Here is a 57,671-nt window from a genome sequence, read left to right on the forward strand (position 1 = left end):
CACAGTCGTGATCATCCGTTACCGAAATCACACTATTGTTGGCATGTAGGTCAATTCCGCAATAAAGTGTCATGGTCGTCTCCTTTTTCAGGTGCTTCGTTGCTGTGCTTACTACAACGAATACCACCTGAACTAGGAGGCGGCTAGAGGATTATCAGAGGGATTAAAAAATGATCAACCTGCTGGCTGTTTGTGAGCGTTTTCAATTTTAGCTAAGATATAGGCCTCGTCACTTAAAGCAAAAGGAATTTGCTATGCCACGACGCTCAAGGATGTATATCAGTGGACTCCCTTATCATTTAGTTCAACGGGGTAACAACCGAGAGGCTTGTTTTTTTGAGCCTGAGGATTATCAATTTTACATCTTTCTTTTAGAAGAAGTTTTACCTAAATATGGAGTTCATTTACATAAAAATAAGGGACACCCAAACATTGAAATATATCTCCCATCAGATTAGAGTAAAAATTCACAGCTAAGGATTGGCTGTATACAGAAAATTCATGGAGGAATTCCTATGACCCGTGCTCGAAAAGAGCAAGTCAGCTTGCTCGATACCCCTTATTATCACTGTATTGCACGTTGTGTTCGTCGTGCTTTTTTATGTGGTGAAGATCATTATTCCGGCAATTCTTATGAACATCGTCGGCAATGGATACTTGATCGATTGGTGGAGCTTGATAAGGTTTTTGCCATCGATATTTGTGCTTATGCGATCATGTCTAATCACTACCATTTGGTTCTTCGCGGATCGAATCCATCCCCGCCTGATGTAAAAATACAGAGAGACTTGCTTTGGTATTCTCGGCTTCGGTAGCATTACAATAAGCGTTATCAAAACTAGCCGCTGGTAGTATATCGCTTAGAAAATAAGCTATGGTGGTATAGTAGCCTTGAGTAGCGTTAAACCCAGTGTTTCGAAAAATACACCAATAGGCTTAAGGTATGCTGGATAGTGCGGATTTGAGGGGGATGGCATACTGAAAAAGGCCAAATGACCACCCAGAAAATCACTCTGTTTCCTTATTTGATAAGATACGTCTGATGTCTGTTTGAAAGCTTCCCAAGTCGGGCCTGTTATAGAATGCTCCTTTTTTGCACTGGGTTCAAAAAATGCAATCCATGGTGGAAGCTGCGATAATTACATATAATCAACAGAAAAATTTCCTTGATTTTTCAAATATTATACTCTGCACTGATCATCATATACTGAGTGCTACGTGGAGTTTACATATGATATTTAAAGCTGATAAAGCACTGGTTGATAGGATAGATAATGTCATATGGGAAGGTTTTTCAATTCGTTCCGAATTGGAATCCTTTGTTTGTGACGATAAAGATGTCTTAATAGATATGCTTGAAAGTGTGTTTGATGAAGAGTTTGAAATATTTGCTGGAGAAGTAATACAGTACGCTGAAAATACTGAAGTAGATCTTAGTGAGAATGTGAACGAGTTTATTAACTATGTTCTTTCAAAAAAGTACATGACGAAAGAGCAGGCATTAACTTTAATACTGGATACAGTTGAAGTTTTCCTAATTAATGCGAAACGGATGACAAGTTAATCATCAATATATTTTCTGGATTGGAATAAAAAGGTTAAAAATTTGTTTTTAAGTTTTTTCCACCAAAGGCGTTGTATTTAATATGAAAATCAGACCGTACGAAGAAAAAGATAAAAATGAAGTCATTTCTCTTTGGCGTGAATGTGGCCTTGTTATGCCTCAAAATGATCCTGCTAAAGATATTGAGCGGAAATTGCTTGTAAACCCAGAATTATTGCTTGTCGGTGTATGTAAAAACAAGGTTATCGCTACTGTTATGGGCGGTTATGAGGGGCACCGGGGCTGGGTTAATTACCTGGCAGTAAGTCCCTCTGAGCAGCGCAAGGGCTATGGCCAAACGATGATGAAAAGGGTTGAAGCATTAATCAAAGAAAAGGGTTGCCCTAAAATCAATCTGCAAGTCCGTAGTGGTAATGAGAGCATAATTGAATTTTATACGGCAATCGGTTATGGCAATGATAATGTTGTTGGGCTGGGTAAGCGTCTTGAGCACGACTGTCAGGTTAATAATTAACTTGAATTCTCCAGAAAAACTACTAGGCTTTATTTTTATAGGCAGGGATGGCCTGTTTTATCGCTTCTGCGAGTAGTTCTAATCCCCTCATACAATTGTAAAATTGTAGTCTTGGCCATATGTTTTTTGGCTATAAAGTTTCTTTCCTTTATTGCTTTTAATATTTTAAATACAGATTTAAACCCGAAAATAGGCCGCTCTACTATAAAAGTCTGTTTTCAGGTAATCAGGAGATCGGGAAATATAGTGAGTATAGGAATAGTTTTGGAAACTGATCGACTACTTCTAAGGGAGGTTGTATTAGAAGACGATAAGTTTATTCTAGCTTTGCTGTCAGATCCATTATGGCAAAAATTTATTGCTCCTCACTCCATTGATTCGGTTATCAAAGCCAGAGATTATATCAGAGAGCGACTCGTTCTGTCGTATCAAAAGGGTTATGGGCTCTGGGTTGTTGTTGTAAAAGAATTGGGTATCCCAGTAGGTATATGTGGCTTACTAAAGAGAGATTACCTGGACGATGTCGATTTAGGCTATGCCTTTTTAGAATCCTTCCGGGGGCTGGGTTATGCACATGAGTCCTCAAAGGCTGTTCTGAGGATATTAGCTCCCAAGATAAGTACAGGTAAAGTGCTAGCCATGACCCATCCAGGCAATTCAGCATCAATTTCTCTGCTAAATAAACTTGGTTTTAGATTCCTTTATTCGTATCAAAAACCTGATTGTAAAGATATTATCCAAATTTATAGATTAGAAATGTAAATAGTTGTTTGGTGGGAAATAGAACTGATAGTACGGTGGAGTGTTTTTAAATTACACTGATTAAATTTTTAATTAATACCTAAATATAAAGGGATCGATTATATGATGGTAAAAAAAATAGGTATAAAACGTAATGCTAGTGTTGTCGTACTAGCCGTCTCATTAGGAGTAACTTCTTCAATCTCGTCAGCTAAGGATATAAAGTCCAGTTTTTGGCTGGATGCCGGTAAGAGCCTAGGAGGGTCTTTAGGTAAAAAAGCTGGTAGTAAGCTATTGAGTATGACGTTAACTCATATTGGTCTTATTTCGCCTACTCCTAATTATATGGATGAACTCAATAAAATTAATCATAAATTAGACCAAATCGATAGTAAAATTGATAGTCTTCAAGGACTGTCCGAAATGACTCTTTATCAAATTCAACAGTTCGAAAATAAATATCAGAAAGACAAAATAGACGATTTAACACTTTATCTAAAAAAATTCCCTCACTCTGTTTTTTATAAAGCAGAGAGTATGAGCAATTATTTTGTTTTTGGTAAAGAAAACGGACAGTTTATTTATGATGAAAAAAATAATATAGATGTAGATGAGTTGTTTGATTTTGCTGAAAATATTTGTTTGAAAAATAACTGTAGCAAAATAGAAGACAGATCTATCATCATTGAACTGGAAGGTAACCCTGATGGAGGAAAGATTGCTGCAGGAGTTAAGAATATGTCACATGAATCATTATCTTCTTTGATTGATAATTTTATAAAAGAAGGTGATGAAAGTTCGATTCAATTTGGAAAGTTGAATGAAAAATTAGTTGAGGTTTTAGGTACTGAAGGGTTTAGTGTTGATTCTAAAAACAAGCATATATCACTATATAGTGGTTTAGATGATATTACTGCCCCTTGGCAAAGTGTAGATCAAGTTATTCGTGATTTAAATTTGCGATACTATCGATCTTTGGGTGCGCTTTATAATATGCAGTTAATGCAACTGGCGTTTTATTACTCTCATGTTGATTTTTTTAAAGACAATCAAGTTAACCCTAAGTTCCTGGGTAATGAGGCTGAAAAAGCACTTAGCCATAATAAGGAAATTAGAAAACAAGGTCTTGAAAATTCTATCGTCATGCTGGATAGGTATTTTTCAGAAAAATTATTGAGTAGAATAAAGCATCAGTTTGGCAGTGATACCGACAGCGGAGCCTTACGAAAAAACATTCCAGACTTACCCGTTTATGTAAATCGGGTTATCAATAATAATCACACTTTTGCAGACAAAGATTTGCTGAATAAATGTGCTATTAGTTCTGCTTTTCTTCCCCACGATAATAATTCGAATGACAGCTATCAATTAGGTCGGCTTAATTTTAATTGCTATACTGAAGATGAACAGGGTGTCTACTCCATTAAATTGGGGCATGATATCCCGTACAAAACGACTATCAAAAATAGTAAGTTACATATAGATAACACAGGTATCGATGGTTTTAACTTTAATGAAAAAGACAACCGCTTGGAAGTCGGTTTCTATTCAGATAAAAATGAGTATGACGGTGGGTTCTCACTAAATTCCTATCAGCAATGGATTGACACCAGTATAGCTGAACGGGATGGAATAGGTTTGCTAGCTGGAACTACTCTTGATAAAAATTGTGCTTTTGCTAATACATGTACTTACACCTATTTTCTTGGATACAAAATTAATTATTCGGATGAGATGAAGCAGCAGAATTTATCTACCAACAATTTTGAAAGCAAAAAGGATAAAAACCAATGGGGGCGAAATAAAAAGGCTGAAACTTCTGCAGAAGGTTTGAAAAATCGATCTTTGGCATACAGCTTGAATAGCTCAAATGACTCTCAGGCTGCTTGGAGTGCGACGAAAGAGACACGGCCGTGGAATGAGCTTGTGCTGTTAGCGGTTCCAAAGATGGGACATTTGTTTCTTTTGAATAATAACTTTCCTAAGAAAAAACTCACCAAATCGCTAAACTATTATTGGTACTCTCAATTTATTCGTCCCATGTGCTTCAGTAAGTCAAGTGGTTTGTGCGAAAATGGTGACCTGATGCTTAACAATCCACTTTCGTTGAAAGACGGTAGTACAAAAATTAAAGGGGATAGTTTCTACAGCTTAGGGTCTGAGAAAAAACCAAGAAGCGCAGTTAGATTTCTGGATGACACAGAAGTTGGTGTTTATGGAAAACTCTATGCAGGGTATAAATCCAAATACCCAAAAGATGATGTTAGTCTGACAAAAAATGTATCAATAATAAACCTCACTGTTAAAAACCCCTTTCTGTACAAATTTCAGCTGGATGATCAGTACCATAGTTGGCTGAATCAAGATCCAGATAATCTTGAACACTATGCTTATCTTGACGGAACCTTGGCCTATTCCAGAAGCAATCAAGACCAGGTGGTTATCCGAAATAAATCTGTTGAATTGCTGTTTACTCAGCAAGGAAATATCAAGCTGGTAAAACCTGACGGAAATAAAATACTTGATACTCAGGTGTGTAGTCAGTCAGCTTATTCTCATCTAAGTTTGATAGATGGCGATTTTATTCTTTCAAATAATGATGGAGAATTCTGCCACTTGTTAAAAAACATGTACTCTGAGAAAAATCTTAAATGGGTTACTGATCCTTATGCCAGGGTTCAATTGGCTGAGGATGGGAATTTGATAGTACTGAGTTCGGCAATTGAAGTAGAAAACAGAGCTAAGTCTTTGGGGGCGATAGATAAAGATCAACATGGCGTTATTTACAAGTCATCTTGGGAAAATAAGTGGCCTGAAATAAATAACTAGGGCATAGAGACGTAAATGATAACTAAATATTCGTCTAAACAGCGTTCAGGAGTTCTTTAGTATTATCAGGAGTTCTTTAGTATTATATAGGGGTAACAGCTAATCAGGCGACTGGAGCTTGTTAATCCCTATGTTTTATAGTGCTCGACGTGCAAGCTTGACAGGTTTCTGCAATTTTAAAGCAAGACCTATTAACCCTGTCTATAATTAATGGAATTTCACATTCAATCTAAATTAAGGAGTACTGTTATGTTACAAATTAGTCGCTTTGCCACAGTCTTTTCCGCATTTTTGTTGGTGTTTCTCGTCGGTTGTGCATCGACCTCCAAGCAGGCGGGGACGGGGGAGTATATTGACGATACCGTTATTACCACCAAAGTGAAGGCGGCCATTTTTAACGAACCTACCTTGAAATCAGCAGAAATCAACGTAGAGACTTTCAAGGGGGTGGTGCAATTGAGTGGTTTTGTTAATTCGCGGGCAGACATCTACAAGGCTGTTGAGGTTGCAGAGGGTGTGAAAGGTGTTGTAGAGGTTAAAAATAATATGCAATTGAAATAACTGTACCAACACATGTTATTTTTGGGGTGAAATCTCTTATCGATAGGCTTGAGGAGTCATCTCACAGCGGTTTGACCAGAAGGGGTGGTGTGAAAAGCGCTCTGGCCCTGAATAGGTGATATGCAGATGTTTCAGGTAGCGTTGGCAGACATTCAGCATCTCAGCTTGAAATGACTCCAGGGCTTTCTTGTTTTCGGGAAAACCCGCTTTAATCGCCTTGGCGGCACTTGCTGCTGTTGCCAGGGCGTGAAACATCCCTTGAGATGAAATAGGATCAAATGTAATCAGGGCATCACCTATGGCCAGGAAGCCTTTGCCCGCCTGACTAAGATTGCTGATATCCAGCATGGCAGTACCGGCAGGGTGAAGTTTTAAAGCTTCACTGGATTGTTCCTGAATAATATCGGCAATAAACGGGAGGCGCTTGGCGTAGTCAAGAAAGTGCTCTGGGTAGCGTAGTTGCCGCCAGAGAGGATCTGTTGAATCAAGGTGATAGGCCAGCACCCGCTTTCCCTGAGGGATCTGAACCGTGTACCACCAGCCGTGTTCATCCGCGCAAGTGCGCAGGGTGGCATCTTTGTCTTCACGCCTGCATTTTAGAAAAGTATACAGGCAAAGTAAGTTATCATCCGCTAAACGCTTCAATCCCAGCGCACGGGCAATGGCGCTGGAGCGTCCACTGGCATCTATCAGCACAGGCGCTTTGTGCGTTGTTTCCTCTGGTGATAGATGGACCTGCCATCCGTTATTAAGACGGGTTATCTCGGTTTGCCTGCAACCTGTATGGATAGTGACTCCAGCTTCAATGGCTCCTTCATACAGCAGCTGATCAAACGCTCGGCGATCCAGCAACCATCCAGGCCCGGAGGGATCACGCAGGGCATCCTGCCAGATTGGTGTTTCCTGATCCCATATGGATAAGGCTGATCCACGAACTCTGTGGCTCGCTGATAGAAAACGCTCCAACAGCCCTAATTCCTGTAATAGAACGCTGGCGGCACCAGGCAGTGATTCGCCAATCCTCGGGCCGTCTGCTGGTTTTACGCGACGTTCGAGGATAAGCACTCGGCAGCGGGGGCGTAAGAGCCTGGCCAGCGCCAAACCGGCGAGGCCTGCTCCTACGATAATGACATCCCATTCTTTGACTGGCATATTCGTCCTTGATCTGGAGGTTATTATTTATCCTGCCTGCTAGATTTCTGACTTCTGAGCTCACGCCGCATGTCACGGTCTGTTTGATAGCGCTCTTCTTTGGTCATTTCCTGTCCGCCACGATCTTCCACCTGCATCATCGATGGAAAGTCCCGATCACCTGTTATACCTGGGCGAACTTCAACAATGCCCATTTCCGGAAAATGGTCAATCATGTTGGCTAACTGATTATCGTAGCCAACCCCGAGTGTGCGATCCCAGTCAGATCGCTGCTGGTAGGCCGCAATACGCTCCTCTCTTGGCAGCTCTTGATCCATCACTTTGTCGTAATTTCTTTTACTGAGCACCTGGTTGGGAACCCGCGCAGGCCAGAACGTAGGCAGGTAGGGATCGTATTTGGGATCGTAACCAGAGCGACAGCTGGCAGTATCGGTCTGCCAGGGAATAGCCATCCAGCGAGTAATAGAACCAGGGAATTGGGCATATAAAGGACCGTTGTAAGAAAGCGCCTCCTTTGGTGTGAGCGTCGTGCCATAATCCGGCTCAGGATCTGTTTCATCACGGTGACGCCAACGATAAGGTTCGCTGTACATGGTGGCATGGCGAACCGGCCAGGTCATCTCACAACCTGGATGGAAGGCATCGGCCAGACAGAATTCCAGCGCCGCTTTATCCAGCTCTGCCGGTTGTTCACGAACGGGAACTTCTGCAATGGAGCGGGGAGGTTGCCAGCCAGGATCATAGTCTGACTCAAATTTTCCTTGAGCCCAGTATTCAAGCATTGCCAGCTGAGTCTCAGTCAGCGCATTCATAGCGTTGGTTACTGGCGGCATAGGAACGTTCATGGCATCGCCATAAACCCAGGGCCAGAGATTCATGGATATATCTTCACGTCCTGGATGACGAAAGGCATTGGCGACGGTACGGCGGAGTTCTGCATAGGTATCCCCGGGAGCGGACAGACGGCGGATATAGTCCGGATCGAGAAAATGCTGCGGTGAGCCGTGGCCAAACCCGGCAGCAAAGCCTGAATTCATCCACTGCAAATCACACATGGCCTGTAAAACAGGAAAAATATCATGTTGAAAAGATGGGTAAGTAGGAGCTGGTAATTGACCGGCATTGATTGCAAGATCTGTCATCAGTGCGTACATGGTTCGAACGGACTTTTGCTGTGGCCCGTAGTTAGGCGGTGCGACTACCACCCAGGCGGGAGCCACCTCCAGCTCTCTGCCATTCAATATAACAGTTGCAGTTACCGGGCCGTCACTGGTGTCATCGTACCAGCCATCGTTATTAGCAAAGGTTGTCGGTGGTTTGCCGTCAATAGAAGCGGATTTGCCGAGGCCGCCGAACATGAGTAAGCGACCGACTGGGTCTGTTCGCAGCTCACCGAGAGAAACAGCAATTCCCATGAATGTGCCGCTTTTGAATTGGTATTCAGGTCCGTAGCTGTCGCGGGTATTGATAGTTCGTGGGCCTGGCGTTATAGAAAGTTCACTGCGGGCCTTAATATCGGCATTGCGCCGGGTAGAGGGTTTTGCTGTGATCGCTTCAGGGATGTCCAGCGCCAGCTCGAAGTTGTACCAGGCGGCTTTGTGATTGGCTAATTCAACAGTCCAATCAATACTGGTGGACTCATCCATCGACAATTCCCGTACAACACGACCGTTGGCGTCATAGCCATAGATACGGAATTCAGCGACTTCACGTTTAAGAGCGCCGGTATCGTCCCGATATTCTCCCGGGTCCTTCGGAGGAGGAGATGACACCTGTGGTCCGACATAGAAACCATCATCTTTGGTGGAATTGCCTACTCGAGCGATGCCGATGGAAGGGTGGATCTTAGCGTAGACAATTTGATCGTCAGTATCATTGCTGTTCGTCATAACAAACTCCCTTTGATTATTCAGATACTAGCCATGCAGGTACTAACAGACTACTCCTAGCTAATAGGCCAACAGATAGCGGATAACACAAAATATAAAATACAAAACAGATTGTGGGTTGTTAAGGGAGTGTAGAAGGTAGTTCTGATTTAACAAGAAAAAAAACAGCACATTTTAAAGATTGAAACAGGCAGGCTAGCGAATCCAATCCTGGGCCAGAAAGAAGATGACTCGCGCCTATGAATTTCGTCGCCAGTTGATCAATTTGAGGAGTACTCTAAAATGCTCTGATGGAGAAATCCTGATGACTGGCTCTCTTGACTTTATGGGCACGACTAGGAAACTACATGAAATTACCAAAGTTCTTATTATTGGCTCTATTTTCGGTAATAGCTTTACAAAGCGGTTGCGTTCCTTCAAATGTGGATCGAACGCCTTCGTACTTGCAAGATCAATCCTTGCGAGAATCAATGTCTGAAGTCTCTTCCTGGGCAAGGAGCTTAAAAGGGAAGACCAAAGCGCAATTACTGGCTGAGATAGGTAAGGTCAGGATAAAGGAAACCAGCTGGAATTATAAGAACCATGATCTGTTGAAGATGATTGTGTATTTACCAGAATTAAATTTATACGTTTTTTTCTCGAATGAGGAAAGAATATTAACCACGTCAATTATATATTGAAATTTTCAATGATAGGCATCACAGGGGTAGGGCTCGCTGAGAAAATGATGGACTTGTTCAGAAGTTTCTTAGGGAAAGTTATTGTACCTGTATGATCACTTGTTTGAGGTACATCGTAAGAGTGGTTGCAGAGTTATAGATTTAAAAAAATAATCTAGTATCTGAGTTTATTTGTGCTAGGGTTTTTGGATATCTATCAGATTAAGCGGTAACTATTATGGAATTTTTGGAGCCTTTATACGATAAAGCTGAGAGTTTATGGATCGGATTTGTAAAGATTTTACCCTTGTTGGGTATTGCATTAATAACACTCTTTATTACATGGATTTTCGCTAAGGTTTTATCTGGACTGTTAAAGAGATCTCTTTCCAGATCAAATATTCGACGGTCATTAGTTGAGCTTTTTGGTACTCTTCTAAAAACAGTCATCTGGTTGGTGGGTGGTTTATTAGCCATTACTATTATATTTCCCAGTCTTACTCCAGCAAAACTACTCACGGCCTTAGGCTTAGGTTCTGTTGCGGTAGGTCTTGCATTTAAAGACATTTTTGAAAACTTTTTTGCTGGAATTCTTATCTTACTCCGAAAACCCATGCGTATAGGCGATTTTATTGAATGTGAAGGTGTAAACGGAAAAGTCGAACATATCTCTATACGTGAGACATATCTGCGCAAAACTGATGATCAACTGGTACTGATTCCAAATAGTTTTTTGTTTAAGAACCCCGTTTCAGTTCTTACAGATAAAGATTTAAGACGGTTCGATATTATCGTAGGTGTTGCTTATGGTGAGGACATAGACAAAGCTCGTTCTATCATCGAAGAATCCATGAAAGCGATTGATGTGGTTGAGCAGGACAAACCTATCGAGGTTTATGCAAGAGAGTTCAATTCGTCGTCAATTGACTTCACAGTACGCTGGTGGTCTGAGTCGAGTCCTCTCGGTATGCATAAAAGCCGGGATAAAGTTGTTACCGCGATTAAAGCGGCACTTGATAATGAGAATATTGAAATTCCATTCCCTTACCGAACGCTTACGTTTAAAGAGCCTCTCTCAATTAAGCACCACTCTGGATAAATCGACTCGAACAGGAAAATGGTTTTGTGATGAAATTGCGTTCGCAGTAGAAGGAGAGCGTTGTATTGCTAGACTAGCCAGCTGTTTGTGCCAGAATAGCTGTCAGCAAGATGTAGAAGGGATCAATGAGCTGTACTGCATCAAGCAGACCAGGCTGGAAAGCCCTAAGACAGAGATTTTCTAATAAATCAACTATAGTGAGAAGCATGAGACACGAAGAGATACCTGAGGATCATACGGATCCTTTAATAAGAGTATTGCACCGCGCGATTAGAGTGGCGGTAAAAGCATTAGCTGTTCTAATGGTTATGGTCATATTCTGGAGCATTGCCGATGTCGTGTACGTTTTATATGAAAAATTAAAAACACCACCTTATTTCTTGCTTGACGTTGGCGATATACTTGAGACTTTCGCCGCTTTTATGGCGGTTTTAATCGCAATAGAGATATTCACTAATATCAGGCTGTATCTCGGTACAAATATTATTCCAGTGCAACTGGTAATCGCGACAGCACTGATGGCTGTTGCCCGAAAGGTAATCGTTCTGGATTTAAAAGAGGTTACCGCAGAACATATTGTTGGCATTGCATTGGTCACCATTGCGTTGGGGGTTTCCTACTGGCTAGTACAGGTAAAAGCATCTGGTAAATAGAAGTGGAGAATCTAAAATTCCTGATCAAACCTCTTGCGGCTCTGGCGCTGAGTAGCACCACTGCTTAGCTTTATAAGAGCCTTGAAGCCTGATCAGGATGCTTATGAACAGGTCCATTCGACCTCTTAAGCCGTAGTACCTGCTGTTCCAAATCCCACGTTTATTTTATTCCCGGCTATGGATAAGCTGATCCAGGTTGCTGCGATAAATTTATTTACTCGTATCCGGTCGATCAGTTAGGCTGCGTAACATTATTGGAACAGCGGAATAATAGCCATATCAGGAGTGAGTGTAGTTGAGCGGACAAATTGATGACTTCATCGCAATGAATAAAAAGGGTCTTGTATTGGAGTTATGCGAAAAGTACTACGCTGAAAATGTATTAATGCTTAGTAATGGTGAGGTCTTTGCCCAGTCCATGAGGGAAGCTTATGACAAGCAGAAAGGGTATGTGGACTCAGTACAGAGCTTTGATGTCAGTCTGGTATCAAAAAAACTGGAAAATAATGTGTCTGAACTTGTATTTCACTACAAAATGACCACTAAAGAAGGTAAGTCCATGGAGTACACCGGTAAACATGTTCAGACTTGGGAAAACGAGAAGATAATAAAAGAAGAATACAGTAATGTCGAATAAGTCTGATTATGTTGACTGGTATAAATGTGTAATCAGAGTTTTTAGTTGTTAATTACTAATAGAGAACATAATGAATAATTCAATCGGTTTTATGGTAAAAACAGTTATTGCAAAGTTATTTACGTTAATTTTTCTGGGGTTGGCCATTGCGATTATATTCTCGTTAATCAGTACTGTTATAGAGGGCATCATCGCTGGAACTGATGTCATGCAGATTTTTTTAAGCGGTATAAATACAGGCATTATTGCTCTGGCTGTTTTTGAGCTGGCTTTGGTTATTAATAAAGAATACGCGGTTCATAAAGAGGATGACGAAGATGAAGATGCGGTTGCGAGTTTAAGGAGGACCGTTCCACGGTTTATCGGTACTGTTTGTGTCGCGTTGTCTCTTGAAGGGCTGATTATGGTTATCAAGTATAGCCAGCTGGAATTGGCTGGGAATCTGTATTATCCAGTCGCCATTATTTCCAGTACCGCTTTACTGTTGTCGGCGTTAGGCTTGTTCTTGCATCTGACACGTAAAGAAAACCCATCACCTAAAGAGCCGTAAGGAGTCTGTAGGCCAGTCTCTTGGGCTCGTATTTCGAAGTTTTCTGAGCGATTACGAGTCCGTTTTTCATTCCTGATATTAAGCTATGCTGTCAGAGGAGGAGCTGCTTAAGCGGTCATTGGATAGTTTTTGTGGGACCCGTTTCAAACGGCCCGAATCCGTTATTGTAGCTGACATAGGTTATATAGAGGGATTTGAAATGAGTAATGCTAAGTACGTAACCAATCTGGATGCGGCGACTTTCCAGTCCAAAGGTGATGGTGCTAAGTTTGAATATGGGTATTCTCGTATTGGTACTGCAATTGGCCTGAAAAAGCTTGGCTGTGGCCTATTTGTTGTTCCCCCCGGAAAGTGTGCTTTTCCGTACCATGCCCATTCAAGCATAGAAGAAATGTGTATCCTGCTGGAGGGGGAAGGAACCTTACGCCAGAATAATATTGAGCAGTCAATTCGGGCTGGCGACGTGATAGCGTCAAAAATCACGGAGGCTCACCAGATAATAAACACATCGGACCAAGATCTCAGGTATCTCGTTATATCGAACAACGAACCAGTAGACGTTGTGCATTACCCGGATTCAGATAAAATTCTGGCCGCCTCAATGGTGTTTGATGAACCAATTCTACATATCACACGCCGAAGCGCGGGAACTGATTACTATGATGGGGAATGATATTCGGTGTTAGGAGCTAGTGTTTTTCCTGGCGTTGGTATGCTTCAGACTAAGGCGCCTCTTAAGGTGTTGATCCCTGATCGAAGGGGTCGATATGCAAGATAGTGATGATGAAAAAATCAGACTGGAGCATCAGGCCGCCAAGCTCTTTATGCGTTGGTACGAACATGATACCGGTCGGCGTATAAGGCATATCTGGCATAACCGACCAATTAAGCCGGATGTCTCCTGTCAGTTTGAAGGCGACAGGCTGGATATTGAAATAGCTCACCTATATGGTAGTGAACAAGAGGCTATGAAAATCCTTGGCCGTGATCTAAGTGATAAAACCCGGCAAGAGCTGCGAGATCTGGAAAAAGAATCAGATCATCACACCCGGTTGATTAATTCTCTTAACCGCATATTGAATAATAAATCATTCAAACGCTATAAAACCAAACGTGTATGGTTGGTTATTCGTAATGCTCACCCGGCCTGGAGTTCGGATGAAATCATGGCGTTGCAGCACCGAATCGATGTTCCTGCTGCCCACTCTTTCGAACAAATCTGGATGGTGGGTGATATGGAAGGTAAAAGCGGTATTGTCCAGCTGTATCCTTAGATAGGTTATCTGAATTAGCTCAGACTAGATCGGACCCTCTGATCAGGATCCGACCCACATCCTGCTGCTAACTAACTACTCATAGCTAACTCCTGTTTGTGCCCTTGATGCAACAGCCCGTAAACTCCGTTACGAATCGTATTTGCCTCTTCATCAGTAAGTGTCCGTTCCATATGTCGCAGAGTGACTTGCAAGAGAAGATTCTTTTGTCCTGCTAACATCCCCATCCGTTTATGGGCTGAGGGGGGTAAATCACCGTAGGCCGTTTCTGACTTAATGCAGAGGCTTTCTACACATTCAGCTTCAGGCAGGTGGCTGCGAATAGTATCTCCGATAATTTCTTCGTTGAGTGTTTCCGAAGTACAAAGAGAAATATCCCGAACAATTGCGGGTAATGTCGACACGGGTTTGTATGCTTCAAGGTCGTTCATTTGACTTCGTATTCTGGGCTCCTGGCTGCGTAGTAAACGAATATCGGGAATGTTTTTACGTAGCAGCATTAATCGATCCAGGCCCAGTCCCATGGCCAATCCCGAATGTTGATTAAGTTGCGCTTGCCTGAGAATCTTCCTTGCTGCAATTCCGCATTCTCCCACTTCAACCCATTCGTCGTGCCACAGCACATCGATCTGCAGCCCTTGTTCCGTGTATGGGTGAGGAGAGTGAGTAATACGCCACTGCATATCTGGTAACGCCACTTCCATGACTGTCGCGATCATTTCCAGTAATTGCTCCCGGGTTACCATAGGGATTTTTTTCTTATCGACTATGCGCCATAGGTCCAGTTGGTGAGGTTCTCCGCAATGCAGACGATCAATACTATCCCGTCTATAAACTAATCCGGGCAGAATCAAAAGCAGGTCCTGTGGTGGATCTATCCTCAGTCCATCCAATATATCGGGAATAGCGGCTGATGTTTGTGTCCGCAGAATCAACTTTTCAGTGATATAGCGGGTATAGCGTGCATCCCGGGCGGCCCCTTCAGCTGGGTAGCCCAAACGGTCATAGTTGTTTTCCAAAGGTACGACGGGGCTTGTCCGTAAAAGTTGTTTCGAGCATCTCCACTTTTTCGCTAGTGCCAGGTGGATCTCCTCAAGTAACTGTTGCATACCATGATGTTGCTGACGAGGGTCGGTTAGGTCGGAAATGGATAGAGCGTTAGAAAGGGCTTGTTTAGATAACAAATTTGTCATGAGTTGATTTCTCCTAAAAAAATAGAGCGGAAAAATCAGGTGCCTTGAAGCTGGTTCAATTGAAATCCAGAATCTGAACACCATAAGCAAAAACCCCCGGGTGATAGCCCGGGGGTTCCGCTAAATCAAGGTGTACAAATCACCAGCCGCCCGTGCCGTAAACTCCCCGGGGGCGACTAAATCGATTCATGCGGTGACTTGCTAAGTAGATATTCATAAGGGAAAAACTAACAGACGGAAGTACTGATGTCCATGATCGATTCCGGGTAATAGATAATTTATCGGTGGTGGAGGATTCAGATCTTTGCAGGCTCGTTCTTACCAATTGTCCTTATCCCTTTTGCTGTTGAATTGAAATGTAGCAAGATCCGGTTCGAAGGTTTACCCCTTTAACCTCAGAATGAAGTCAAAGGAAATTACAGCAGCAGTCATAAACTGAGGAAAGATGACGTGGAATTATTGTCTAACAAAGTAAGTTCTAATAAAAAGCTTTCTGATAAAAACATATCCAATAAGGGTCTATCCAACAAAGTTGCAATTGTGACGGGAGCCAGCTCAGGTATAGGTTATGAGACAGCAAGGTTGTTTGCTCAACAGGGAGCAAAAGTTGTAGTTGCGGCCCGGCGCCAACATGAGTTGGAGCAGTTGGTCGACGAAATATCAGACATGGGAGGGCAGGCAAAGGCACTTTGTGGTGATGTGACGGATGAATTACTTGCCAAAGAACTTGTGCAGATGGCAGTGCAGCATTTTGGTGGTTTAGATGTTGGGTTTAACAATGCCGGTACGCTGGGAGCTACAGGAACCCCATCAGCTGATCTGGCGCTAACCGACTGGGAATTTACTCTTAGTCACAATTTAACCAGTGCTTTTTTGGGAGCTAAATATCAGCTGCCTGCCATGATACAGTCAGGAGGCGGTTCGATAATCTTTACCTCATCCTTTGTCGGGCATACCGTGGGAATGCCTCAAATGGCGGCATATGCGGCGAGTAAGTCTGGTCTTATTGGACTGACACAGTCGCTTGCCGTTGAATATGGTTCAATGAATATCAGGGTTAATGCCTTGCTTCCTGGTGGGACTGATACCGCAATGAGCCAGAGTTTTGCGACGACACCGGAATTAGTGGAGTTCGTAAAAAGTATACATGCTCTGAAGCGAATGGCTTTGCCGCAAGAAATAGCGCAGTCTGCGCTGTATCTTGCTTCAGACGCATCCAGCTTTACAACAGGGTCTGCTCTGTTGGCTGATGGTGGTGCTTCTATCTGTAAAACGTAAAACACGAACCGAAAAAAAGCTCGGAGTTTTGGGCCGCTATGACTGACTACGACAGGATTGCAAAGGCTATCCGCTATATTGAAGAACATGTAGGAGAGCAGCCAAACCTGGATCAGGTGGCTGCTCATGTGCATTTGAGTCCATTCCATTTCCAACGAATTTTTAGTCGTTGGGCAGGGGTTACTCCTAAGCGTTTTTTACAAGTGTTGACGCTGGAAAGAGCCAAGATGTTGCTAAAAGTTCATGACATGTCAGTACTTGATGTCTGCTATGAAACAGGGCTAAGCAGTGGCTCGCGACTCTACGACCATTTTGTTCAGATTGAGGCCGTTACCCCGTCAGAGTTTAAAAGTGCTGGTGTTGGTTTAACCCTTTTATATGGTATTGCCTCGACTCCGTTTGGTGCTGCTTTTATCGCGGTTACGACTAAGGGTATTTGTAAGTTTAGTTTTGTTGATGAGGAATCAATGTCTGATAGGTTACATATCTTACAATCGGAGTGGCCTCAGGCAGAGCTGATTGAAGACCAACCAGAGATTGCTTCTATAGTGGACAAGATGTTTTATCAGGATGCTAGTGCGGCAAAGCCTTTGTCCCTGTTAGTACGAGGTACAAATTTTCAGGTGAGTGTTTGGCAGGCGCTACTTAGCATTCCTCCAGGTAAAGTAACTTCCTATGGTGATATCGCCAGGGCAATCGGTAAACCAAAGGCTGCACGTGCTGTGGGTACGGCAATCGGATCAAATCCAATTGCTTTTATGATTCCCTGTCATCGAGTTATTCAGAAAACAGGGGATCTTGGCGGCTATCGCTGGGGGGAAATACGAAAGCATGCGATGTTGACACGAGAGTCTGCGATATACGACAGTTAGTGAAGGGTTCTCCCGTAAGGTCCTTTAGTTTTTGAAAAAACCAGCTATCACTGATTATCCGTTTTATCTTTGGCGGATGTATCCCGATAAAGTCTTAACTTACTGGAGTTCAGACTTTAAATCGCTGAGTGATGCTCTGAAACTGACTTGAAAGTTCGGCTACTTCACGGCTGACACTCTCGATAGATTCCGAATTTTCGACAGTGACTTCTGTTGAATGGCTAATGGCGGTAACGTTCAGATTTATTTCTTCTGCCACTGCTGATTGTTCTTCAGCGGCGCTGGCTATCTGGATATTCATGTCATTGATGGCCGACACGGCTTGTTCGATATTGGCGAGGGCCTCCCCGGTATCTGCGGCTTTCTCGACACTCAGTTTGACTTGTGATTTACCAGAATCCATGACCGATACTGCATCCTGAGCACCTGATTGAAGTTTTTCTATCATTTGCTGAATTTCTTCTGTTGATTCCTGGGTACGCTGGGCCAGGCTTCGGACTTCATCAGCAACCACTGCAAATCCGCGCCCTTGATCACCGGCTCTGGCTGCCTCTATCGCCGCATTTAAAGCAAGCAGGTTGGTTTGTTCGGCGATACCGCGGATAACATCCAGAATGCCTCCGATGCTATTGCTGTCCACGGCCAAAGCTTCAATCACTGTCGAGGCGCGTTCGACCTCAGAAGCCAAAGACTCAATGGTTTCAATGGTACTGTTAACTACGGAATGCCCGGACTTTGCCTGATGATCAGCTTCTTTTGCGGAGTCCGCTGCTGCCTGTGCGTTCATTGAAACGTCACGAACGGTCGTTGCCATTTCATTAATGGCGGCAGCTACCTGATCTGTCTGATTCTTCTGTTCATTAACGTTCTCACGAGCGCTGGCACTGGTCTTTGCCAGGTTCTGTGCTGCGTCTGCGGCTTGCCGGGCGGCACCGATTAATGTGCTGATGACAGATACCATGTTTTCCTGCATTGAGCGGGCACTGTTGGCCAGTTCTCCGATGTCATCGGAGCTGGTAAATGTCACGGGTTGAGAGAAATCACCCTGGGCCAGAAGGGATAGATCTCTGGTCAGGGTTTGGACCGGTCGAACAATTATTCGATTGGTCAGAACCATGAATATTCCGATACTCAGAATGAGACCTAAGCCCACCAGCACTATACAACTGATAATTACGGTTTCAGATTGTGTCAGTGATTCAGCGGCACCGGCTTGCATTAGCGTATCTATTTCAGTAGAGGCTTCGGAAAGTAACTTCGTTGGAGCACGGTCTATACCAGAAACGGCCTTGTCTCCGACTTCAGATTTAAATCCGGCTTGTTTAAAGTCCTCAAAGCCTTTTCGATAGGCGATGCCCATTTCTTTATGGACTTTAGCAAAGCTATTGACCAGGCTAATGACTTTGGAACCTTTATATTGATCACTGGATTGGGCGCGTTCGGATAGAGATTGGCTGAGGGTACTGATGTTTTTTTGAATTGAAGCTTCCTGTTTTTGAAACCCGGCCCAGTATTTATCAAGTTTGTTTGGGTCTGAGCCCCTAAGCAGAACGTTTTTCCACTCCTGTACCTGAGTTTTGAACTCTGCCTGGATACGGAGTATTGCAGCCTGATTTTTAGCTTCGTTGGATATTAGCTCCTGATAGGAGGCTATTTGGCCCCAGAGGCTGGTTATTCCCCAAAGAACGACCATGAGAATAACAGCCATCGCTGTCATTAAGATAAGGGACAGCTTTCCTTTAATGCTTTTCATTGGCATAGACCTGTTGTCTGCCCGGTCAGTCCTGAATAGTTGATCCGGGTAGCGAGTTTACTTAAGTCTAGTGCATATTTTTTGATTTACATGAGTATTGATTTAACTGGGAAATTTAGTTTTATCCGTTGTTAAAACCGCTTTTGATAGCGGTGGCAATAGGGCTCTTTGTGATTCTTTTGATAATAATCCTGATGGTATTCTTCCGCACGCCAGAAAGTGCTTGCGGGTCGAAGTTGAGTTGCTACCTTATAGCCTTTTGCGGTTAATGTATTGATAAGCTGTTCTGCTGTTTGCTTTTCTTCTTCCGACTGATAAAAGATGGCCGATGCGTACTGTTCTCCCACATCAGGTCCCTGTCGGTTCAGCTCCGAGGGATCATGAATTTCAAAAAACAGCTTGGTCAGCGTCATATAGTCCACTTGTTTGGGGTCATAACTGACCTCGACCAATTCAATGTGCCCGGTTGTTTTACTGCAGACTTCGGAGTAGGTGGGGTTATCGGTATTGCCTCCCATATACCCGGATACAACGCTTTCGACCCCAGGCTGTTGTTGCATCAGGTGTTCTACCCCCCAGAAACAGCCTCCGGCAAAATAGGCGGTTGCCAGCTGCTGATTGTCGTTGCTTAGTTTGTCAGCACTGATGAAATTGAGTGATATTGAGTTAACACAATGACGGACGTTTTTGGGTGTTTGTCTTTCTCCTTCGAAGACGTGGCCGAGGTGGCCATCACATTTCGCGCAGAGGATTTCCGTACGGCGGCCATCAGCGTCTGTCAGGCGTTTGATTGCGCCAGGGATTTCGTCATCAAAACTGGGCCAGCCACAGTGGGACTGGAATTTGTCTTCCGAACGGTAAAGAGCTGCATCACACTGCTTGCAGGTGTACACACCCCCTGTATTAAAGTCATTATACTTACCCGTAAATGGCGGTTCAGTACCCTTATTCACGATGACATGCCGTTCTTCAGCCGTTAGTCTGTTAAGAGGTTTTTTCATAAGAACTCCTGAGTATGAATCGACACTGCCTTATTCATCAAGTAAAAAGGGAATATAGAAAATAGGTTGTTGGGGTTGATAATATCCACAATCTGTATCGCCCGCTTACTTTCGCGGGAAACAGCTTTCGACTGTAACTGTTTTTTTTATGAGCTATAACATGTCCCTAATCGTTCTTGGAGATCTGACTGTTTTTAAAATCAAGAGTTCCACTGATTAGCGAGCTGGATCTTTTTACCCTGTAATGTAGCTTTTTAACTTAGGGAAATAAAATGGAAGTGATTACAGGTAGTTGCCTTTGCAGTAAGGTTAAGTATGAAATATCAGGTGAGGTGGGTGATATTGTACATTGTCACTGCCAAACATGCAGGAAAGCTCATGGTAGCGCTTTCTCCAGTGTGGCCTCTGTGGCAGATACTGATTTCAAATTGTTCGGATTTGAACACCTAAACTTCTACGAATCTTCAGAGGGCAAGAAACGTTATTTTTGTTCACATTGTGGAACCCAAATTTATGCCAAACGAGATGGTACCCGTCACCTTATTCTTCGACTGGGATCTTTAGATACGGATCCTAATGCCAGGGAAAAGAATCATATATGGGTATCTCAAAAAGCTAGCTGGTACGACATTAACAGCCAACTACCAGAAGTTAATGAATTTAAATAACAGAATTGTATGCTATCAAGCACGGTTTATAATTACTTTTATAGCAGTCAGAAAGATGTTCTTCATTAGAAGGGAATTCTTTCCCATATTTCACAATATAAAATATCTCAAATGAATCCCTTAACGTCTTTTTAGTACTATCTATAGAGCTTGTGTTCGCACTGCAGGAAGCAATAGGAAACCCAAACGAAATTATAAATGAGGCTCTAATAAAGGCGCTAAGATTCATTATTTATACTCCTTCCAGTCTGGTGCCCCAACAGGTGTTGGAGTTTTCTCAATTCTCTCCATGACGTTAACGATATTAGAAGGTCTGTTGATAACACCAAAATCAATTTTTCGCTTTGCACCTGCTGTCATAACACCAAACTCATTGTGCCATGTTTCTGCAAAATTAAGTGTGAAGCAACCGTAAAATTTCGAGATAGACTTGCTTGTTGGTAAGAATTTTTTCGATAGGTGACTGTTGCTTTTTATATCTTTCGTAAAAATCATATCTAAAGGGTGGGATCTAGAACGGTCACCTGCTGTTACTTTTTACAAAAACAGTCAGACAGCTTGAAAAGGACTCGTCATTTCGCTGCGCTATCTTCCTGGCATCTGACCGTTCTATAGCCCACAGAGAACACAATGGACTTATTCACAGGTTCCCTAAGTAACGGTCATATTGGGGTGTTAGGGTGTCGTTTGAGTAGGTGTCAATATGAATGAAATTCAACGCAGGAGAAATTCCAGTAAAAATATATTCTAAAGAGAAAAATAGCTTACAAAGATGATATCGTAAGTCATTGAAAAAAAATGTGATACCAGTGGGATAGCTCAAGCCGCCACGCCTTTAAGCAACGGATTTTAAATCCGTTGCTTAAGATTAAATCCTTTATTTTTTGGGAACTAAAGCCCTTCTTTAATAAGAATTAAAGCCCCCATTGCTCTATCGTTTCAACAAAGACTGTCAGGAATTTGTTGGTCTGATGGGCATCCAGAGCGCGGTGATCCATGCTCAGGGATACGTAGCACATAGGTTTAATCACCATGGTATCGACGCCGTTAACTTCTTCAACCACAACTCGCTTATCCAGTTTTCCGATACCCAGTATCGCTACCTGAGGTTGGTTAATAATAATCGGTGCAGCAAACAAGCTGCCGCTGACCCCGTGATTGGAGATGGTAAAGGTTCCGTTTTTCATGTCTGCCGGGGTGAGCTTGCCAGAGCGGGCTTTTTCGGTTTGTGTGGATAGTGCATGCGCGATTTCAAACAAGTTCATTTCCTGAACTTGTTGCACGACGGGGACCACCAGACCATCGTCTCCCAGGGCGGTACCAACGCCGATATTGATGTCGTCGAAGAGTTCTAATGCATCGTCGTGAAAGCGCGCATTCACCTGCGGGACCGCGTGAATGGCTTGCACTGAAGCTGCGAGGAAGTAAGCGGTAAAGGTCAGGTTGGCATCCAGTTGCGAGAATTCTTTTTTGTGCCATTTACGATGTTCAATAATGTTGCTCATGTCCATTTCAAAGACGCTGGTCACATGGGGGGAAATGTTCAACAGGCTGTCGACCATGTGATTGGCAATGGCTTTACGCATTGTACTATGGGGGACCTTAGTTCCCTGTAGCGGACGAGGCTGTCTTTCGCTATACCCATAAGGGGATGTTTGTACCTGGGGAATGCTGTTGAGTGCCTGGGGCTCTGTTTTGGGCGTCGGGTTAGTCAGAAAATGTCTTACGTCGCATAGAGTGACTCTGCCGCGGCGTCCACTACCGGGGATTTGTTCGATGTCCAGGTCGTGTTGACGTAGCATACGCCGGACTGCCGGTCCCACTAGCGCGCGGGCATCGTTGCTATCGGTGTCAGGTTTGTTTACTGATGGGGTAGCTGTTTCAGCCAGACTGTGATCTTCGGCTGGCCCGCTACCTGATGTTGTATCATTTGTTGGTACTTCTGTAGGCACTTCGCTTTCTGACAAACGGCCCAGAATAAATTCAACTTCGACTTCATCACCCTCTTGAGCGCGTGTCTCCTGCAATATGCCATCAGCAGGAGAACATATCTCCATGGACACTTTGTCAGTTTCAAGTTCAATAATGGGATCGCCGCTTTTTACACTGGAGCCGACATCAATCAGCCACTTACTCAGCACCGCCGAGGTACCTTCCAATTGCTCAGCAGGCAAAACAATATCAACCAGATTATTCATGCTGTCTGCCCTGTTATAGTTCAATTAAGTCTTTCATCGCAACGCCAATGCGTTCACTTGTTGGCACCGCCGCTTCCAGTAAGTGGATATTGTGTGGGACGGGGGTGTTTGGCATTGCCAGGCGTTCGATTGGTGCATCCAGATCAAAGAAGGCTTCTTTGGCCAGAACAGCAGCAATTTCTGCACCAAAACCTGCCGTCAGATTATCTTCATGAACGATCAGGCAACGACTGGTTTTTTGCACAGAAGTGAGCACTGTGTCCTGATCCCAGGGCTGTATGGTTCGCAGATCAATGACTTCAATATCCATATTGAGTTTAGTGGCGGCCTCTTCACAGCGTTCTACCATCGCCCCCCAGCAGACTACAGTCAGATTGTCACCAGAAATCAGGGTATGGGCTTTACCGAAAGGCACAACATAGTCGTCGCCGGGATAGGGCCTTCTTGCCCAGCGTCCGTCCAGTAATGAGCGGTGCTCAAAGAATATGGTAGGGTTATTGTCTCTGAGGGCATAGCGCAATAAGCCTGCTGCATCTTCGGCATTGGACGGCATTGCGATTTGCCAGCCGGTCTTATGAGCCCATTCCACTTCGTCGGACATAGAGTGCCAGGGGTCTCCACGTCCGGCAAAACCACCGGGAATACGAACGACCATCGGTGCTGCAAACTGATTGTTGGTACGCCAGCGCATGATTCCTGTATCAGTTATTTGCTCTGCTGCCGGTTCCGCGTATTTTCTGAACTGGATTTCCGGGACCGGCATCAGTCCAGCCAACGCCATTCCTACCGAACGACCAATAATACCTTCCTCTGATAAGCTGGTATCGAATACTCGAAGATCTCCATATTTTTCATTTAGCCCCAGAGTGGCGGCGTGAACCCCACCCTTGGGACCGACATCTTCACCAAAGACCAGAACCTTAGGGTTGGTTTCCAACTCATAATCCAAAACTTTTCGGATGGCCGTCAGCATATTGATCCGAGGGCCATCGGGTTTAGCTTCTTCGCAAGTTGGCGGGAACTGATGGCCATCGGGATAAAGGCCACCACGTAACTGGATATCCATTTGACCATGAGCATTTTTCTCGGCATACACGTAACGGGTTAATTTACTGGTGTCCGGCTCAGGTCTTAGTTTTGCTCTTTCAACAGAGGCGCGTACTTCTTCATAAGCTTGCTGCTCTATCTGCTGCCATTGTTGATCGTTGATAATACCTTGTTTTTTCAGGTGCGCTCGGAGCTTAGGCAGTGGGTCATTGGCTTGTTCTTTAGCCAGCAGCTCTGCGGGCTTGTAGACCTGGGTATCCTGGAAGGTGTGGCCACAAAGGCGAGGTACTCTTAAACGAAGCAGGCAGGTACCCTGGCCCGAGCGAACATAATCCACGGCTTCTTTGATTAATGCTGGCGCTTCAACCGGATCAGTTCCGTCCCCATCAATGATCTTCAGATTCTTGTATGCCGTCAGGTTTGCTACCTGATCACCTCCCGGGGTTTGCACCGTTTGCGGGACTGATATGCCGTAGCCGTTGTCTTCAATATAAAACAGATGGGGTAAGTTGTTAGTCGTGGAGATGTTCAATGATGCCCAGAATCCGCTGGTGGACATGGAAGAGTCTCCACCCATGGAAACACCGATGGCACCTTGATAGCTTTCATCGTTTAACTGATCCCGGTGATAAACGATGGATTGAGCCCAACCGGCGATCGGAGAGTACTGGGCGCCAACGCCTCCGCACATGGGAAATAGCATGGCCCCTTTTCGGTCGGTATTCGGGTAATTGCATACCACACCAATGTCCCGACCATCGCTATATCCTCCGGATTTTGCCATAGGGGAGGCTACGGCTTCATCCATATCAAGCCCTAAAGACAATACGAAGGGTCGTGACCGGTAGTAACCTGTGGCGCCATCATGGGGATGAGTCAGTAAGGACCCCAGCAATATCTGCGCTAAATCATGGCCACGGGCGGAAAACTGGTTAAAAACCAGTTTGGCAGGCACAAGTTCCTGCTCTTCAATGTCATCCATAGCACGGGAAACAAGTAAAACCCGGGCGATATTCTTCCAGTCAAAGGCCGATTGACTGGTTGTATTGGAGCCAGTCAGACCGTCGACTGTAGATGGGTGGGCGATGGCTTCCATCGAAGAAGTTCCTCATCTTTGCCCGGAGCAGCCAGTCGCAGGACATCGGGTCCAGCACACTGAAGGTTCGGGGATCATTTTATTATGTATAAAGTTTAGCCAAAAGAGAGGGATACAGGATTGCTAATTGTTGGGCAAATTTGTGACAATAAGAAACATATGTATCAATATAAGCCAAAAAAAGGTAATAAATTGCTATGGATTTAGATCGAGTAGACACAGAAATTTTGAACGCTCTGCAACAGAATGGGCGGCTGTCTAATCGGGACCTGGCGGATAAAGTCTCTTTGTCCAATGCGCCTTGTTGGCGGCGGGTGAAAAGGTTGGAACAGGAAGGGTATATCAGGGGGTATGCCGCAATCATTGATTCGGACAAAATCGGACTGAAGATGTGCGCTTTTGCTGAGGTTTCTTTGGACAATCACCACCCTGATACGGTTGCCGGATTTCTTGAAATGGTAAATCGATGTCCCGAAATTCTTGAGTGTCATGCTGTTTCTGGTGGATGTGACTATTTGCTTAAGGTGCTATCCCGGGATATGGAGTCTTATCAGGAGTTTCTGAGTCACAATGTCCTTAATCAGAAGGGGGTGCGCACCGCAAATACGTTATTTTCAATGAAACGGCAAAAAGTATCGGTAGAGATTCCGGTAAAGTACTGATTCCTTCTTAACAACAAGCCGACTGATTAAACGCTCTGAAAACAGTCGAAAAACAATTTTCAGCAATATTGATCATGAATCTCTGGGGACTGATTTATATGCTTTGTCAGCCGAGTTTTTTCGTAAGCTATCAAAACCATGAATGATGAAAAAAGATACTACCGAGTGTTGGAATATATCGATTCCCATGTGGATGAGGATCTGAGCGTTGATCTTTTGAGCCAGGTTGCTTGCCTGTCCAAGTATCATTTTCATCGCCAGTTCTCTGCGTTATTTGGTATCACTGTATCTGATTATGTTGGTCAGGTCAGGATGAAGAGAGCGTCTTACCTGCTGGCTTTTCGAAAAGAGTCCCCGATTATCGACGTTGCCTTGGCGAGCGGCTACAAAAGCCCCGAAGCATTTTCTCGTGCTTTTAATCAATCTGTTGGCCAAAGTCCGTCTGTATTCAGAGCGCTTCCTCATTGGAATCCTTGGCATCAAAAATTTCAATTACTCAAAGACCTTAGGATTCAAAATATGAAAACGCAAATAAAGGACCACCCGGTTGATATAGTCGTATTTGATGAAACCAAAGTCGCTGTTTTGGAGCATAGAGATGCACCGGAGAAGCTGGGACATTCCATTCGTCAGTTTATTGAATGGCGAAAGGAGAATAAACTGCCGCCCAGCAAGAGTAGAACCTTCAATATCGTTTATGATGACCCCTCAGTCACTTTGCCGGAGAACTATCGATTTGATCTCTGCGCTTCAGTAAAGTCTGAAGTTGCTGAGAATGCTTATGGAATTGTCACAAAGTCAATTCCGGCGGGGCGATGTGCAGTAATTCGTCACCTGGGGTCAGATGATACCATTGGTGAAAGCATTCAGTATCTGTATTCGGACTGGCTGCCAACGGTTGACGAAGAGTTACGTGATTTTCCATTGTTTTTTGAGAGGCTCAGTTTTTTCCCGGATATTGCTGAGCACCAAATGGTGACAGATATCTATCTTCCGCTGAAATAGTTGTGTTAGATTCCAGAGCTTGGTTTCAGTGATGCCTGTATTTTAAGTGGTAACCCGTGCTTTATATAAGGACACTCTATGACCTATCTCTATCTGGCGGTTGCAATTATTGCAGAAGTTGCTGCGACCAGTGCTCTCAAGGCTTCGGCGGAGTTTACAAAACTGATGCCAAGCCTGGTCGTTATCGTCGGCTACGGGGTTTCATTCTACTTCATGACCCTGGTACTAAGGACCATACCTGTTGGGATAACCTATGCTGTCTGGTCTGGTGTTGGTATCGTTCTGGTGGCTGTGGTGGGGGCCTTTCTATATAAGCAAGTGCCTGACACGCCTGCTGTTGTTGGCATGAGCCTGATTATTCTGGGTGTTGTGGTGATCCATGTGTATTCAAAGAATGTTGGTCACTGAAAAAAAGCGTTACTAAACAGCATTATGACTATTCATAACGGCTTGCTGGCAGTGCGACTAAGCCTGATTGAGATAGTTACTTTACATCCTCCAGCACAGGGCAGGTAAGTAGGCGTTGGAGATCAGGTAATTGTTGTAATTTATTTCTGATCTGATTCAGGCGCTCCATTGACTCGGCTTCGACGTAAGCTATTAGATCGATCTCGCCACTTAACGCCCGGCAGCTTTGAATCTCAGGAATTTCAGTTATATAGCGGGTGATTCGATCTAGCTTGAATGGACTGAATGTCATCTGAAAATAAGCGTTTACCGTACCTGGCTGGTCTTTACGCTTGGTTTTTATTGTGTAACCGGCAATAGTGCCCGTTTCTTCCAAACGCTGTAAACGTTCTGCGACAGAAGTCCTGGAAAGGCCTATATCCCTGCCGATCTGTGCCAATGACAAACGAGCATTTTGATTAAGTAAACTGACAATCGCTTGATCAAATTTGTCCAATGGAATCTTCACCTCAGCTTACAATAGATTGGATCTTATTACCGGGGCAGCAGATTCTAACAGTTTTCTGCTGTTAATCGGAAATCAGTGATACCTCCGATCGAGCTTTGGTGTAATCAAATTATCGCCAGATAATCTGTGTCTTTGCAATCGTCGTCAGGTTCTTTGTTTGTCCATAAGTTTTGAGGCGTCTGTTCATGACTGTCTTTGATGAGACATCTGCTTATTGAAGGCAGAACCTTCGAATCAGCGGTTAAAGAGGTCGATTTGCAGGGTGAACCTTCACCGCTCCTGCTTCTAGAATATTGTCATTCAATTTGAGGAGTATTTGAGATGCAAACTATGGGCGCGGCAAGCTTACCGAGTTGTTTGAGTTATCAGGATAATCGACTGATGATGGGGGAGCTTTCAATTAAGGCTATTGCCGAACAGCAGGCAACTCCATTCTATCTATACTCGGCTGATGCTATTCGCCAACGTATTCATGATTGCCTGAGTGCTTTTTCGCCGGTTGGCGTAGCCGTACATTTTGCCGTCAAGTCCAACAGCAATCTGAGTGTCCTAAGGCTGATGGGCAGTGCTGGTTTGGGTGCTGATATTGTTAGTGGTGGTGAACTGACGCGAGTGCTGAAAGCGGGTATTGATCCGGGCCAGGTCATTTTTTCAGGTGTTGCTAAGACGGATGCTGAACTGAGACAGGCGGTGGAAGCGGGTGTTGGTCAATTTAATGTGGAGTCAGCTGAGGAGCTATTCCGTATAGACCGAATCACAGGTCAATTGGGTGTCCAGGTTAACGCCGTTTTGCGTGTGAACCCGGAGGTGGATGCGGGTACTCATGATCATATAACGACCGGCAAGAAAGGGAATAAGTTTGGTATAGCGTTCCAGCGCCTGAGCGAATTGTTTTGCATGGCTGGTGAAATGCCACAGGTTAATTTGCGTGGACTGGCAATGCATATTGGCTCACAGATTGTTTCGATTGAGCCGTATCGCGAGTCTGTTTTGAGAATGCGTCAGTGGACCGAACAACTCCGAGCTGAAGGGTATCTATTGGATACTCTTGATCTCGGTGGTGGTATTGGCGTGGACTATGGTGACGGGCGATCACTCTGTTTCGTCGAGTATGCCAACCTGATTAATGAAGCGCTTGGGGGGCTGGATATAAGTATCCAATTGGAACCCGGGCGCTCTTTAGTGGCCGCCGCTGGGGTTTTGGTCACAACCGTGGTTGCAACCAAACAGGCTGAGCCTAGGAACTTTGTCATGCTTGATGCGGGTATGAATGATCTTATTCGTCCGGCACTGTATCAGGCGACTCATCCCTTAATACCAGTTCTGTTGTCGAATCAGCGGCTGGAGGAGCCGTTGGACGTGGTTGGGCCGATCTGCGAAAGTACGGACTGCTTCCTCAAGGATTATACGTTACCGTTGCCAGAGGAAGGGGATCTGATGGTGTTGACGATGACCGGGGCCTATAGTGCGGTTTTGTCATCGACCTATAACAGCCGTCCGCTGGTAGCAGAGGTGATGCTGGAACACACAAATATCAGAGTTATCCGAAAAGCCTGGACGCTGGAGGAACAGCTTCGGCTGGAAGAGTAACTTAAGCATCTCCCTTGTAGCTAGCCGTAGGTTTTAATAATGCCCAGGCCAATGGCCATCTGGATAAGTTCCGGTAGTGAGTCTGCTTTCATCTTGGCAATCATGTGAGAACGGTGGCCTTCCACCGTTTTACGATTGATCTTCAACAGATCAGCAATCTCTTGATTGGATAGACCCTGTACCACCTGCTCAAGTACCTGAGTTTCCCGTTTCGTCAGGCTGTCATAGCGTTGCTGAACTGATTGCAGGTGGAGTAGAGCCTGATGTCTGATCAGGTCTTTTTCCAGTGCATTCTGAACCTGATCAATCAGGGTTTGATCATTAAAGGGTTTTTCAATGAAGGTGACGGCTCCCTGAGACATGGCTGTCACCGCCATATCGACATTGCCATGGGCAGAGATCATGATTAGCGGAATATCTATCTGATATTCGGGTAGTTTTTTCTGGGCATTGATGCCGCTCAGCCCAGGCATACGGACGTCCATGATTATGCAGCCACTTGCACCGGGAACATAACTATCCAGAAAGATCTGGGCGGTGCTGAAGCACTCTACCGTTAATCCTACTGATTCCAACAACCACTGAAGCGAATCCCTGACATCGGTATCGTCGTCGACTACATATACGCTTTGCGCAATGACTTCAGCCATTTATCTCTCTTTATGGTCATAGTTGTTGTGATCGCTAATATCGGCCAGTGCTAAAACCGGGTTGAGGCTATGGATTATTATCTACTGCCCGAGCGTTGAACTTATTCAAAGAAAAACTGAAGACAGCTCCTCCTTCTGATCGGTTCTCTGCCTGCAACTCTCCGCCATGAGCTTCTACCAGAGATCGGGTTATTGACAGCCCCATCCCCAAACCTGCTTTCTTAGTGGTATAGAACTGTTCAAATATCCGTTCGGTTTCTTCTGCACCAATGCCCGGCCCCTGATCCAGAATCTGGATTATAACCTGATCCTGACCCAGCTCTGAAGCGCTGATCTGAATGGTAGCAGGTGGGGCAGGTTCTTCCCTGTGACTGGCTTCTATTGCATTGAGTAGAAGATTCAAAAGGATCTGCTCAACCTGGATAGGATCAGCGTGTACCCCGGGCAGATCGGCAGGTATCTTGTCTTCTACGATAACGCGATGGTTTTCGATGGATGAGGAACAAAATCCAATTAAGTCGTTTACCAACTCTGGTAATTGAACGTGCTGATAGCGGGGTTCATTTTTACGGGTAAAATCCATCATCCTGCGGATTATTTGTGCTGCACGTAATGCGGTAGCGCCGATTCTGTCTAAGGGTGAGGCAAGCTCAGCGGCTAACAGTGATTGATCTCGCTCCACTCGCCGGTGGATCCCCTGAACGTAGTTGACAATGGCGGTCAGAGGCTGGTTGAGTTCATGAGCAAGACCTGATGCCATTTCGCCAATAGTGATGAGTCTGGAGGCGTGATTCACCTCCGTTCGGTATTGCTGCATCTGCTTTTCCGCCGCTTTGATGGTGCTCATATCGCGAGCTACCAGGGAGAAATACTCGGTTTCTGTGTTCAGGTCTCGGTGCGCGAGAATCTCCAGCAAAACAGGAATCCGTTGCATATGACTGCTAATCATTTCGACTTCACCGCGCCAATGGCCGTTGGTAGTGGCGGCAGGAAAGCCGTGATGCTTTATCTGTTCATGGCTTGTCAGAGTAAAAATATCCTCAAGAGCCAAGGGGCTTTGATCACTCAACACAACGTTCAGGCTATTGCGGGCCGCTTCATTAAGTAAGGTGATTTTGTGACAGGGAGTAACGAAGGCAACGAGATCACTACTGGTTTCCAAAACCTGGGCCAGGCGCTGGTTCGCACGTTCTGCGTTGATCCGGCGGCTGGCATCCCGTGACACAACCAGTATTTCCTTCAAACTGCCGTCTTTGGGATCTCTGATGGAGCGGCTGGTGCTTTCCAGCCAGGTATAGTGACCATCTTTACAACGGAATCGATAGGTATGGGTGTATAGCCCCCTGTTATAGCTGACGTTAGGGGAGCGGCGCTTAAAATCCTCTACATCATCCGGGTGATAAAGATCATAAGCAGACAGGCCCACAATCTCTTCGACACTGTATCCCAGTAGGTGCGTCACTGCTGGGGAGGCATAGATAAAGCACCAGTTATCAGGGGTATGGCGGGAGATCATATCCGTTGATTGTTCCGCCATTTCTGCCAGCAGGCGATTTCTTTCGGCATCGTCGGTCAGCGCGGAGACTCCCTGCTGTGTTGCGTTGTTCATTAATGGATCGTCCGCCGGTTGACTCAGAAGCAATTAATAATCCTCTTCTCTCTGTAATAATGCCAGCAAGAAACTGTAATAACACCTTCAATAAAGAGCCCCGGGTCGATTGCACGGGTTGCCTTTTTTTCTGCCCTCAACCTTTCTGGAGTAGTGCTCTTAGTTGGTTTTTTCGAACTTTCCCTGTAGAGGTTTTTGGCAATGGTGCAAAGATTACCTGTTTTGGGCATTTGAAATGGGCTATTCTGTCCCGGCAAAAATTGATTATCTGCTGTTCAGTCACTATTTTGGGGTCTGCTCCCTGTTCCGGGCCTTTCAGGGTGACCACCGCGCAAGGTACTTCGCCCCAGTGTTCGTCAGGTTTGGCGATGACTGCTGCTTCAAAAATATCCGGATGACGATAGAGCAGGTCCTCAATTTCAATCGTGGATATATTCTCCCCTCCTGAAATAATCACGTCTTTTGCCCGATCTTTTATTTCGATATAGCCGTCAGGGTGACGTACTGCCAGATCGCCGGTGTGAAACCAACCGTCTTGAAATGCTTCTGTCGTTGCCTGGGTATTTTTGAGATAGCCCTTCATCAGGGTATTACTTTGGATAAATACCTCGCCCATGCTGATACCGTCCATGGGTACGGGCTGGAGGCTGATTGGATCGGCAACCATCAGCGCTGACAGAGCTGGGGCCTTAACTCCCTGACGAGCCATTTTCTCGGCTTTCTGCTCCAGCTTGAGATCTTTCCACTCGGACTGAAAGGCGCAGAATACACTCGGGCCATAGCTTTCGGTGAGTCCATAAGCGTGCACCACTTGAATACCGATTTTTTCCATCCCCTCAATAATTGAAGCCGGTGGCGCAGCTCCGCCGGTGGTAACGGTAACGGGATGATCAAAATAGGTTTTCTGCTCCTCTGGTGCGTTTAGCAGCATATTTAATACTACCGGCGCTGCGCAGAAATGGGTGACTCCATAGCGATTTATCGCCTGATAAACCTGATCAGCCCGTAAATGCCTCAGGCAAACATGAGTACCGGCCACCGCCGTTACAGCCCAGGGATAACACCAGCCGTTGCAATGAAACATTGGTAGAGTCCAGAGGTAAACCGCTTGAGGTGGAAGGTTTTGGCCGATGATATTACTGGTAGCGTTCAGATAGGCACCACGGTGATGATAAACAACACCCTTAGGGTTTCCGGTAGTTCCAGAGGTGTAGTTGAGGGTAATGGCCTGCCATTCGTCAGCGGGTGCCTGCCAAACATAATTTTCATCGCCTTCCAACAGCAGTTGCTGGTAGCTTAATTCACCCAGTGGACGGCCGCCGTTGAAAGTCGGATCATCCACGTCAATAACCAAGGGAGGCTTAGCGCAGCTATTAAGAGCGTTGCTTGCAAGATCACTGAACTCCCGGTCACAGAATAAAACGTTGCAGTCACTATGATCCAGCATAAAAGCGATTGTATCGGCATCCATCCGTGTGTTCTGGGCATTCAGAACGGCACCGATCATAGGTACCGCAAAGTGGAGTTCAAGCAATTCAGGCATATTGGGCAACAGTGCTGACACGGTATCCCCAACGCCGATACCACGACGACTCAACGCATCAGCCAACTTCAGGCAACGTCGGTAGGTTTGTTCCCAATTACGCGTGATATCACCATAGATCACCGCAGGGTGATGAGGATAGACTTCCGCTGCTCGCTGGATAAACTCGATGGGAGTTAAAGGGCGAAAATTAGCTTTATTCTGTTCAAGCCCAGAATTGTACGGATTATTATTTTTCATACAGGACTCCGACTTTAGTAACCGTTAGCTCAGGTATCTAAGGGGACAGGGTTTCGGCGGCTGTCCTGCGCTATTGCAGGAAGCGAATACTGAAATCTTTGAATTCAGGGGCATCTGATCGCCTGATCCATTCGAAGCCAACCATTTCCCGAGTGACCAGATGGATTCCTGCTTTATCCATGCGGCGAATGGCAAACTCGGTATCCGTTGGGTTTCGTGCTGAGATGGCATCGACAACGACAAATACATCTTTACCCTGATCCTTTAACTCCAGGGCGGTCTGCAAAACGCAGACGTGTGCTTCCATGCCGCAGATTACTATCTGCTGACGATTCAGTTGGTCAATGCGGGTGCTGCAGTCTTTCGAGTTCGCACAGGAAAAAACTGTTTTGGCGATAAAGTCTTCTTCGGGTAAAAGTTCACGTAGAGTCTCTGTTGTCGGCCCGACACCCCGAGGGTATTGTTCTGTGCCCAGTGTTGGAATCTTCATCAGTTTAGCCACACCCATTAGCCACTTACAGCTGTTGACCAGTTGTTCGTTCTGATGCACGCCGGGTAACAGTTTCTCCTGAACGTCGATAACCAGCAGTGCCGATTGTTGTGCGTCTATAAGCATGAGCGTTTCCTCGTTTCCTAACGATTGTTAAAATTTGTTTAGGGTTGCTGGTTCAGACGGGGCGGCGGTCGACCATATTGGTGGCTGTTCCTTCTGCAACTCGTTTGCCCTTGACGGTGCAGATCGTTTCCAGCTTGACTCTGCGGCGTTGTTCATCAATTTCCAATACGGTTGCTGTTGCCGTCACGGTATCTCCAATGTGGACAGGTGCCTTGAATTTCAGTTGTTGATCAATGTAAATCGCTCCGGGACCTGGCATGCGTGTACCCAGCACCGCAGAGATCAGGCCGGCGCTGAACATGCCATGAACAATTCTTTGCTCGAACATTGTTTGTTCGGCGTACTCGGCATTGAGGTGGATGGGGTTGTCATCACCCGTTATTCCGGCAAATAGTACGACGTCTGCCTCGGTTATCGTTTTTGCATAGCTGGCCTGCATGCCGATCTTCAAATCTTCCAGATAGTATCCATGCATATTTTCCATAGTGTTTTCTGACATTTACGGCTTCCTCTAATGTTAAAGAATCACTGGTATCGAGAATACTGGTATAACATTACAGGTTAATTCTCGATAAACCAAGTAAAAACCCTTGGTTTATCTTTTGGCTTTTGTTAGTTTGATAAACACCAGACAAGGCAAACAAAAGTTAATTGCTACGTAAGAGGAGTCGTTTCTATGCCAAATCAAGCGGGAAGTAGCATCCTCGAATGGACCCTAAAGGGATTGGTCCCCAGACTTTATGAAGTGGCGGGGAGTCGCAGAGAATCTGCTGAGCTTATGCTTCAGCCCGGATTGGATGAGTCTGATCTGGAAAAACTGAAAAAATGGATTGATTCCTGTTTGTCTCTTCAAGGAGGAGAAATAGCCGCCAGAACTCGTGCCGCAGTGCTGGGTCGCAGTTATTTGCAGTTGAATCAGACCGGACGTCGGCGCTTTCTTAAGCTGCTTGCAGAAAACTACTCTGTTGATGATGATCTGGTTAAGCAGCGATTTCAGCGCTGGAATATGGTTGACCCTGAACAGCGGGCGTTAGCTGGTAATTCCTTAAGAGAGGCATTGGAACCTCCGTATATGCTTCTTCTGACTCAGTTCACTGAATTGACGGATGGAGTGAAATTTCTGGTGGATATGCGCGCTGAGTTGCTTGCGTCGAAAGCGACAGACTTCTCGTTGACAGCGCTTGAGCAGGACCTTAAACGGTTACTCACCTCCTGGTTTGATATTGGTCTTTTGCAGCTTGAACCGATTGACTGGCGCTCCAGTGCTGAGTTACTGGAAAAACTGATTGCCTATGAAGCCGTTCATGCGGTTCAGAGTTGGAGCGATCTAAAGAACCGGCTGGGTGAGGCACGTCGTTGTTTTGCGCTTTTTCACCCTAATATGCCAGGAGAGCCACTGATCTTTGTCACTGTTGCTCTGGTAGAAGGATTAGCTGACAACGTCCAGGTATTGCTTGATGAGCAAGCTCCCCGGCAGGATATCCGAAAAGCAGACACCGCGATTTTTTACTCCATATCCAATGCCCAGCAAGGATTGGCGGGAATTAGTTTTGGCAATTTCCTGATTAAGCGAGTCGTTGCGCAGCTTCAGCAGGAACTTCCCCACCTGAAACAGTTCGCCACGCTGTCTCCGATACCCGGATTCTGTCGCTGGCTGGATACGTGTTCACAGCAGGATATGGAAGCTATGCCTGGCGGAAAAGACTGGCTGCGCATTTCCGAGCCGCGGTTGGCAGAAGGGTGGGAGCTTGAGGAATCGATTCAGCAACAGCTTCGCAAACCCTTAACACAGCTGGCTGCTCATTACCTCTGTCAGGAAAAAGGCAAAAGTATAAAGGCCGTTAATCCCGTGGCCCATTTTCACCTGAGCAACGGCGCCCAGGTACAGCAAATTAACTGGATGGCAGATCCTTCTTCAAAAGGGCTGAAGCAATCCGCCGGGTTGATGGTTAATTACTACTATGAACTCGGGAAAATTGAAGAACGTAGTCAGGCCTACAGGAATTCAGGGAAGGTTTCAGCATCTTCAAAAGTTAAAAAGTTAATCAATAGCCGACATTGATGGTATCTCGACCAGATCTACCAAATTGCAGTCATTAAGGCTGATCGAGCTTTCAATTAATTCGAGCTTTCAATCAATCAATTAGTTAATTAATAGTAATGAGAAGCGGGAGTAGTTATGAGCAAACGAGTCGCAGTGGTCACGGGTGCTTCAGGTGGATTAGGCGAGCCTATCTGTAAAGCGATGTATGAACAGGGGCATACCGTTGTCGGGAGTTATCTGCCGGGAACGGATAAGGAAGCGCTGGAATGGCAGGAGCAAATGCGCAGCGAAGGCTATGAACTCTTTCTTTATCCGCTGGATGTCTCGGATTTTGATAGTTGTGGCAGCTTTGTAGCGGTGGTGGAAAAAGAAGTCGGCCCTATCGATATACTGATAAACAATGCCGGAATCACCCGGGATGCGCCGCTCAAGAGGCTTCAACATCAGCAGTGGCGTGAGGTCATCAGTACCAATTTGGATTCCATGTACAACATGTGCCAGCCAGTATTTGACAATATGTGTAGCCGGGGTTGGGGGCGAATTGTCAACATCTCTTCTCTTAACGGTGAAAAAGGTCAGTTTGGTCAGGCAAATTACTCGGCCGCCAAAGCCGGGATTTATGGGTTTACCAAAGCGATCGCTCAGGAAGGAGCTCGTAAAGGCGTCACTGTTAACGCCCTGTCGCCCGGCTACATTGATTCGCCCATGGTGCGCCAGGTGCCGGAAAAAGTGCTCGAATCCATTATCGGCCAGATTCCGGTCGGACGTCTTGGTACGCCGAGGGAAATAGGTAAGGCCGTGGCTTTTTTAACGTCAGAGGATAGCGGGTTCGTGACGGGCACCAACCTTTCTGTCAATGGCGGACAGTATATGAGTTAGTTTTGGGTCAGCACTGTTATTTAAAGTTAATACAGCCAGTTAGAGTGAGTGCCGTTGTTGTCAGTTAATAAACAGCGACGTCTTATCGAGTTACCTTGAAGAGCAATGAGATGAACGCAACAATGAACTGACATTGATCGTCCAACGAAGATTGGAGGAAGTATTTTTTGTCAGAGGTCTTTTAATGTCAGATCTTCGACGTACACTTAGCCCTCACTCTATATAGCTGATTCCGGTGCCTAGGGACAGGCATCGAGATTTACCAGAAAGGACTATTCGGTTATGAACAACCCTCAGAAAATACTCCAGCAATACTTTCAACTTGATCAATTTCGACCAGGTCAGGAAGCCGTCGTTAACTCGCTATTGCAGGGGCGTTCTGCATTAGCCATTTTTCCGACAGGAGGTGGGAAAAGTTTGTGTTATCAACTGCCTGCACTGATGCTGGAAGGGGTGACGCTGGTGGTCTCCCCCTTGATTGCATTGATGAAGGATCAGGTGGACGGGTTGAAAAAGTTGGATATTGCCGCAGAGAGACTGGATTCATCGCTGAGTAGTGATGAGGTGCTAAGACTCTATGATCGATTATCCAGAGGCGAAATAAAACTACTCTACGTATCTCCCGAGCGGTTGAAGAACGAACGTTTTATCGAGCGTTTACAGCGTCTACAGATCAGTTTGATGGCGGTGGATGAGGCTCACTGCATTTCGGAATGGGGGCACAATTTCCGGCCCGACTACTTAAAGCTGGCTGATCTGGCCCGAACCCTTAAGGTCGAAAGGTTGTTAGCGTTAACGGCGACAGCGACACCGGCTGTGGCCGCAGATATCAGACGTCAGTTTTCCATCAATCAGCAGGATCATATCCAAACAAGTTTTCGACGTGCGAACTTGCGCCTTTCAACCACGGCCTGCTCTTCCCAGAACCGCTTGTCGTTGTTAATTGAACGTATCAGACAGTTGCCTGAGAACTCTTCAACAATTGTCTATGTTACGTTACAGAATAGCGCAGAAGAAGTGGCGGCGGCACTTAAGCAGCAGGGATTGGTTGCTGCTTTTTATCATGCAGGAATGAAAGATGAAGAGCGATCTGAAGTACAGAACGCTTTTATGAATGGAACTCTGAATACGGTTGTCGCGACGATTGCCTTCGGCATGGGGATTGATAAGCAGGATATTCGGGCGATTTTTCATTTTAACCTGCCTAAGTCTATCGAGAACTATGTACAGGAGATTGGCAGGGCCGGTCGTGACGGTCAATCATCTTCCTGTGAACTCTTTGCCTGCATCGATGATTGCCGGGTCTTGGCTAATTTCAGCTATGGGGATACACCCTCGCGTGAAAGTTTAGCGGAGCTTATTGGTGCGCTGCTTAGCACTGAGGGGGGGAAGGGAATCAACCTTGGCGAAGGTGATAAATTGGATATCAGTCCTTATGAGGTTTCCAACGCTTATGACATTCGCCCGCTGGTGATCAATACCCTGCTAACCTATTTGGAGTTGGAAGGGATCATGGCGGCTACCGGGCCTTTCTATACCCAGTATCGTCTGGCTTTTGTTGAATCAGCTGATGAAATCTGCAAACGTTTTGAGTCCGAAGAACGTAGACTTTTTTTAAAATCACTATTTGCAGCCGGAAGTATGGGGAGAAAGTGGCTTAGCATCGATATGACAGTAATCGAGTCTGAGCTTCAACAACCCAAATCCAGAGTACTTGCTGCGCTGGATTACCTGGAACAAAAAGGCTGGATTGAAACATCTGTCAGTGGCCTAAGGCAGGGGTATCGCCGACTGAGGCAAGCCAATCCTGAAACGCTGCTGGAGACCCTGGTTGCTATGTTTGAAACCCGAGAGTGTCGCGATATTGAGCGTATTCAGCAGGTCATCAGCTTTGCTAATCATCAACACTGTTTAGGTAACTTTTTACTGGAGTACTTCGGAGAAGCAACAACGGAGCCTTGTGGTCATTGTGATCGATGTAATGCCCGGTTTAATCACGGCGGCTGCGAAACAACAGAGCGACCGAGCTTTCCCCGACTGAATGCTTCCCAGCATGAAATCATTCAGATGCTAAGGACCGAGAACCATATGGCGTTACAGCAACCACGTCAATTGACCCGTTTTCTTTGCGGCTTGCCCAGTCCGGCAACCACTAAAGCAAAGCTAAAGAAGCACCGTTATTTCGGGGTGTTTTCAGAACTGTCTTTTGAAAGTGTTTTATCCGCGGTTTCTGAAGCTGGTTAGACAGTAAAGCAGAGGATGAGAGCAGGGCTATAGAGCGGTTTGTTTCAGCACTGACAGCCATGCTCCAGCCTCTGGTATAAACATCTCATGGTCAGAGGGTGTGTGACGCCTTGTCTTTTATGAAATCGATAAACAATCGGGTCTTGGTGGATTCAAATCCTAACTTTGGATAATAGGCGTAGATAGTATTCTTGGGCAGTTTCAGGGCCGGTAATACCGGTACCAGTAGTCCTTCGTTCAGCTCCCGTGAAATAGTCATTTCGGTTCCGAGCAGTAATCCCATGCCTGCTACGGCCCCATTTATTAAGGCTTCAGAATTTCGGGTAACGAAATTCCCGCTTAAGCTGATCCGTGAGCCATCGCAAAACTCCCGTTCCTCACTATGACCATACTCTCTAAATAACAAACAGTTATGCTGCTCTATTTGACTGGCATTGGTCGGTTCCCCATGGCGCGCGATATAGCTTGGCGCAGCAAAGAAACCAAACTGAAAATCAAACAGGGGCTTTCCTATATAGCTCAGCGTGTCGTAGCCTTCCAACCATGCAGAGAGGAAAACATCCAGATTATGATCGGGTAGCTGTTTTGGTGTCACGGTGTACAGCTCAACCTTTATCTGTGGGTACAGCCGCAGAAACTCTTCTATAAAGTAAATTAAAATTCTGGAAGCCAGTGCCAGTGAAGCGCCAACGCGCAATACACCCACAGCATGGGCATTACGGGAACCCGCTTCGTCAATCAGACTGTTCCACTCTTCTAGCAGCTTTTGTCCCCGTTGGTAATAGAGCTGTCCTGTCTCTGTGAGTGTAAGGCTCCGAGTGGTGCGTTTGAGCAAGGTTGCACCAATTCTCTGCTCCAGCCAGCGGATTCGCTTTGACACAGCCGAGCTGGTGGTTCCCAGATGGCTGGCAGCGGCTGAGAAACTGCCCAGGTCCACGACTAGTACAAAACTTTGTGTGCAGTCGTATAAGTCCATTTGATCCTCGTAGGAAATAAAGAAATACCAATAAAGCTGATTATCTTTTTTTTAGTATGTAATAGCCTATGACAAATTTCCCCTAAAGTCGCTGGTACTGAGATGCCTTTTTATTGGATACCCATTGTTCTTGCCTGTCTGACCGTTAGTGTTGCTCAGCTGGGAGTCGGTCTGTTGTTGCCTGCGTTACCGGCAATCAGTCAGGACCTGTTCCTCGATCCTGCTCAGGCCCAGTGGTATATATCCATCTATTTACTGGGCTTTGCCATTTCTCAACTGGCCTACGGTCCATTGTCGGATGCCTGGGGACGGCGACCAATACTGCTTATTGGCCTTTGTATTACGCTGCTGGGTGTTGCTTTGTGTATGTTTGGCCAACAGTCAGCTGAGCTTATTCTGGCCGGTAGATTACTCCAGGGGGCTGGTGCCGGTAGCGCATCGGTATTGGGGCGAGCCATGATTCGTGATCGCTATGACGGGAAACAGCTGTCGATCGCAATATCTTATGTCGGTATTGCCGCTGCAATGACGCCTATGTTAGCGCCGTTTGCCGGTGGGTATCTGAGTCATCATTTTGGTTGGTCAGCACTGTTTATAGTGATGGCCATCTATATTTGCTTAATCTGGTTAGTGATGTTTTTCTGTTTCGCCGAAACCAGGACAGGAGATCGTGTCAGTGTTGGTCTGTATTCTATCCTCAATGGCTACGGGGATTTATTTAGGGATCGGTATTTTCTGGGGTATGCTGGTTTAAACACATTGTTCTTTTGTTTGCATCTGTTGCTGATTTCGGTAATGCCCTATTTATTACAGAAAGAAATCGGAATGGATGCCAGCGACTACGGTCAATGGTCACTGATTCCCGCAGCCTGCGGTATGTTCGGGAGCTTTATTTCAAATAAGCTTCGTCATCATTTGAACGACCAGCAACGATTGAACCTGTCTTATCTGTTATTGGGCTGCTCTGCGCTGTTCTTTATCATGGTCCCTCTGGAGCTTTATTGGTTAGTTGCATCGCAGAGTTTATTCGCCATGGCGTTCGGGATTGGCTTTATGATGTCCCTGACCTGTCTGTTAAGTCCCTATAAGAAAAACTCTGGGTCGGTATCAGCCTTGGCCGGATGTCTGCAGATGCTTTTGGGGTCTCTTGCAACCGTTATTCTGGTTGATCAGGGAGTTACAACACCATTGACGCTGGGGGTTACAATGGCAATAGGCGTTGTACTCTGTTTATTGCTTAACAGATTGGCCGGGGGATCGGCCAGAGCAAAGTATCTGTTGATGGCGGAATGTCGCTAATTGCCGTTTCAGTGCTCAATTTAATCTAATTAGACTAGGGTGCTTAGAGGGGTGTCATTGTTTACTCATGACCTCAGGCCGGTTCGCCCGATACCTCGATTCGAGAGGGCTCTTCTTCATTGTAGTGGTAGATCTGCTAGATCAGTAAACTCTCGTCTATCTGATGAAAGATTGTTGCTGAGTTGATCAGCGAGTGCGCGGTCAGTGCCGGGACTCCGTATACTTCAGCATTAACCGCGTAGTCTCGTTTAATCTTATCTAAAAGCAGATCGAAATCTCCATCACCGGAAAGCAAAATAACAGTATCGACGATTTTTGCTGCTTCCATAATATCGATAGTAATGCCAACGTCCCAGTCCCCTTTGGCTGAGCCATCACTGCGCTGGATATAGGGTTTAAGCTTCACTGTAAAGCCAATATGCTTGAGTGCGCTTTGAAATTTCAGTTGTCGGTCATCACCCCGATGAATTGCATAAGCTGTTGCAGAGACGATCTCTCCTTCTGCACTTATTTTTTGCCACAGCCTGCGATAATTGAACTGCTTACCATAGGTATGCTTAGTGGTGTAGTAGATGTTTTGAACATCAACAAAAATGGCGATTTTTTTCAAAGGGGGCAGACTCTTGCTTTCTCGATTGTTAATGCATTATTTAAGCAGAGAACGATTGCTTAATGAGTGGGGTAGTAAAGGGAGCTAAAGTGGCATACTTTAGCTCCATCGGCCATTAACCCTTGCCATCAAATAAGAAAGTCACTAAGACCAAAGTTGTTGATGTTTTGAGGGGTTTCCAACTTGATTATCATATCTTCTGCACTGTTGAAGGTGGTGTTATCGGTACCATCTTCGATTAATAAATACTCACCCGCTGCTGTACCTGCTTCTATGGTGAGCTGAACCGCTACGTTGCCTGCGCTAGCAAATAGCGTTTGTAATTCTGTGTTGGGGTTTAGGGTTTCTTCCAGTGTTGTATAAAAACCACTTTCAATTTCCAGCGTGTCAGTTATCGCGATAGAGACAGGTAAAAGTATACGATCGCCAGAAAAGTTGAATTCCACTAGGGTATCCCCGTTAAAGGTATTTCCATTACTGAACTGAGAGTCGCTGGCAGCGTTGTAAACATATATATCATCTCCGCCGCCTCCTTCTAGAACATCAGCGCCAGCCCCACCTGTCAATTGGTCAATACCACTGCCTGTCGTAAGTCTGTTATCACTGGAATTACCACTTAAATCGGCAGACTGGGTGCCGCGAGTTTCTATAGCCGTTATACCGGAAAGAATTGAATCTTCAGACATTTGAAAAGTTACTCGGTCTGAAAAAATCAGTGTGCTGGCTGTCGTCCCGCTTAGCGTGGTTAATGCGTCATATTGGGCACCTGATATCATAATTTCAGTAGTGTCAGCAGAAAGCTGTACTATCTCGATATCTGTGATTTGCGCTGCACTTAGATCAAGAGTCGATGAGTTGACCTGAATGGTGTCGTCACCTTCGCCTCCCTGAATCTGTTCAGCTCCAGATAGATCTGAAGCAGCGGTGTAAACAAATGTGTCCGCTCCTGCACCACCGGACATCGCGTCTACACCGGGGCCTCCTTCCAATATGTCATCTCCGCCTTCCCCGCTAAGGGTATCGTCCCCTTCATCTCCGGAAATCGTATCGACACCGTCTCCGCCCAGTAAAATATCACTGCCTGTTCCTCCTGACAGAGTATCATCGGCGTCACCACCTGACAGCGTGTCAGAGCCGCTACCCCCGGTGAGGGTATCTTCCCCGGCCCCGCCATTGAGCGTGTCGTCACCTGAGTCTCCCTGAAGGCTGTCATCACCTGAATCACCGGAAAGCGTATCTGCTCCATTACCGCCCACGAGGGTGTCGTTTCCGCCGGCCCCTGTCAGAGTATCCGCTTGTCCCGATCCGGTAAGAACATTGGCATCGTCGTTACCTGTGGCATTAAGTCCACCATTTTGTAAGGCGCTGGCATTCAGATTAACAGGAAAGGGAGATAAATCATCCAGCGGTATGGTTTGCTGATTATCTGTCAGTGTTTCAGTCGTTAGATCTGCTTCTACCGTACCATTGGACACTCCGCTTAAGCTTAGTGTTTGACCGTCAGCACTGACTGATGTGGTAATCCAGTTGGGAATGGTAAAATTAGGAGGTGTAGGCCCATCATACTCGGGTGCCGACAGTATCGTCCCTATGGCCGACTTTAGTGAAGCACCGGTATCAATTTCAGTTGTCAGAGCAGAACGTTCCAAGATCATGCTATAAGCCAGAACCTGCTGGCTCTGCGCTTTCATAAGTTCTTTAGCTTCAGAAGATTCAGAAAAACTAGCCAAGAGTTGTTCTCTGCTTTCTGTCTGGAGCTGACCAACCCAATAGGCCTTACCGATTTCTTCAGGAATGCGTTTTAAGACGTTCATGTACAGCGCTGTTACGTAATCATCATCACTGAGATCTTCGCCATAGAGAGTGGCAAATTCTTCAGAAGCGATAAATGCCTTGCCCATCGCTACGAGGTCGATACCCCTGTTAAACTGGTCCTGCCAATAATCCAGACCGGGCTTGTCGGGAAGTCGGTCAAATGCTGATTGATAGAGTCTTATTACAGCGGTTTGGGTTTGATCCACTTCAGGAGATGCGATCAGGGAGGCCAGCATCTGGTCACCTCCAACTCCTTCCAGATCCAGTTGTGATAACCAGAACGCTTTGCCCTCTGCATCCGGTAGGCGGTTCAGTACCTGAGTATATGCAAAGTCGATAAAATCAGTTGTGGTGCTCATAGTGTGATTTCGTTTCTCAACATTAAACAGCAAAAGTGGAAGGCGGTGATATTTTGTCAGATTAGTTGGCTATCGGCCAAGATAGCCCATTTGATCCTCATTATGACAATCCATCAGGCATTTGTCCTCTCTTTGCTAATATAGAGACGGGAAGTTTAGAAGGATCATAAACTTACGTACCGCCTTTAATGTACTAGAGAGTATAACGAGGAGGTTAAAAAACATAGCTACTTTCTCTACAGCTTCTTTCTTGATAGCTATTTTCCCGATAACCTTAAAGTGTTCGAGTCTTTCGACAATCAGCTTTTTGTGGAGCCAACTATGAGTGGTGCGAAGTGTACGGATAATATGAAGTGCGTTAGAGGCCTTGGTATGGGCATTGTCATTTGCTTACTGACACCAGCTACTGTTCTGGCAGATGCGAGTATGAAGGTCAATCCCGGAAAGTGGGAAATAGCGTCTGAAGTAACGATGCCAATGATGCCCCAGCCGATGACCAACAAAGGAGTTGAATGTATTAAAGATGGAGACTGGACGGCAGAAAAATTCATGGAAGACATGGAAGGGGAGTGCGAAGCCTCTGATGTCCAGCAGACAGGGCAGACGATGAAATGGACAATGCGGTGCGATACTGATGGAGGACTGGTGGTTGGTAAAGGGGAGTTACATTCGTCGGGCAATCAAATGGACGGAAAACTGATCATGGAGATGCAGGGGATGAAAATCAAGAACACCTGGCACGGGAAGCGTCTTGGCAGTTGTTAATCAGCTTTGCCCGGCAGTGATGGTAGAAATGACGATTTAGCAGGAATGATGAAATTCATCGACAATGGTGCGCTTTCCGCTTTATTTGCTTGCAGGCCGGATAAAAACGGAGGTATTACCGCATCATCATTCCGTAGACTATTCAATCAACGCACTGCTGTCTTGTGATATCGGTAATCTGATAGAACTATCTCGACAGGTGAGCAAATATCCACATATAAGAGAGCCTTGATTGCCATGCTTGAACTCAACGGAAAACTGACACATTTTGCTAACCCTGAGGCTGATATCAATCGTCCGTATTCAGCTGAACAAAAAGAAGTAATTTGTGTGGCCAGTGCTGCTGATGCGATAAATGATATCAGAGCATGGCCTGACTATGAGGTTACTCCTCTGTTTTCGTTAGAATCTATGGCGGACACTGCCGGTCTTGCGTCGATCTGGTACAAGGATGAATCACAGCGCTTTGGCCTTAAGAGTTTTAAGGCGCTGGGTGGTGCCTATGCAGTAGCGAGACAGTTACAGCAAGCCCTTGAGCTCAGCACCGGAAATCGGCCCAGTATTGCGGACTTGCTGGAGGGGCGCTGGAAATCAGCAGTGGCTGAGTTGGTGGTGAGTTGCGCAACAGATGGTAACCATGGCCGTTCCGTTGCCTGGGGGGCACAAATGTTTGGTTGTGGTTGTGTCATCTATATTCATCGGGATGTTTCTGAGGGACGGAAAAAGGCGATGGAAGCCTTTGGTGCTGAGGTTATTCGAATAATCGGCAATTATGATGATTCTGTTCGACAGGCAGACATGGATGCCAAAGCCAACAATCGAATTATTGTTTCTGACACCAGTTACGAAGGATATATGGAAATTCCCAAGGATGTTGCTTTGGGATACACGGTGATGTTGTCTGAGATCGTAGAGCAGTTAGAGGGTGAAATTCCAACCCATGTGTTTGTTCAGGGGGGGGTTGGCGGTCTTGCTTCTGCTATTGCCGGTTATTTTTGGGATCTATGGGGTAATAAACGTCCGAGGATCGTTATTGTTGAGCCTGAGCAGGCAAACTGCTTGCAGATGAGTGCCAGAGCCGGTAAGCCGGTGGCTGTTGAAGGGGATCTTGATACCCTGATGGCTGGTTTAGCCTGTGGCGAAGTTTCGGCACTCGGCTGGAAAATACTGGCGACCGGTGCAGATGACTTTATGACACTGAGTGAAGAGGCGGTCCCGGCGGCTATGCGATTGCTGGCAAAAGGGTACCAGCAAGATCCTGCCATTGAGGCTGGCGAGTCGGCCGTTCCCGGGCTGGCCGCAGCGTTATTAGCCCGGCAGTCCGTTGAGTTTTCTGAGAAACTGGGTTTGACTAAGGAGAGCAAAGTCCTGGTGATCGGCACTGAAGGCGCCACTGATCCGGTGCTGTACCAGCAATTGGTAGGCTGACTCCATAAGCTTGTCCGGCCGTTTCTGCGGCCGGATTTTTGTCATGGTACCCTTCTGTAAAATGAGGTTACAGACCTACGGGGATATTTCTTCTTCCACTGGCACTGAAAGCCCCACTTTAACGGCATCCATCACTACATTGGTCTGAAAACTGCGAATGTTGGTATTGTCAAAAAACGATTCTCGGGTGAAGCGGTCATAACCTTCCATGTCTACTGCGGTCACTATCAGGATAAAATCAGAGCTGCCGGTTACGTAATAGCATTGCTGAACAGCTTTGTTTTTCTTCATTTCTTTTTTAAATGCATCCATCAGATCTGCCCGTTCCCGTTCCAGGCTTACCTGTACCACAAAGGTCATTGAGCGGCCGATCTTTCGAGGGCTGACAACAGAAATATCGGCCTGGATGATGTGTTGCTCCCGCATGCGTTTCAGTCGGCGTTGTACTGCGGCGGGGGACAGACCTACCTGCTCGGCAATCTGCTCGGATGTGGTGCGATTGGAGTGTTGTACGATCTCAAGAATTTTTCGATCGAAACTGTCTATTGAGGCCGGATGAGTCTGGGTCATGGTATAGCGCTCCGAGACATGAGTTATAAATAATACGAATATTGGCTTATCGGTTGCAGTCGCCACATGGCCCCCCTCTGAGCGACCGGGTCTTTGCGTTAACTCTTTTTGATAAGCAAGCCTGTAACCGTTGCCTTGATAGCCAGTCGTATTGAGGGTCTGAGAAGCAAGGGACTTGCCTGTAGCTTCCTTTTTAACGATGACTGATCAAGGGTGATTTTATTCTTCAATATATATCGATATTTGCGGAATATCCTCAAGTGTAAGGCTTCATTGCAGGAATAGCTGCGTGGTTCTGCCCTTAATATTGATTTAGGCCTCAGGGGATTACATTTCCAGATATGGCCTGATCACAATAATAAGCGTCGGATCAGCGAGAAGTCGATAATGAAAGTATCCACCATTGAACCTGCTCAACCGCTGGATCATCTGGCCCCGGCCGGACGTATTGGCGTTGTTGCGTTGGCTACCGATTTTAATATCGAGCAGGATTTACGTCGAATGCTGCCGGGAGACACGCAGATTTTTACCAGTCGGGTTCGTAACTACAATCCGCTGACCATTGAAAATCTGCGTTCTATGGCTCCGGGTATCAGCGCTGCTGCTGACACCATTTTACCGGGCACTCAATTGGATGCGATTATCTATGGTTGCACCTCTGGAACCGTGGCCATTGGCAGTGAACGCATAGCAGAGCTGATCCATCAAAGCTGTCCCGGAGTTCCCGTCACGAATCCTGTAACAGCCGCTGTTGCTGCCTTCAGGCAGCTTGGTGCTCGTCGTATCTCTATTCTTACCCCTTACACCGAGCAGGTTAATTGTGAGGTGGCTGAATTGTTTCAGAGGCATGGTTTTGAGGTACTGAACATTGCTGGTTTCGGCTTTGAAGATGACACCGCGATGACTTTTATTTCGCCCGTTGACATCGTTAATGCCGCAAAAAATGTCTGCGATGCACAAGCTGATCTTTTGTTCGTTTCCTGTACAGCGTTGCGGGCATCTGTGGTTCTTGATGAAATCGAGGCACAGCTCGGTAAACCCGTAGTTAGCAGTAATCAGGCCCTGACTTGGCATAGCCTGCAACTGCTGGGCTACCCGGCTCCCGTTTCTGGCTATGGTTCGTTGTTACAGCAATTGCCGGTCTGAATTTTTCTTCTGCACATCAGCTTATTTCGGAGTGCTATTTTATGCCGTCCCTGGATTCTCAACTGATCAATCAAATGACTGAATGGCGTCGCCACCTGCATCGCTATCCAGAGTGTGGTTTTGAGGTACAGCAGACCTCTGACTTTATTGCCGAAAAGCTTGAAAGCTTTGGCATTGAAGTTGTGCGTAATATTGGTCAGACCGGTGTCGTGGGCATACTAAATGCTGGTGATGGTAACGCCAGTATTGGCTTGCGTGCTGATATGGATGCGTTGCATATCCATGAACAGAACAGCTTTGAGTATCGCTCTCAACATAAGGGGAAAATGCACGCCTGTGGCCATGATGGTCATTCAGCGATGCTGCTTGGTGCGGCTTGTCATCTGGCTCAAGCTCCAAGTTTTAATGGTACTGTCTACTTTATTTTTCAACCTGATGAGGAACATGGTCAGGGAGCACAGGCGATGATTGATGATGGCCTGTTCGAGCGCTTCCAGATTGATGCAGTCTACGGCTTACACAATCTACCCGGTATGCCTGAAGGTAGCTTTACTGTGCGACCTGGCTCACTGATGGCTAGTGAAAGCAGTTTTGAAATTCAAATTTTAGGTATAGGTGGTCATGCGGCCATGCCTCATACCGGAATCGATCCGTTGGTTACCGGCGCTCAGGTGGTAATGGCTTTGCAGACACTGGTATCCCGTAACCTTAGTGCAATCCATGAGACAGCAGTGGTTTCTGCTACAGAGTTTATCACTAACGGTACTGTCAACGTTATTCCTTCAGAGGTAACAATTAAGGGGGATTGTCGCTGTTTTACCGAGCAGACCCTGGCTAAGTTGGAACAGCGGATGGAGCGTATTGTTGCCGGCATCTGTGAAGCTGCTGGAGCCGAGTATCGCTTTAATTTTGTCAATACTTTTTACCCTACAGTCAATAGCCATGCCGAAACCGACTATGCCATTGCTGCCGCAAATGCAGCACTAGGTAACGATAAGGTCAATGGCAGCTGTGATCCACTCACAATCTCCGAAGATTTTTCCAGCATGTTACGAGTGAAACCTGGTTGTTATGCCCTGCTGGGTAATGGAACTGAATCTGTTGGTGGTTGTGCGTTGCACAACCCGGAATACGACTTTAATGATCGAATTTTGGGAAAAGGGGCCAGTTACTGGGTCCAGCTAGTCAGTGACCGACTGAAGTAATTCAACCGAATCCCGCAAAAACGGCTGTTCATCGCTGTAAAAAAACCGCTGTTGATAACAGCGAAAAATAAGAGAAAAGGAACGACCATGAAGAAACTACTCACCGCCGTACTAACCCTTGGTATCGCCTTTGGCGCTCAAGCAGAGACCTGGAAGTTTGCATCCGAAGAAGACAAAAAAGATGTTCAGGACATCTACGCTCAAAAGTTCGCAGAGGTGATTAAAAAGGAGTCCGATGGCGACATTAAGGTGCGGATCTATTACTACGGTCAGCTAGGTACTGAGAACGATATTGTTGAACTGGCTGCCAATGGTACGATTCAATTTGTGTCTGTGGGCACCGGTCATCTGGGGTCTTACGTGCCGGAAGTTCAGGCGATTAGCTTACCTTATGTTTTGGGTACCGATGAAAAGGTAACCCGTCAGATTCTGACCAGTAGTAAAACGATTTATGAAGATTTAGCACCAAAATTTGAAGCGAAAAACTTGAAGCTGCTGTCCATGCTATCTGAAGGTGAGATGGTCTGGGGGGCTAATAAGGCAATTAGAAGCCCTGAAGACTTTGCTAATCAGAAGATCAGAACTTTCACTTCCACTATTCCTGTTGAGACCTATAAAACCTTCGGTGCTACCCCAACTCCGCTTTCCTGGGGTGAGGTGTACGGTTCTCTGCAGTTGAAAACAGTCGATGGCATGGTTAACCCTATCTACTTTATTTACAACGCCAAGTGGCATGAGGTTCAGGATTACCTGATGTTCCCAGGCCAGCAGCCTTATGTTGCGACCGTATCAACCAATAGCAAGTGGTTTAAGGGACTTTCCACTGAAAAGCAGGCCATGGTTCGCAAGGCAATCAAGGCCGCGGACGCAGCAGCTTATGAATATCAACTACGTATCAATAAAGAAAATATGGATAAGATCATGAAGGAGCGCCCTGATATGCAGGTAGTGATTCTGACTGAGGAAGAGCGTAGTCGCTTTAAGGAACTGAGTATCTCATTGCACGACACCTTTTATGATGTTGTCGCCAAGGCCTATTCAAGTGAAGACGAAGCTGAATCCAGAAAGAGTGCCCAGCGAATTCTTCAGAGTTTGATAGAGGAAGTCAAAATGGTTGCTAACTACTAAGGAGCTTGCTCGATGCTGCCCTGGTATTTTCCTGAGCAAACTGACTGACCTTTCGTACTAACTAAGGAGGCCACTAACGGAGTAGTGGCTTCCGGGATTTGCTGTTATGAAAAAAGTACTTAATCAAATCAGTGCTATCACTGAGAAAATAGAGAAACTCATTATTATCATGTCGATCATCGTAATGATGGTGAACTCGACAGCTAACGCTATCGGTAGGTACTTTTTCAATAAAAGCATCTTTTTTTCTGAAGAGCTTAACCAGTTTTTGATTGTTGCTGTGACTTTTATCGGTTTCGCTTATGCAGTGAGGAAGGGACGTAATATCCGCATGACTGCTGTCTACGATATGCTGGGTCATACGGGTAAAAAGGTGCTGACCACCGTTATTGCCATAACCACGGCAGGGTTGATGTTTTACCTTGCCTGGTTAGCATTTCACTATGTCGTCGAGCTGAAGGGAATTAATAGACTGAGCCCGGCGCTGCAATTTCCTGTCTATATCATCTACTCAATTATTCCTGTTGGATTGGCTATGGCGGGGGTTCAGTATTCGATCAGCTTTCTGATGAATCTAACTCATAAAGAAATTTACTTATCCTACGACGTTATCGAAACGGCAGATTCTGCAGGTGATCCATCATGAGCGATTTCTTTCAGCTAATCACTGATGCCATCGCTGGTGAGGCAGACATCCATGTGATTACCTTTGCACTGGTAACCGTGATGGTTATCTTGTTGTTTTTAAGCTTTCCGATGATTGTGCCGTTGGCGGTAGGGGCGCTTATCGGCCTTATCCATTTTTCCGGCACGGACCCTCAGGTGATTGTTCAGCAGATGGTTACCGGGATATCTCCTAATGCGTTGATTGCAGTGCCTATGTTTATCCTTGCGGCGGATATCATGACCCGAGGAAACACTGCCCATAATTTGTTGGGGTTGATCGAGGCGTTTGTCGGACACATGAGAGGTGGACTACCGATAACGACCTGCATTAGTTGTACGTTGTTTGGATCGGTTTCTGGTTCAACTCAAGCGACTGTAGTATCAGTAGGGCAGATCATGCGCCCGAAATTATTGCAAGCGGGATATAAAGACAGTTTTGTGATGGCATTGATTATCAATGCCAGTGATATCGCTTTTCTGATACCACCGAGTATCGGATTGATTCTCTACGGAACCTTAGCTAATGCCAGTGTTGGAGAGTTATTTATAGCTGGAATAGGTCCCGGGATTTTACTTGCCATATTGTTTTCACTTTATAGCTATATACACAGTGTTCGACATAGTGCTGATATCGCGCTGGTTGAGAAGACTGATTTAACCCAGAAAATAGCCGCGATTAAAAAAGCTGTTCTGCCGATGGGTTTCCCTATACTGATTGTTGGTGGTATATATTCCGGAATAGTCACACCAACTGAGGCCGCTTCCTTTTCGGTTCTTTACGCGATACTGGTGGAATGTGTGATCTACCGAGAGCTCAAGTTTGGTGACGTGATGGATGCGGCTCTCAGCACAGGTCTGATAACTGCTGTTGTGTTTATCCTGGTAGGAATTGGGCAGTCTTTTTCCTGGTATATTTCTTTCGAACAAATTCCTCAGGAACTCCTGGCTCCGCTGAATCTGGAGGATGCCTCTCAGGAGTACATTCTGTTCGTTATTGCATTGACATTCTTTGTTGGCTGCATGTTTGTTGATTCATTGGTCGTTCTGCTGATACTGACACCGATTTTTATGCCTGTCATAGACTCTGTTGGTATTGATCCTGTGCTAGTTGGGGTCATGGTGACACTACAGATGGCGATAGGATCAGCTACACCACCGTTTGGTTGTGACATATTTACCGCTATCGCGATATTCAATCGACCCTATATGGAAGTGATCAGAGGGACGCTGCCATTTATCCTGATTCTGTTTTTGATGTCAGCGTTGCTCATTTATTTTCCAAGTATTGCTCTATTGTTTAGAGACTTGGCTTTTAAGTAAATGGCTTCTATCAGAGAGGCGGCTTCTAAATGGACGTATGAAGTCGCAGCAGCTAGCAGGGCATTATAGTTTGTATAAACGACGTAACTTGCTAAACAAAGATATCAACTTAGCTTCCTGAGAATAACGTAGAGAATAGACATGAATAACCCGTTGATACCCCCTCCACGAGGATTTGAACACTCGGAATTTGAGCAGCGCACACAAAAGCTGCAACACGAAATGGAAAAGCAGGGAATTGATGCTGTGTTTTTCTCAACAGAACCTGAGTTTCGTTACTTCAGTGGTTTTAAGTCACAGTTTTGGGAAAGCCCTACGCGACCATGGTTTCTGGTAGTTCCTTCTCAAGGAGTACCGATTGCCGTTGTTCCTGAAATTGGTGTGGCGGGGTTTGAACTGACATGGATTGAGGACGTACGCAGCTGGCCGTCACCACGACCTGAGGATGATGGTGTTTCTTTGTTAACAGAAACCTTGGCAGAAGTCAGTCAGAGGTTCCTGCGTATAGGAGCGATGTTGGGGCCGGAAACGCACCTTCGAATGCCTGCAGATAACTTTTCCTTACTAAAAGAGAATCTGACAAAATTTGACTTTGTTGATGTATCTGAAATCGTCAGAGGAATTCGATCAGTCAAATCCAGTGCAGAAATCGAGAAAATACGCTTTGCCTGTGAAGTCGCTGCAGGTGGTTTCGAATACTTATTGAATCACTTGCAGGCAGGTATGACCGAACGAGAAGCCTGCAAAGCCATGCACCTGGAGATGTTACGACTGGGAGCGGATTCCTGTCCCTATCTGATATCTGCATCAGGGCAGGGGGGTTATGACAATATCATCATGGGTCCTACAGATCGTAAGCTGGATGAAGGTGATATTCTGATTATTGATACCGGTGCCAATTTTGAGGGCTATTTCAGTGACTTTGATCGTAACTATGGATTTGGTCGGGTGGATGCGCAGGCACAGCGCGCTTACGAAGCTGTTTATCAATCCACAGACGCTGGCCTGAATACTGCTGCTCCTGGTCGAACGACCGGAGATGTCTGGCAGGCGATGTGGTCTGTATTAGAAGATGCTGGTGCTCTCGGAAATGACGTGGGACGCATGGGACACGGATTGGGTATGCAGTTAACGGAGTGGCCATCTAATGTGCCTGGTGGTGACGTTATTCTTCAAGCAGGTATGGTCCTGACGTTGGAGCCGGGGATGACCTTTGCTCCAGGAAAGATGATGGTGCATGAGGAGAACATCCTTATCACCGATAATGGCTGTGAGATGTTACATCAAAGGGCGTGGCCGACAATGCCGATCATCGGCTAATCTGTATGTGCTAGTGTTGTTCAACAGCAACCATTCATTGCAAGACGTCCTGCAGGGGACAGCAATATGGTTCAGTCAATTCGTAGAACACTAGAACACTAGAACACTAGAACACTAGAACACTAGAACACTAGAACACTAGAACAGAAGCAGATGCTTGTTGATCAATGGCGTGAAAGCCGCCAGCCTGCTGCTCGTTTTGTGACGCGCATAGGGACTTGCCGATGATCTGGCATCATCAACAAAGAATGAGGCAGTGTTTATCGATCTCGGTAATGGTGTCGAGCTGCGCTTGAGTCAGGGCTGATGTTCGGCCCCTCGTAATTAGGTCAAAATCTGTCACTGTACCCAGCCGACCGATATGCGAAAACCTTTCAAGCATGACCTGCTTGTTTTGGAAGTGAGGTATTGCTGACCGCTGTTAATTACTCATGTTGGCTACTTCCGGGATGAATGGAGTGGAGAACTGCCATAGTACTGTTAATTGCATTCTACGGGGCTGAATGCTCTTACTGAAGAAATAGCTAGTACCGTCTTTGATATATGCGATAAACTCCCGGTCACAAAGGATATTTATATAAAAGGACTGCGTAAATGGATGTAGTAATCCCAATAGTTTTTCCTGATTTTAAAATCACAGTGAAAGTTAAGAAGAGGGAGGTTGATGTCCTTCCTTTTGTTGATTTTGATAATTTTTCAATTCCAGAATACAAAGACAAGTTATCCAACTTAGGGCATGCAGGTGTTTTGTTTATCAATGGAAAAACTGGAACTACAAAATATTACGAATATGGTAGGTATGATCCGCCAGCAAATTTAGGACTTGTTCTCAAAGCTAGAAATCTCCCAAATGTTAAAGTTACAAATGGAAGCATTGACTATGGATCGCTGAAGAAAACGCTTGGGTTTATTTCTAGAGTATCTGGACAGTCTGGAAGAATTAAGGCTGTATATATTGAGGTGGAAGATAAGTATAACTTGATGTTGGAAGCAGCAGAATCAAGGAAGCTTAAAAACTCTATCAAAACTAGAGAACCTTATGATCTGCTAACAAATAGCTGTATCCATTTTGTGAAAGAAATTACAGAGAGTGCGGGGGTTTCGACTCCATGGATTATAGACCCGAGACCTAACTCGTATATAGGTGAATTTATGGATGATTTCCCAAATTTAGAGTACAAGAACAGTACGAACAAGTTGTCACTTGAAGACATAGGAGTGTTTTAAATAGAACATGGATGGGAAAAAAGTACTTAATTGTCTGATTTTGTTAGTTGTTATTTTCGGGTTGATCTCATGTCAAGAAAGCGAGACAGAGTTGTCAGATCCTCCAGCCCCTAATTCTGTCCCCTCAGGATCGGTATGGGTTGGGGGACTTGATGGAGGGGTTTTTGTGTTTATAACCAAACCTAGTGAATACCCAAAGCACTTGTACGAAGGGGAGATTCATTATGTTTCTGGTGATTTGTCCTATAAGGGAAAGCTTGAGATATTTCCTAAGGAGCAGCCTAATATAGACTTTAATGTAAAAAGTTCATTTGAAGGCTGGGATGGAGACACGCTGTATCTTATCAACGATTTTTATCTGAAAATATATGAGCCATAAAAAATAGGTTATTTTTAGAATAAAACTAGAGGAGAGGGTGTTCATGGCTCTGGATGCTCAACTGAGACAGCGCCAGATTTCAGTTTTGCACGGGGGCGGCCACTTTTAACATACTGGCATAGAGCAGCTTGAGTAAAGCTGTTTCATTGGCGAAGCCGCCCTTGTTTTTTTGTCAGCTTTCGGAACTGACGATGCACAGCCTCAACCGTGTTAGTCGTATACTGACGGACGTTCTGTTGCGAGTCAGTGATTACTTGGCATAAAGTGACAGAGCTAACATCGCGGGTGTGGAAGGACAGGTTCGTGGATCAACCTCCACGGTCAGACGCTATATCAAAGCGTCACGCATTCCGTGGAATGACCGGTTACGTTCAACACAAACAGTAAAGAACGGATATACTTAAACAATACCCTCTAGATGGAAAAATTCAGGAGGTATTGGATCAATGTTCCGCCAAGCGGTATTTGTCGTTATATCCCTTCTGCTGCTTTCAGCCTGCGGTCCGTCTCATCAGGAAGTGGCTGATGAGTATAAACAGCGAATACTCAAGAAAAAAACGGAAATAGTTGCAGCTGCGAAGTTGCTGCAGGATGTTTTGTTTCAGAAACAAGACCAGCAAAACCAAGGCTCTTTACCCCTTTGTGAAGATACTAAAATACCCTTGGTGTTTTCTCGTTATGGAAATTCATCAAACACCACCATCGCTATGCATCAATGGTTACTTAACCTTGATAATCGCTCCCATAAAATTCCCTTTAATTTAACCAGCAGTTACCAATTGCGCGAGGCTCTTGATTGGTCATCTGAGCCTAATCCTCAGGACTCCATTAAGGACGAAAAGGCTGAAGAGGGATTTCGCGAGATCTTCGAGAATGTTTTGGGGTTGGAATATCTGGTTCTTAATCAAACACTGGATTTCCAGGAGCCCAGGATGCTTACTGTTGATCAGTACCGGCCCGGAGCTGTATCCGTGAGTATGTATGTCCTGTCAATCAGCCCGCCTGCTGTTTTATGTCAGTCATCATTCACTGCTGAAACCCCTGATAAAGTCACATCACACCAGTTTTCTGATTTTCCTGACCTTGGAAATGCGAACTTCGCTATTCGCTCGTCCCTCTTTGATCAGGCAAGAGAGGCACAGCTGGCAATACTGAAGAAAGTGTCTGCTAATGTTAAATAAGGCTTTAACAAACTTTTCTTATGTGTGCGATCTCTCGGGGTATTATCCGACAAGCTAAATCAGTGTCTGCTTATCAGTTCTAATGACCAACACAAGTCTAATTGTCGATTGGTGAGAAAATTTGATTTGATGTGTTGATTATGAGCAGGTAGTTGGCATTGACTGTTTATCGATTTTTTTCGGTTGGAAGGGACTGAGATGCCCGGCAACAAAGTGTCATATGTGGTCAGAGCTGTATCCTTACCGGAATGTCTCCATGATTGTGTGAATTGACATCGGCCATGGAATGACATTACTTATACAGGGATAATTTTGAACTTCGTTGCTCCTGTTTTGTTCTTTGCGGGGAGCCAAACCAAAGGCTATTTAATACCGACAGGTTCTGATGAATATCTTTCGCTCAGAAACAATACGTTCCAAAGCCTTCAAACAGCAACAATCAGCGGTGTTGCCTGCCGTAAAGATAGTGGTTTCTTACAGCTTGTTTGCCTCACTCTGGATTGTGCTCTCTGACAGCATCATAGAGAGTATTGCCTTTGATAAAGAATACCTCTCGACGTTGCAGACAGCCAAGGGGCTGGCTTTTGTCATTATTACAACACTGTTTGTTCTGGTCATGGTGTTTCGGTTCGTCAAGTCGCAGAAGGCTACAGAAACCTATTTACGGACGCTGCTCGAGACCATTCCTGACTTAGTCTGGCTAAAGGACCAGAATGGAAAATATCTGGCCTGTAATCCCAAATACGAACAGTTTATTGGTGCAGTAGAATCAGAACTGGTTGGAAAGACAGATTACGATTTTGTCAGTGCTGAAAAAGCTGGTAGTTATCATGAAAAAGACAGAGCTGCGATAATTTCCGGAAATTCGTTTACCACCGAAGAAAAAGCGGTTTTTGCCGATTCAGACAGGGCTGAAGTTCTTGAGGTCATAAAGACCCCCTTGATTGACAGCGCCGGAAATCTCACCGGCGTTCTGGGTATAGCCCGTGAAATTACAGCCCTAAAACAGGCTGAGCGTAAGTTCAGAAGTCTGGTAGAGGGGTCAATTCAA

General features: G+C 45.5%; 52 protein-coding genes and 2 pseudogenes (1 of these 54 running past the window's edge). 35 read left to right on the forward strand and 19 right to left on the reverse strand.

The window, feature by feature from the left end:
• Positions 1-515: 515 nt before the first annotated feature.
• The 6 genes and pseudogenes from BGP75_RS22545 to BGP75_RS22570 form a co-directional block, all read left to right on the forward strand.
• Positions 516-746 (forward strand): annotated as a pseudogene (locus tag BGP75_RS22545) (hypothetical protein); the annotation flags it as partial.
• A gap of 485 nt (positions 747-1,231) precedes the next feature.
• Positions 1,232-1,564: a hypothetical protein gene (locus BGP75_RS22550; protein WP_143821159.1), complete on the forward strand. Its 333-nt coding sequence runs from the start codon at positions 1,232-1,234 to the stop codon at positions 1,562-1,564.
• Between the two features lie 82 nt (positions 1,565-1,646).
• Positions 1,647-2,078, forward strand: coding sequence for a GNAT family acetyltransferase (locus tag BGP75_RS22555; RefSeq protein ID WP_076721187.1), 432 nt, complete (start codon positions 1,647-1,649; stop codon positions 2,076-2,078).
• A gap of 264 nt (positions 2,079-2,342) precedes the next feature.
• Positions 2,343-2,840: a GNAT family N-acetyltransferase gene (locus tag BGP75_RS22560; RefSeq protein WP_158070161.1), complete on the forward strand. Its 498-nt coding sequence runs from the start codon at positions 2,343-2,345 to the stop codon at positions 2,838-2,840.
• A 102-nt stretch (positions 2,841-2,942) separates the two neighbouring features.
• The gene (locus BGP75_RS22565; RefSeq protein ID WP_076721188.1) at positions 2,943-5,648 is read left to right on the forward strand and encodes a hypothetical protein; all 2,706 of its coding nucleotides are present in this window, start codon (positions 2,943-2,945) and stop codon (positions 5,646-5,648) included.
• Positions 5,649-5,897: 249 nt separating this feature from the next.
• A complete protein-coding gene (locus BGP75_RS22570) occupies positions 5,898-6,209 on the forward strand; it encodes a BON domain-containing protein (RefSeq protein WP_076721189.1) in 312 nt (103 codons plus the stop codon).
• A gap of 36 nt (positions 6,210-6,245) precedes the next feature.
• Here BGP75_RS22570 and BGP75_RS22575 read toward each other — a convergent pair whose 3' ends face one another.
• Entirely contained in the window at positions 6,246-7,361 is a 1,116-nt protein-coding gene (locus BGP75_RS22575) for an NAD(P)/FAD-dependent oxidoreductase (RefSeq protein ID WP_076721190.1), read from the reverse strand.
• 23 nt (positions 7,362-7,384) lie between these two features.
• Positions 7,385-9,250, reverse strand: a complete 1,866-nt coding sequence (locus BGP75_RS22580) for a LodA/GoxA family CTQ-dependent oxidase (RefSeq protein WP_076721191.1) — start codon at positions 9,248-9,250, stop codon at positions 7,385-7,387.
• An 897-nt stretch (positions 9,251-10,147) separates the two neighbouring features.
• Between BGP75_RS22580 and BGP75_RS22590 the strand changes: the two genes are divergently transcribed.
• From BGP75_RS22590 to BGP75_RS22615, 6 genes are all read left to right on the forward strand, one after another.
• On the forward strand, positions 10,148-11,008 hold the full coding sequence (locus tag BGP75_RS22590) for a mechanosensitive ion channel family protein (protein WP_076721193.1): 861 nt from the start codon (positions 10,148-10,150) through the stop codon (positions 11,006-11,008).
• A gap of 206 nt (positions 11,009-11,214) precedes the next feature.
• Positions 11,215-11,661 carry a phosphate-starvation-inducible PsiE family protein gene (locus tag BGP75_RS22595; RefSeq protein WP_076721194.1) on the forward strand — a complete coding sequence of 149 codons (447 nt, stop codon included), beginning with the start codon at positions 11,215-11,217 and terminating at the stop codon, positions 11,659-11,661.
• A 295-nt stretch (positions 11,662-11,956) separates the two neighbouring features.
• Positions 11,957-12,298, forward strand: a complete 342-nt coding sequence (locus tag BGP75_RS22600) for a hypothetical protein (RefSeq protein WP_198939517.1) — start codon at positions 11,957-11,959, stop codon at positions 12,296-12,298.
• A gap of 70 nt (positions 12,299-12,368) precedes the next feature.
• The gene (locus BGP75_RS22605; protein WP_076721195.1) at positions 12,369-12,848 is read left to right on the forward strand and encodes a hypothetical protein; all 480 of its coding nucleotides are present in this window, start codon (positions 12,369-12,371) and stop codon (positions 12,846-12,848) included.
• Between the two features lie 199 nt (positions 12,849-13,047).
• On the forward strand, positions 13,048-13,521 hold the full coding sequence (locus BGP75_RS22610; protein ID WP_076721240.1) for a cupin domain-containing protein: 474 nt from the start codon (positions 13,048-13,050) through the stop codon (positions 13,519-13,521).
• A 94-nt stretch (positions 13,522-13,615) separates the two neighbouring features.
• A complete protein-coding gene (locus BGP75_RS22615) occupies positions 13,616-14,122 on the forward strand; it encodes a hypothetical protein (RefSeq protein WP_076721196.1) in 507 nt (168 codons plus the stop codon).
• Between the two features lie 71 nt (positions 14,123-14,193).
• On the opposite strand, the gene BGP75_RS22620 is transcribed toward BGP75_RS22615, so the two are convergent.
• Positions 14,194-15,315 (reverse strand): hypothetical protein, encoded by a 1,122-nt coding sequence (locus BGP75_RS22620; RefSeq protein WP_076721197.1) that lies wholly within the window; start codon positions 15,313-15,315, stop codon positions 14,194-14,196.
• Positions 15,316-15,765: 450 nt separating this feature from the next.
• Between BGP75_RS22620 and BGP75_RS22625 the strand changes: the two genes are divergently transcribed.
• On the forward strand, positions 15,766-16,593 hold the full coding sequence (locus BGP75_RS22625; protein ID WP_233153007.1) for an SDR family oxidoreductase: 828 nt from the start codon (positions 15,766-15,768) through the stop codon (positions 16,591-16,593).
• Between the two features lie 38 nt (positions 16,594-16,631).
• Positions 16,632-17,465, forward strand: coding sequence for a bifunctional transcriptional activator/DNA repair enzyme AdaA (locus BGP75_RS27680; RefSeq protein ID WP_076721198.1), 834 nt, complete (start codon positions 16,632-16,634; stop codon positions 17,463-17,465).
• Positions 17,466-17,574: 109 nt separating this feature from the next.
• Here BGP75_RS27680 and BGP75_RS22635 read toward each other — a convergent pair whose 3' ends face one another.
• Together BGP75_RS22635 and BGP75_RS22640 are read right to left on the reverse strand one after the other, a co-directional pair.
• Positions 17,575-19,218, reverse strand: coding sequence for a methyl-accepting chemotaxis protein (locus tag BGP75_RS22635; protein WP_158070162.1), 1,644 nt, complete (start codon positions 19,216-19,218; stop codon positions 17,575-17,577).
• 131 nt (positions 19,219-19,349) lie between these two features.
• Entirely contained in the window at positions 19,350-20,219 is an 870-nt protein-coding gene (locus tag BGP75_RS22640; RefSeq protein WP_076721200.1) for a bifunctional methionine sulfoxide reductase B/A protein, read from the reverse strand.
• A gap of 272 nt (positions 20,220-20,491) precedes the next feature.
• Between BGP75_RS22640 and BGP75_RS22645 the strand changes: the two genes are divergently transcribed.
• Positions 20,492-20,887, forward strand: a complete 396-nt coding sequence (locus tag BGP75_RS22645; RefSeq protein WP_233153008.1) for a GFA family protein — start codon at positions 20,492-20,494, stop codon at positions 20,885-20,887.
• Positions 20,888-21,115: 228 nt separating this feature from the next.
• Here the strand turns inward: BGP75_RS22645 and BGP75_RS27615 are convergent, their stop codons facing one another.
• From BGP75_RS27615 to BGP75_RS22665, 3 genes are all read right to left on the reverse strand, one after another.
• Positions 21,116-21,247: a hypothetical protein gene (locus tag BGP75_RS27615; RefSeq protein WP_255395958.1), complete on the reverse strand. Its 132-nt coding sequence runs from the start codon at positions 21,245-21,247 to the stop codon at positions 21,116-21,118.
• 554 nt (positions 21,248-21,801) lie between these two features.
• Positions 21,802-23,085 (reverse strand): dihydrolipoamide acetyltransferase family protein, encoded by a 1,284-nt coding sequence (locus BGP75_RS22660; RefSeq protein WP_076721203.1) that lies wholly within the window; start codon positions 23,083-23,085, stop codon positions 21,802-21,804.
• Between the two features lie 13 nt (positions 23,086-23,098).
• Positions 23,099-25,228 carry a transketolase C-terminal domain-containing protein gene (locus tag BGP75_RS22665; RefSeq protein WP_083704992.1) on the reverse strand — a complete coding sequence of 710 codons (2,130 nt, stop codon included), beginning with the start codon at positions 25,226-25,228 and terminating at the stop codon, positions 23,099-23,101.
• Positions 25,229-25,425: 197 nt separating this feature from the next.
• On the opposite strand from BGP75_RS22665, the gene BGP75_RS22670 reads away from it, so the two are divergent.
• The 3 genes from BGP75_RS22670 to BGP75_RS22680 all read left to right on the forward strand — a co-directional run bounded on the left by BGP75_RS22670 (position 25,426) and on the right by BGP75_RS22680 (position 27,303).
• Positions 25,426-25,890 carry an Lrp/AsnC family transcriptional regulator gene (locus tag BGP75_RS22670; RefSeq protein ID WP_076721204.1) on the forward strand — a complete coding sequence of 155 codons (465 nt, stop codon included), beginning with the start codon at positions 25,426-25,428 and terminating at the stop codon, positions 25,888-25,890.
• Between the two features lie 138 nt (positions 25,891-26,028).
• Entirely contained in the window at positions 26,029-26,895 is an 867-nt protein-coding gene (locus BGP75_RS22675) for a GyrI-like domain-containing protein (protein WP_076721205.1), read from the forward strand.
• Between the two features lie 78 nt (positions 26,896-26,973).
• A complete protein-coding gene (locus BGP75_RS22680) occupies positions 26,974-27,303 on the forward strand; it encodes a multidrug efflux SMR transporter (RefSeq protein WP_076721206.1) in 330 nt (109 codons plus the stop codon).
• 76 nt (positions 27,304-27,379) lie between these two features.
• Here the strand turns inward: BGP75_RS22680 and BGP75_RS22685 are convergent, their stop codons facing one another.
• Positions 27,380-27,799 (reverse strand): Lrp/AsnC family transcriptional regulator, encoded by a 420-nt coding sequence (locus BGP75_RS22685; protein WP_076721207.1) that lies wholly within the window; start codon positions 27,797-27,799, stop codon positions 27,380-27,382.
• A 333-nt stretch (positions 27,800-28,132) separates the two neighbouring features.
• On the opposite strand from BGP75_RS22685, the gene lysA reads away from it, so the two are divergent.
• Positions 28,133-29,401, forward strand: a complete 1,269-nt coding sequence (gene lysA / locus BGP75_RS22690; protein ID WP_143821160.1) for a diaminopimelate decarboxylase — start codon at positions 28,133-28,135, stop codon at positions 29,399-29,401.
• 20 nt (positions 29,402-29,421) lie between these two features.
• Here the strand turns inward: lysA and BGP75_RS22695 are convergent, their stop codons facing one another.
• The 5 genes from BGP75_RS22695 to BGP75_RS22715 all read right to left on the reverse strand — a co-directional run bounded on the left by BGP75_RS22695 (position 29,422) and on the right by BGP75_RS22715 (position 34,543).
• Complete coding sequence (locus tag BGP75_RS22695) at positions 29,422-30,051, reverse strand: response regulator transcription factor (protein ID WP_083704993.1); 630 nt, start codon at positions 30,049-30,051, stop codon at positions 29,422-29,424.
• 67 nt (positions 30,052-30,118) lie between these two features.
• A complete protein-coding gene (locus BGP75_RS22700; protein WP_083704995.1) occupies positions 30,119-31,660 on the reverse strand; it encodes an ATP-binding protein in 1,542 nt (513 codons plus the stop codon).
• 136 nt (positions 31,661-31,796) lie between these two features.
• Positions 31,797-33,443: an acyl-CoA synthetase gene (locus BGP75_RS22705; protein WP_076721209.1), complete on the reverse strand. Its 1,647-nt coding sequence runs from the start codon at positions 33,441-33,443 to the stop codon at positions 31,797-31,799.
• 70 nt (positions 33,444-33,513) lie between these two features.
• A complete protein-coding gene (locus BGP75_RS22710) occupies positions 33,514-34,059 on the reverse strand; it encodes a hydrolase (protein ID WP_076721210.1) in 546 nt (181 codons plus the stop codon).
• Positions 34,060-34,111: 52 nt separating this feature from the next.
• A complete protein-coding gene (locus BGP75_RS22715; RefSeq protein WP_076721246.1) occupies positions 34,112-34,543 on the reverse strand; it encodes a MaoC family dehydratase in 432 nt (143 codons plus the stop codon).
• A 192-nt stretch (positions 34,544-34,735) separates the two neighbouring features.
• Here BGP75_RS22715 and BGP75_RS22720 point away from each other — a divergent pair, with 192 nt between their 5' ends.
• The 3 genes from BGP75_RS22720 to BGP75_RS22730 all read left to right on the forward strand — a co-directional run bounded on the left by BGP75_RS22720 (position 34,736) and on the right by BGP75_RS22730 (position 39,226).
• Positions 34,736-36,121 carry a malonyl-CoA decarboxylase gene (locus BGP75_RS22720; RefSeq protein WP_076721211.1) on the forward strand — a complete coding sequence of 462 codons (1,386 nt, stop codon included), beginning with the start codon at positions 34,736-34,738 and terminating at the stop codon, positions 36,119-36,121.
• Between the two features lie 117 nt (positions 36,122-36,238).
• Complete coding sequence (gene phbB, locus BGP75_RS22725) at positions 36,239-36,982, forward strand: acetoacetyl-CoA reductase (protein WP_076721212.1); 744 nt, start codon at positions 36,239-36,241, stop codon at positions 36,980-36,982.
• A gap of 282 nt (positions 36,983-37,264) precedes the next feature.
• Positions 37,265-39,226 (forward strand): ATP-dependent DNA helicase RecQ, encoded by a 1,962-nt coding sequence (locus BGP75_RS22730; RefSeq protein ID WP_076721213.1) that lies wholly within the window; start codon positions 37,265-37,267, stop codon positions 39,224-39,226.
• Between the two features lie 91 nt (positions 39,227-39,317).
• Here the strand turns inward: BGP75_RS22730 and BGP75_RS22735 are convergent, their stop codons facing one another.
• Positions 39,318-40,202, reverse strand: coding sequence for a LysR family transcriptional regulator (locus BGP75_RS22735; protein WP_076721214.1), 885 nt, complete (start codon positions 40,200-40,202; stop codon positions 39,318-39,320).
• Positions 40,203-40,304: 102 nt separating this feature from the next.
• Between BGP75_RS22735 and BGP75_RS22740 the strand changes: the two genes are divergently transcribed.
• Positions 40,305-41,501 (forward strand): multidrug effflux MFS transporter, encoded by a 1,197-nt coding sequence (locus BGP75_RS22740; RefSeq protein ID WP_076721215.1) that lies wholly within the window; start codon positions 40,305-40,307, stop codon positions 41,499-41,501.
• A gap of 136 nt (positions 41,502-41,637) precedes the next feature.
• Here the strand turns inward: BGP75_RS22740 and BGP75_RS22745 are convergent, their stop codons facing one another.
• Both BGP75_RS22745 and BGP75_RS22750 read right to left on the reverse strand, forming a co-directional pair.
• On the reverse strand, positions 41,638-42,111 hold the full coding sequence (locus BGP75_RS22745) for an NYN domain-containing protein (RefSeq protein WP_076721216.1): 474 nt from the start codon (positions 42,109-42,111) through the stop codon (positions 41,638-41,640).
• A gap of 128 nt (positions 42,112-42,239) precedes the next feature.
• Positions 42,240-44,285: a DUF4214 domain-containing protein gene (locus BGP75_RS22750; protein WP_076721217.1), complete on the reverse strand. Its 2,046-nt coding sequence runs from the start codon at positions 44,283-44,285 to the stop codon at positions 42,240-42,242.
• 321 nt (positions 44,286-44,606) lie between these two features.
• On the opposite strand from BGP75_RS22750, the gene BGP75_RS22755 reads away from it, so the two are divergent.
• Both BGP75_RS22755 and BGP75_RS22760 read left to right on the forward strand, forming a co-directional pair.
• Positions 44,607-45,050, forward strand: coding sequence for a DUF3617 family protein (locus BGP75_RS22755; RefSeq protein WP_076721218.1), 444 nt, complete (start codon positions 44,607-44,609; stop codon positions 45,048-45,050).
• 237 nt (positions 45,051-45,287) lie between these two features.
• Positions 45,288-46,478 (forward strand): diaminopropionate ammonia-lyase, encoded by a 1,191-nt coding sequence (locus tag BGP75_RS22760; protein WP_076721219.1) that lies wholly within the window; start codon positions 45,288-45,290, stop codon positions 46,476-46,478.
• A gap of 75 nt (positions 46,479-46,553) precedes the next feature.
• On the opposite strand, the gene BGP75_RS22765 is transcribed toward BGP75_RS22760, so the two are convergent.
• Entirely contained in the window at positions 46,554-47,114 is a 561-nt protein-coding gene (locus tag BGP75_RS22765; protein ID WP_233153009.1) for an Lrp/AsnC family transcriptional regulator, read from the reverse strand.
• Between the two features lie 321 nt (positions 47,115-47,435).
• On the opposite strand from BGP75_RS22765, the gene BGP75_RS22770 reads away from it, so the two are divergent.
• The 8 genes from BGP75_RS22770 to BGP75_RS22805 all read left to right on the forward strand — a co-directional run bounded on the left by BGP75_RS22770 (position 47,436) and on the right by BGP75_RS22805 (position 55,439).
• Positions 47,436-48,194, forward strand: a complete 759-nt coding sequence (locus BGP75_RS22770; protein ID WP_076721220.1) for an aspartate/glutamate racemase family protein — start codon at positions 47,436-47,438, stop codon at positions 48,192-48,194.
• Positions 48,195-48,235: 41 nt separating this feature from the next.
• Entirely contained in the window at positions 48,236-49,399 is a 1,164-nt protein-coding gene (locus BGP75_RS22775; RefSeq protein WP_076721221.1) for a M20 aminoacylase family protein, read from the forward strand.
• An 87-nt stretch (positions 49,400-49,486) separates the two neighbouring features.
• Positions 49,487-50,527 carry a TRAP transporter substrate-binding protein DctP gene (gene dctP / locus BGP75_RS22780; protein WP_076721222.1) on the forward strand — a complete coding sequence of 347 codons (1,041 nt, stop codon included), beginning with the start codon at positions 49,487-49,489 and terminating at the stop codon, positions 50,525-50,527.
• Between the two features lie 106 nt (positions 50,528-50,633).
• Positions 50,634-51,173: a TRAP transporter small permease gene (locus BGP75_RS22785; protein WP_076721223.1), complete on the forward strand. Its 540-nt coding sequence runs from the start codon at positions 50,634-50,636 to the stop codon at positions 51,171-51,173.
• 56 nt (positions 51,174-51,229) lie between these two features.
• Complete coding sequence (locus BGP75_RS22790) at positions 51,230-52,513, forward strand: TRAP transporter large permease (RefSeq protein WP_198939519.1); 1,284 nt, start codon at positions 51,230-51,232, stop codon at positions 52,511-52,513.
• Between the two features lie 141 nt (positions 52,514-52,654).
• Positions 52,655-53,833, forward strand: a complete 1,179-nt coding sequence (locus BGP75_RS22795; RefSeq protein WP_076721225.1) for a Xaa-Pro peptidase family protein — start codon at positions 52,655-52,657, stop codon at positions 53,831-53,833.
• A 594-nt stretch (positions 53,834-54,427) separates the two neighbouring features.
• The gene (locus tag BGP75_RS22800) at positions 54,428-55,060 is read left to right on the forward strand and encodes a hypothetical protein (protein WP_076721226.1); all 633 of its coding nucleotides are present in this window, start codon (positions 54,428-54,430) and stop codon (positions 55,058-55,060) included.
• Positions 55,061-55,067: 7 nt separating this feature from the next.
• Complete coding sequence (locus tag BGP75_RS22805; protein ID WP_076721227.1) at positions 55,068-55,439, forward strand: hypothetical protein; 372 nt, start codon at positions 55,068-55,070, stop codon at positions 55,437-55,439.
• A gap of 82 nt (positions 55,440-55,521) precedes the next feature.
• Here BGP75_RS22805 and BGP75_RS26890 read toward each other — a convergent pair.
• Positions 55,522-55,660: pseudogene (locus tag BGP75_RS26890) on the reverse strand (IS256 family transposase); the annotation flags it as partial.
• Positions 55,661-55,885: 225 nt separating this feature from the next.
• Between BGP75_RS26890 and BGP75_RS22810 the strand changes: the two are divergent.
• Entirely contained in the window at positions 55,886-56,620 is a 735-nt protein-coding gene (locus BGP75_RS22810; protein WP_076721228.1) for a hypothetical protein, read from the forward strand.
• 385 nt (positions 56,621-57,005) lie between these two features.
• On the forward strand, positions 57,006-57,671 hold the start of the coding sequence (locus tag BGP75_RS22815) for a PAS domain S-box protein (protein WP_076721229.1). Its footprint extends 2,364 nt past the window's final position; the window shows 666 of its 3,030 coding nt (coding positions 1-666); it begins with the start codon at positions 57,006-57,008; its stop codon lies off the right edge, out of view.

The sequence above is a fragment of the Motiliproteus sp. MSK22-1 genome (assembly GCF_001968815.1).
Classification (GTDB): Bacteria; Pseudomonadota; Gammaproteobacteria; order Pseudomonadales; family Balneatricaceae; genus Motiliproteus.

What these genes read in the sequence shown, in the direction of transcription:
- BGP75_RS22675 (WP_076721205.1), top strand. Translation starts at nt 26,029, where the DNA reads ATGAATGATGAAAAAAGATACTACCGAGTGTTGGAATATATCGATTCC.
- BGP75_RS22755 (WP_076721218.1), top strand. Translation starts at nt 44,607, where the DNA reads ATGAGTGGTGCGAAGTGTACGGATAATATGAAGTGCGTTAGAGGCCTT.
- BGP75_RS22610 (WP_076721240.1), top strand. Translation starts at nt 13,048, where the DNA reads ATGAGTAATGCTAAGTACGTAACCAATCTGGATGCGGCGACTTTCCAG.
- BGP75_RS22760 (WP_076721219.1), top strand. Translation starts at nt 45,288, where the DNA reads ATGCTTGAACTCAACGGAAAACTGACACATTTTGCTAACCCTGAGGCT.
- BGP75_RS22665 (WP_083704992.1), bottom strand. Translation starts at nt 25,228, where the DNA reads ATGGAAGCCATCGCCCACCCATCTACAGTCGACGGTCTGACTGGCTCC.
- BGP75_RS22785 (WP_076721223.1), top strand. Translation starts at nt 50,634, where the DNA reads ATGAAAAAAGTACTTAATCAAATCAGTGCTATCACTGAGAAAATAGAG.
- BGP75_RS22640 (WP_076721200.1), bottom strand. Translation starts at nt 20,219, where the DNA reads ATGAAAAAACCTCTTAACAGACTAACGGCTGAAGAACGGCATGTCATC.
- BGP75_RS22805 (WP_076721227.1), top strand. Translation starts at nt 55,068, where the DNA reads ATGGATGGGAAAAAAGTACTTAATTGTCTGATTTTGTTAGTTGTTATT.
- BGP75_RS22720 (WP_076721211.1), top strand. Translation starts at nt 34,736, where the DNA reads ATGCCAAATCAAGCGGGAAGTAGCATCCTCGAATGGACCCTAAAGGGA.
- BGP75_RS22810 (WP_076721228.1), top strand. Translation starts at nt 55,886, where the DNA reads ATGTTCCGCCAAGCGGTATTTGTCGTTATATCCCTTCTGCTGCTTTCA.
- BGP75_RS22595 (WP_076721194.1), top strand. Translation starts at nt 11,215, where the DNA reads ATGAGACACGAAGAGATACCTGAGGATCATACGGATCCTTTAATAAGA.
- BGP75_RS22550 (WP_143821159.1), top strand. Translation starts at nt 1,232, where the DNA reads ATGATATTTAAAGCTGATAAAGCACTGGTTGATAGGATAGATAATGTC.
- BGP75_RS22715 (WP_076721246.1), bottom strand. Translation starts at nt 34,543, where the DNA reads ATGGAAAATATGCATGGATACTATCTGGAAGATTTGAAGATCGGCATG.
- BGP75_RS22775 (WP_076721221.1), top strand. Translation starts at nt 48,236, where the DNA reads ATGCCGTCCCTGGATTCTCAACTGATCAATCAAATGACTGAATGGCGT.
- BGP75_RS22670 (WP_076721204.1), top strand. Translation starts at nt 25,426, where the DNA reads ATGGATTTAGATCGAGTAGACACAGAAATTTTGAACGCTCTGCAACAG.
- BGP75_RS22605 (WP_076721195.1), top strand. Translation starts at nt 12,369, where the DNA reads ATGAATAATTCAATCGGTTTTATGGTAAAAACAGTTATTGCAAAGTTA.
- BGP75_RS22710 (WP_076721210.1), bottom strand. Translation starts at nt 34,059, where the DNA reads ATGCTTATAGACGCACAACAATCGGCACTGCTGGTTATCGACGTTCAG.
- BGP75_RS22555 (WP_076721187.1), top strand. Translation starts at nt 1,647, where the DNA reads ATGAAAATCAGACCGTACGAAGAAAAAGATAAAAATGAAGTCATTTCT.
- BGP75_RS22695 (WP_083704993.1), bottom strand. Translation starts at nt 30,051, where the DNA reads ATGGCTGAAGTCATTGCGCAAAGCGTATATGTAGTCGACGACGATACC.
- BGP75_RS22735 (WP_076721214.1), bottom strand. Translation starts at nt 40,202, where the DNA reads ATGGACTTATACGACTGCACACAAAGTTTTGTACTAGTCGTGGACCTG.
- BGP75_RS22615 (WP_076721196.1), top strand. Translation starts at nt 13,616, where the DNA reads ATGCAAGATAGTGATGATGAAAAAATCAGACTGGAGCATCAGGCCGCC.
- BGP75_RS22740 (WP_076721215.1), top strand. Translation starts at nt 40,305, where the DNA reads ATGCCTTTTTATTGGATACCCATTGTTCTTGCCTGTCTGACCGTTAGT.
- BGP75_RS22620 (WP_076721197.1), bottom strand. Translation starts at nt 15,315, where the DNA reads ATGACAAATTTGTTATCTAAACAAGCCCTTTCTAACGCTCTATCCATT.
- BGP75_RS27615 (WP_255395958.1), bottom strand. Translation starts at nt 21,247, where the DNA reads ATGACAGCAGGTGCAAAGCGAAAAATTGATTTTGGTGTTATCAACAGA.
- BGP75_RS22635 (WP_158070162.1), bottom strand. Translation starts at nt 19,218, where the DNA reads ATGAAAAGCATTAAAGGAAAGCTGTCCCTTATCTTAATGACAGCGATG.
- phbB (WP_076721212.1), top strand. Translation starts at nt 36,239, where the DNA reads ATGAGCAAACGAGTCGCAGTGGTCACGGGTGCTTCAGGTGGATTAGGC.
- BGP75_RS22565 (WP_076721188.1), top strand. Translation starts at nt 2,943, where the DNA reads ATGATGGTAAAAAAAATAGGTATAAAACGTAATGCTAGTGTTGTCGTA.
- BGP75_RS22770 (WP_076721220.1), top strand. Translation starts at nt 47,436, where the DNA reads ATGAAAGTATCCACCATTGAACCTGCTCAACCGCTGGATCATCTGGCC.
- BGP75_RS22680 (WP_076721206.1), top strand. Translation starts at nt 26,974, where the DNA reads ATGACCTATCTCTATCTGGCGGTTGCAATTATTGCAGAAGTTGCTGCG.
- BGP75_RS22800 (WP_076721226.1), top strand. Translation starts at nt 54,428, where the DNA reads ATGGATGTAGTAATCCCAATAGTTTTTCCTGATTTTAAAATCACAGTG.
- dctP (WP_076721222.1), top strand. Translation starts at nt 49,487, where the DNA reads ATGAAGAAACTACTCACCGCCGTACTAACCCTTGGTATCGCCTTTGGC.
- BGP75_RS22700 (WP_083704995.1), bottom strand. Translation starts at nt 31,660, where the DNA reads ATGAACAACGCAACACAGCAGGGAGTCTCCGCGCTGACCGACGATGCC.
- BGP75_RS22730 (WP_076721213.1), top strand. Translation starts at nt 37,265, where the DNA reads ATGAACAACCCTCAGAAAATACTCCAGCAATACTTTCAACTTGATCAA.
- BGP75_RS22705 (WP_076721209.1), bottom strand. Translation starts at nt 33,443, where the DNA reads ATGAAAAATAATAATCCGTACAATTCTGGGCTTGAACAGAATAAAGCT.
- BGP75_RS22590 (WP_076721193.1), top strand. Translation starts at nt 10,148, where the DNA reads ATGGAATTTTTGGAGCCTTTATACGATAAAGCTGAGAGTTTATGGATC.
- BGP75_RS22645 (WP_233153008.1), top strand. Translation starts at nt 20,492, where the DNA reads ATGGAAGTGATTACAGGTAGTTGCCTTTGCAGTAAGGTTAAGTATGAA.
- BGP75_RS22750 (WP_076721217.1), bottom strand. Translation starts at nt 44,285, where the DNA reads ATGAGCACCACAACTGATTTTATCGACTTTGCATATACTCAGGTACTG.
- lysA (WP_143821160.1), top strand. Translation starts at nt 28,133, where the DNA reads ATGCAAACTATGGGCGCGGCAAGCTTACCGAGTTGTTTGAGTTATCAG.
- BGP75_RS22580 (WP_076721191.1), bottom strand. Translation starts at nt 9,250, where the DNA reads ATGACGAACAGCAATGATACTGACGATCAAATTGTCTACGCTAAGATC.
- BGP75_RS22660 (WP_076721203.1), bottom strand. Translation starts at nt 23,085, where the DNA reads ATGAATAATCTGGTTGATATTGTTTTGCCTGCTGAGCAATTGGAAGGT.
- BGP75_RS22575 (WP_076721190.1), bottom strand. Translation starts at nt 7,361, where the DNA reads ATGCCAGTCAAAGAATGGGATGTCATTATCGTAGGAGCAGGCCTCGCC.
- BGP75_RS22570 (WP_076721189.1), top strand. Translation starts at nt 5,898, where the DNA reads ATGTTACAAATTAGTCGCTTTGCCACAGTCTTTTCCGCATTTTTGTTG.
- BGP75_RS27680 (WP_076721198.1), top strand. Translation starts at nt 16,632, where the DNA reads ATGACTGACTACGACAGGATTGCAAAGGCTATCCGCTATATTGAAGAA.
- BGP75_RS22795 (WP_076721225.1), top strand. Translation starts at nt 52,655, where the DNA reads ATGAATAACCCGTTGATACCCCCTCCACGAGGATTTGAACACTCGGAA.